Annotated in this window: 51 protein-coding genes, 1 tRNA gene and 3 pseudogenes (1 of these 55 only partly in view); 40 read left to right on the top strand and 15 right to left on the bottom strand. The window is 67.5% G+C overall.

Features of this window, described 5'->3' with window-relative positions; translation table 11 throughout:
* The 4 genes from B4U45_RS02875 to pimB all read left to right on the top strand — a co-directional run.
* Window positions 1–5, top strand: the end of a protein-coding gene (locus B4U45_RS02875; protein ID WP_240316434.1) for a hypothetical protein. It extends 265 nt beyond the left edge of the window; the window shows 5 of its 270 coding nt (coding positions 266–270); the start codon falls outside the window, past its left edge; its stop codon occupies window positions 3–5.
* 175 nt (window positions 6–180) lie between these two features.
* Entirely contained in the window at window positions 181–1341 is a 1161-nt protein-coding gene (gene ripC, locus B4U45_RS02870; protein ID WP_075548778.1) for a peptidoglycan hydrolase RipC, read from the top strand.
* A 73-nt stretch (window positions 1342–1414) separates the two neighbouring features.
* The gene (locus B4U45_RS02865) at window positions 1415–2209 is read left to right on the top strand and encodes a hypothetical protein (RefSeq protein WP_371687235.1); all 795 of its coding nucleotides are present in this window, start codon (window positions 1415–1417) and stop codon (window positions 2207–2209) included.
* 10 nt (window positions 2210–2219) lie between these two features.
* Window positions 2220–3362: a GDP-mannose-dependent alpha-(1-6)-phosphatidylinositol monomannoside mannosyltransferase gene (gene pimB, locus B4U45_RS02860; RefSeq protein ID WP_075548780.1), complete on the top strand. Its 1143-nt coding sequence runs from the start codon at window positions 2220–2222 to the stop codon at window positions 3360–3362.
* Here the strand turns inward: pimB and B4U45_RS02855 are convergent.
* Entirely contained in the window at window positions 3359–5161 is a 1803-nt protein-coding gene (locus B4U45_RS02855; RefSeq protein ID WP_075548781.1) for an AMP-dependent synthetase/ligase, read from the bottom strand. The genes pimB and B4U45_RS02855 overlap by 4 nt on opposite strands.
* A gap of 157 nt (window positions 5162–5318) precedes the next feature.
* Here B4U45_RS02855 and B4U45_RS02850 point away from each other — a divergent pair, with 157 nt between their 5' ends.
* From B4U45_RS02850 to B4U45_RS02830, 5 genes are all read left to right on the top strand, one after another.
* Window positions 5319–5708, top strand: coding sequence for a polyketide cyclase / dehydrase and lipid transport (locus B4U45_RS02850; protein WP_075548782.1), 390 nt, complete (start codon window positions 5319–5321; stop codon window positions 5706–5708).
* A 121-nt stretch (window positions 5709–5829) separates the two neighbouring features.
* Window positions 5830–6267, top strand: a complete 438-nt coding sequence (locus tag B4U45_RS02845) for an SRPBCC family protein (protein ID WP_075548783.1) — start codon at window positions 5830–5832, stop codon at window positions 6265–6267.
* Window positions 6260–7537 carry an ArsA family ATPase gene (locus tag B4U45_RS02840; RefSeq protein WP_082275576.1) on the top strand — a complete coding sequence of 426 codons (1278 nt, stop codon included), beginning with the start codon at window positions 6260–6262 and terminating at the stop codon, window positions 7535–7537. The genes B4U45_RS02845 and B4U45_RS02840 overlap by 8 nt, the downstream gene beginning before the upstream one ends.
* Entirely contained in the window at window positions 7534–7935 is a 402-nt protein-coding gene (locus B4U45_RS02835) for a hypothetical protein (RefSeq protein ID WP_075548801.1), read from the top strand. The genes B4U45_RS02840 and B4U45_RS02835 overlap by 4 nt, the downstream gene beginning before the upstream one ends.
* 87 nt (window positions 7936–8022) lie before the next feature.
* Window positions 8023–8760, top strand: coding sequence for a lysophospholipid acyltransferase family protein (locus tag B4U45_RS02830; RefSeq protein ID WP_219859312.1), 738 nt, complete (start codon window positions 8023–8025; stop codon window positions 8758–8760).
* On the opposite strand, the gene B4U45_RS02825 is transcribed toward B4U45_RS02830, so the two are convergent.
* Window positions 8761–10047, bottom strand: coding sequence for a glycosyltransferase 87 family protein (locus tag B4U45_RS02825; RefSeq protein ID WP_075548786.1), 1287 nt, complete (start codon window positions 10045–10047; stop codon window positions 8761–8763).
* Between the two features lie 101 nt (window positions 10048–10148).
* Here B4U45_RS02825 and B4U45_RS02820 point away from each other — a divergent pair, with 101 nt between their 5' ends.
* The 3 genes and pseudogenes from B4U45_RS02820 to B4U45_RS02810 all read left to right on the top strand — a co-directional run bounded on the left by B4U45_RS02820 (window position 10149) and on the right by B4U45_RS02810 (window position 13065).
* Window positions 10149–11015 carry a hypothetical protein gene (locus B4U45_RS02820; RefSeq protein ID WP_075548787.1) on the top strand — a complete coding sequence of 289 codons (867 nt, stop codon included), beginning with the start codon at window positions 10149–10151 and terminating at the stop codon, window positions 11013–11015.
* A 21-nt stretch (window positions 11016–11036) separates the two neighbouring features.
* Window positions 11037–11540: pseudogene (locus tag B4U45_RS02815) on the top strand (polyadenylate-specific 3'-exoribonuclease AS); the annotation flags it as partial.
* A gap of 136 nt (window positions 11541–11676) precedes the next feature.
* Complete coding sequence (locus B4U45_RS02810; protein ID WP_075548788.1) at window positions 11677–13065, top strand: class II 3-deoxy-7-phosphoheptulonate synthase; 1389 nt, start codon at window positions 11677–11679, stop codon at window positions 13063–13065.
* A 94-nt stretch (window positions 13066–13159) separates the two neighbouring features.
* Here the strand turns inward: B4U45_RS02810 and B4U45_RS02805 are convergent, their stop codons facing one another.
* Window positions 13160–14413 carry a protein kinase domain-containing protein gene (locus tag B4U45_RS02805; RefSeq protein ID WP_116671287.1) on the bottom strand — a complete coding sequence of 418 codons (1254 nt, stop codon included), beginning with the start codon at window positions 14411–14413 and terminating at the stop codon, window positions 13160–13162.
* Between the two features lie 252 nt (window positions 14414–14665).
* Here B4U45_RS02805 and B4U45_RS02800 point away from each other — a divergent pair, with 252 nt between their 5' ends.
* Window positions 14666–15070: an Rv2175c family DNA-binding protein gene (locus B4U45_RS02800; protein ID WP_075548789.1), complete on the top strand. Its 405-nt coding sequence runs from the start codon at window positions 14666–14668 to the stop codon at window positions 15068–15070.
* Between the two features lie 18 nt (window positions 15071–15088).
* Here the strand turns inward: B4U45_RS02800 and B4U45_RS02795 are convergent, their stop codons facing one another.
* Window positions 15089–16630 (bottom strand): alpha-(1->6)-mannopyranosyltransferase A, encoded by a 1542-nt coding sequence (locus B4U45_RS02795; protein WP_075548790.1) that lies wholly within the window; start codon window positions 16628–16630, stop codon window positions 15089–15091.
* Window positions 16631–16634: 4 nt separating this feature from the next.
* Complete coding sequence (gene idsA2, locus B4U45_RS02790) at window positions 16635–17693, bottom strand: bifunctional (2E,6E)-farnesyl/geranyl diphosphate synthase (protein ID WP_075548791.1); 1059 nt, start codon at window positions 17691–17693, stop codon at window positions 16635–16637.
* A 297-nt stretch (window positions 17694–17990) separates the two neighbouring features.
* On the opposite strand from idsA2, the gene B4U45_RS02785 reads away from it, so the two are divergent.
* Window positions 17991–18887, top strand: a complete 897-nt coding sequence (locus tag B4U45_RS02785) for a mycobacterial-type methylenetetrahydrofolate reductase (protein ID WP_075548792.1) — start codon at window positions 17991–17993, stop codon at window positions 18885–18887.
* A gap of 48 nt (window positions 18888–18935) precedes the next feature.
* On the opposite strand, the gene lppM is transcribed toward B4U45_RS02785, so the two are convergent.
* Entirely contained in the window at window positions 18936–19622 is a 687-nt protein-coding gene (gene lppM / locus B4U45_RS02780; protein ID WP_089025192.1) for a lipoprotein LppM, read from the bottom strand.
* 97 nt (window positions 19623–19719) lie between these two features.
* A complete protein-coding gene (locus B4U45_RS02775; RefSeq protein ID WP_075548793.1) occupies window positions 19720–20358 on the bottom strand; it encodes a GNAT family N-acetyltransferase in 639 nt (212 codons plus the stop codon).
* Window positions 20359–20675: 317 nt separating this feature from the next.
* Between B4U45_RS02775 and B4U45_RS02770 the strand changes: the two genes are divergently transcribed.
* The 21 genes from B4U45_RS02770 to B4U45_RS02670 all read left to right on the top strand — a co-directional run bounded on the left by B4U45_RS02770 (window position 20676) and on the right by B4U45_RS02670 (window position 44717).
* The gene (locus B4U45_RS02770; RefSeq protein ID WP_075548794.1) at window positions 20676–21080 is read left to right on the top strand and encodes a DUF3040 domain-containing protein; all 405 of its coding nucleotides are present in this window, start codon (window positions 20676–20678) and stop codon (window positions 21078–21080) included.
* Between the two features lie 373 nt (window positions 21081–21453).
* Window positions 21454–21885 carry a division/cell wall cluster transcriptional repressor MraZ gene (gene mraZ, locus B4U45_RS02765; RefSeq protein ID WP_075548795.1) on the top strand — a complete coding sequence of 144 codons (432 nt, stop codon included), beginning with the start codon at window positions 21454–21456 and terminating at the stop codon, window positions 21883–21885.
* 1 nt (window position 21886) lies between these two features.
* Window positions 21887–23065 carry a 16S rRNA (cytosine(1402)-N(4))-methyltransferase RsmH gene (rsmH, locus tag B4U45_RS02760; RefSeq protein WP_099225298.1) on the top strand — a complete coding sequence of 393 codons (1179 nt, stop codon included), beginning with the start codon at window positions 21887–21889 and terminating at the stop codon, window positions 23063–23065.
* Window positions 23062–24339, top strand: coding sequence for a cell division protein FtsL (ftsL, locus tag B4U45_RS02755; protein ID WP_075548797.1), 1278 nt, complete (start codon window positions 23062–23064; stop codon window positions 24337–24339). Before rsmH ends, ftsL begins: the two co-directional genes overlap by 4 nt.
* A gap of 149 nt (window positions 24340–24488) precedes the next feature.
* The gene (locus B4U45_RS02750; RefSeq protein WP_240316660.1) at window positions 24489–26405 is read left to right on the top strand and encodes a peptidoglycan D,D-transpeptidase FtsI family protein; all 1917 of its coding nucleotides are present in this window, start codon (window positions 24489–24491) and stop codon (window positions 26403–26405) included.
* Window positions 26406–26488: 83 nt separating this feature from the next.
* On the top strand, window positions 26489–27760 hold the full coding sequence (locus B4U45_RS02745) for a PE family protein (protein WP_219859311.1): 1272 nt from the start codon (window positions 26489–26491) through the stop codon (window positions 27758–27760).
* Between the two features lie 329 nt (window positions 27761–28089).
* A complete protein-coding gene (locus B4U45_RS02740; RefSeq protein ID WP_075549089.1) occupies window positions 28090–29676 on the top strand; it encodes a UDP-N-acetylmuramoyl-L-alanyl-D-glutamate--2,6-diaminopimelate ligase in 1587 nt (528 codons plus the stop codon).
* Window positions 29673–31226 (top strand): UDP-N-acetylmuramoyl-tripeptide--D-alanyl-D-alanine ligase, encoded by a 1554-nt coding sequence (locus tag B4U45_RS02735; protein ID WP_083155593.1) that lies wholly within the window; start codon window positions 29673–29675, stop codon window positions 31224–31226. The genes B4U45_RS02740 and B4U45_RS02735 overlap by 4 nt, the downstream gene beginning before the upstream one ends.
* Window positions 31223–32302 (top strand): phospho-N-acetylmuramoyl-pentapeptide-transferase, encoded by a 1080-nt coding sequence (gene mraY / locus B4U45_RS02730; RefSeq protein WP_075549091.1) that lies wholly within the window; start codon window positions 31223–31225, stop codon window positions 32300–32302. The genes B4U45_RS02735 and mraY overlap by 4 nt, the downstream gene beginning before the upstream one ends.
* A 1-nt stretch (window position 32303) precedes the next feature.
* A complete protein-coding gene (murD, locus tag B4U45_RS02725; RefSeq protein ID WP_075549092.1) occupies window positions 32304–33746 on the top strand; it encodes a UDP-N-acetylmuramoyl-L-alanine--D-glutamate ligase in 1443 nt (480 codons plus the stop codon).
* A 5-nt stretch (window positions 33747–33751) separates the two neighbouring features.
* Window positions 33752–35470: a putative lipid II flippase FtsW gene (gene ftsW, locus B4U45_RS02720; protein WP_083155596.1), complete on the top strand. Its 1719-nt coding sequence runs from the start codon at window positions 33752–33754 to the stop codon at window positions 35468–35470.
* Window positions 35467–36678: an undecaprenyldiphospho-muramoylpentapeptide beta-N-acetylglucosaminyltransferase gene (gene murG, locus B4U45_RS02715; protein ID WP_219859310.1), complete on the top strand. Its 1212-nt coding sequence runs from the start codon at window positions 35467–35469 to the stop codon at window positions 36676–36678. Before ftsW ends, murG begins: the two co-directional genes overlap by 4 nt.
* Entirely contained in the window at window positions 36675–38141 is a 1467-nt protein-coding gene (murC, locus tag B4U45_RS02710) for a UDP-N-acetylmuramate--L-alanine ligase (RefSeq protein WP_075549095.1), read from the top strand. The genes murG and murC overlap by 4 nt, the downstream gene beginning before the upstream one ends.
* Window positions 38138–39094: a cell division protein FtsQ/DivIB gene (locus B4U45_RS02705; protein WP_075549096.1), complete on the top strand. Its 957-nt coding sequence runs from the start codon at window positions 38138–38140 to the stop codon at window positions 39092–39094. Before murC ends, B4U45_RS02705 begins: the two co-directional genes overlap by 4 nt.
* A gap of 202 nt (window positions 39095–39296) precedes the next feature.
* On the top strand, window positions 39297–40439 hold the full coding sequence (ftsZ, locus tag B4U45_RS02700) for a cell division protein FtsZ (protein ID WP_075549112.1): 1143 nt from the start codon (window positions 39297–39299) through the stop codon (window positions 40437–40439).
* 91 nt (window positions 40440–40530) lie between these two features.
* Window positions 40531–41247 carry a peptidoglycan editing factor PgeF gene (gene pgeF / locus B4U45_RS02695; protein ID WP_183155014.1) on the top strand — a complete coding sequence of 239 codons (717 nt, stop codon included), beginning with the start codon at window positions 40531–40533 and terminating at the stop codon, window positions 41245–41247.
* Between the two features lie 5 nt (window positions 41248–41252).
* Complete coding sequence (locus B4U45_RS02690; protein WP_244899404.1) at window positions 41253–42029, top strand: YggS family pyridoxal phosphate-dependent enzyme; 777 nt, start codon at window positions 41253–41255, stop codon at window positions 42027–42029.
* Window positions 42030–42094: 65 nt separating this feature from the next.
* Window positions 42095–42772: a cell division protein SepF gene (locus tag B4U45_RS02685; RefSeq protein ID WP_075549098.1), complete on the top strand. Its 678-nt coding sequence runs from the start codon at window positions 42095–42097 to the stop codon at window positions 42770–42772.
* 187 nt (window positions 42773–42959) lie between these two features.
* A complete protein-coding gene (locus B4U45_RS02680) occupies window positions 42960–43250 on the top strand; it encodes a YggT family protein (protein ID WP_023364806.1) in 291 nt (96 codons plus the stop codon).
* A gap of 254 nt (window positions 43251–43504) precedes the next feature.
* Window positions 43505–44284 (top strand): DivIVA-like cell division protein Wag31, encoded by a 780-nt coding sequence (wag31, locus tag B4U45_RS02675; protein WP_075549099.1) that lies wholly within the window; start codon window positions 43505–43507, stop codon window positions 44282–44284.
* Window positions 44285–44372: 88 nt separating this feature from the next.
* Window positions 44373–44717, top strand: coding sequence for a DUF308 domain-containing protein (locus tag B4U45_RS02670; RefSeq protein WP_075549100.1), 345 nt, complete (start codon window positions 44373–44375; stop codon window positions 44715–44717).
* Window positions 44718–44867: 150 nt separating this feature from the next.
* Here the strand turns inward: B4U45_RS02670 and B4U45_RS02665 are convergent, their stop codons facing one another.
* From B4U45_RS02665 to B4U45_RS02645, 5 genes and pseudogenes are all read right to left on the bottom strand, one after another.
* Window positions 44868–45302 (bottom strand): type II toxin-antitoxin system VapC family toxin, encoded by a 435-nt coding sequence (locus B4U45_RS02665; protein WP_075549101.1) that lies wholly within the window; start codon window positions 45300–45302, stop codon window positions 44868–44870.
* Between the two features lie 3 nt (window positions 45303–45305).
* Window positions 45306–45611 (bottom strand): annotated as a pseudogene (locus tag B4U45_RS02660) (type II toxin-antitoxin system Phd/YefM family antitoxin); the annotation flags it as partial.
* A gap of 176 nt (window positions 45612–45787) precedes the next feature.
* The gene (locus B4U45_RS02655) at window positions 45788–46942 is read right to left on the bottom strand and encodes a hypothetical protein (protein ID WP_083155604.1); all 1155 of its coding nucleotides are present in this window, start codon (window positions 46940–46942) and stop codon (window positions 45788–45790) included.
* Between the two features lie 35 nt (window positions 46943–46977).
* Window positions 46978–47544 carry a DUF6088 family protein gene (locus B4U45_RS02650; protein WP_131808355.1) on the bottom strand — a complete coding sequence of 189 codons (567 nt, stop codon included), beginning with the start codon at window positions 47542–47544 and terminating at the stop codon, window positions 46978–46980.
* 498 nt (window positions 47545–48042) lie between these two features.
* A tRNA-Leu gene (locus B4U45_RS02645) sits at window positions 48043–48128 on the bottom strand.
* A 126-nt stretch (window positions 48129–48254) separates the two neighbouring features.
* Here B4U45_RS02645 and B4U45_RS02640 point away from each other — a divergent pair.
* From B4U45_RS02640 to B4U45_RS02620, 4 genes and pseudogenes are all read left to right on the top strand, one after another.
* Window positions 48255–49607 (top strand): M20/M25/M40 family metallo-hydrolase, encoded by a 1353-nt coding sequence (locus B4U45_RS02640; protein ID WP_075549104.1) that lies wholly within the window; start codon window positions 48255–48257, stop codon window positions 49605–49607.
* Between the two features lie 34 nt (window positions 49608–49641).
* Window positions 49642–50172 (top strand): YbhB/YbcL family Raf kinase inhibitor-like protein, encoded by a 531-nt coding sequence (locus B4U45_RS02635; RefSeq protein ID WP_075549105.1) that lies wholly within the window; start codon window positions 49642–49644, stop codon window positions 50170–50172.
* Window positions 50173–50286: 114 nt separating this feature from the next.
* Window positions 50287–51273: pseudogene (locus B4U45_RS02630) on the top strand (PE family protein); the annotation flags it as partial.
* Window positions 51274–51417: 144 nt separating this feature from the next.
* Window positions 51418–52062: an alpha/beta hydrolase family protein gene (locus tag B4U45_RS02620; protein WP_219859308.1), complete on the top strand. Its 645-nt coding sequence runs from the start codon at window positions 51418–51420 to the stop codon at window positions 52060–52062.
* Here B4U45_RS02620 and B4U45_RS02615 read toward each other — a convergent pair.
* Complete coding sequence (locus B4U45_RS02615) at window positions 52032–52439, bottom strand: hypothetical protein (RefSeq protein WP_075549108.1); 408 nt, start codon at window positions 52437–52439, stop codon at window positions 52032–52034. The two genes, B4U45_RS02620 and B4U45_RS02615, sit on opposite strands and share 31 nt — an antisense overlap.
* A 542-nt stretch (window positions 52440–52981) precedes the next feature.
* On the opposite strand from B4U45_RS02615, the gene B4U45_RS02610 reads away from it, so the two are divergent.
* Entirely contained in the window at window positions 52982–53629 is a 648-nt protein-coding gene (locus B4U45_RS02610) for a response regulator transcription factor (protein ID WP_082275610.1), read from the top strand.
* A 78-nt stretch (window positions 53630–53707) separates the two neighbouring features.
* Here B4U45_RS02610 and B4U45_RS02605 read toward each other — a convergent pair whose 3' ends face one another.
* Together B4U45_RS02605 and B4U45_RS02600 are read right to left on the bottom strand one after the other, a co-directional pair.
* Window positions 53708–54958 (bottom strand): sensor histidine kinase, encoded by a 1251-nt coding sequence (locus tag B4U45_RS02605; RefSeq protein WP_075549110.1) that lies wholly within the window; start codon window positions 54956–54958, stop codon window positions 53708–53710.
* A 118-nt stretch (window positions 54959–55076) separates the two neighbouring features.
* Window positions 55077–57671 (bottom strand): beta strand repeat-containing protein (locus B4U45_RS02600; RefSeq protein WP_423734683.1); only part of this gene is annotated, 2595 nt, incomplete at its 5' end.

The raw sequence follows: 57671 nt of genomic DNA, 5'->3' as shown, positions 1-57671 counted from the left end.
CCTGATCGAGCCTGTATGGTGGTGGAGCGCAAAGTCGCGCTCTCTCACAAGAAAATGACAGAAATCTTGCCATTTTCTTAACTCCCCCCTTTGGACAAAAGCCGAGACCATTTCGTAACCTGTTTGAGACCTAAACCAGCTCGACGGCGCTAGGCCGATGGCAGTTTAAGGAAGCAAATCTTGAGGCTCGACTGTAGGCATTCGATCGCGCGCGTCATCAAGCGGTCCGCAGTCGGTTCGTTGGCGGGCTTCACCGTGTTGTCCGGCATCCTGGCCGCGAGTGCGATGGCCGACCCCGCCGACGACGCGCTGGCGAAACTCAACGAGCTATCGCGGCAGGCCGAACAGACCACCGAGGCGATGCACAGCGCAGAACTCGACCTGAACGCGAAGCTTGCGGCGCAGCAGGCCGCGGAAAAGAAGCTCGCCGACGACCAGGCCGCGCTCGCCGCCGCGAAAGCGCGCCTGGCCACCTTCCAGACCGCCGTCAACAAGGTCGCGGCCGCCACCTACATGGGTGGTCGGACCAACGGCTTGGATGCGATCTTGACGGCGGAATCGCCGCAGCTGCTGATCGACGGTCTCTCGGTGCAGCGGGTGATGGCGCGGCAAATGTCCACGCAGATGGCCGGTTTCCGGGCCGCCGGAGAACAGGCCGCCAAGGCTGAGCAGGCTTCGGTCAAGTCGGCTGCCGATGCCAAGTCCGCCGCCGAACAGGCCGCGGCGGTGCGGGCCAATCTGCAGCACAAGCAGAGCCAGCTGCAGGTGCAGATCGCCGTCGTGAAGTCGCAATATCAGGCCCTGACGCCGGAGCAGCGCACCGCGCTCGCCGACCCGGGACCGATTCCGGCGCGGGTACCAGACGTTCCCGGGCCGGCGCCCGAAGGTCTGCCACCGGGCGCTCCGCCCGAGGGTGCGCCTACCCCCGGCGAGGCGCCCGCTCCCGGCGGAGTGTCCGATACACCGTTCCTGGCTCCTGGCGGCGGCGGTGGCGGCGACCGGGCGACCGTGGTGCAGGCGGCCTTGACCCAGATCGGCACTCCGTACGCATGGGGTGGCGCCGGGCCCGGCGGTTTCGACTGCTCCGGACTGGTCATGTGGGCGTTCCAGCAAGCCGGGATCGCTCTGCCGCACTCCAGTCAGGCGCTGGCCCATGGTGGTCAGCCGGTGGCGCTGTCGGACCTGCAGCCCGGTGACGTGCTGACCTTTTATTCCGACGCCTCACATGCCGGCATCTACATCGGCGACGGTCTGATGGTCCACTCGTCCACCTTCGGCCAACCGGTGCGGGTAGTGCCGATGACCGCCTCGGGCCCGATCTACGACGCCCGTCGCTACTGACCACCTCGTGGCGTGGCTTCGCCGCCGGCCCCGGTGGCTGTCGATCACGCTGGCCTTCGTCTTCGTGGCCGAGCTGGTTGCGGCAACCGCTCTGCCGGCCCCGGTACGCGACAGCTCGGCAGCACCGCCGGCGGCGCGAGTCGACGACGCCGGCCTCACCCCGGTGGTCGTCGGTGGCCGCACCGTCCGGCTGATCGGCCTCGGCGGCGCGGACAGTGAGCCCCTGCTATCCCGTGTCGCGGCGAACCTTGGTCCCGCGATCGACGCGGTTGCGGCCTTCTGGGGCACCGATTGGCCGCACGAGATCTCGGTGGTGGCCGCCGATTCCGATGACCAGTTCCGTACTGCCGTCGGCGGCGGGCCGGCGTCGCAGTGGGCCGATATCGCGGCGGTGACCGTCGTCGAGCACGTCGATACCGCCCGCCGGACCGCCGCCGGCCAACGGATCGTATTCGCGCCGGGCGCGGGCCGCTTGAGCCAAGCTGCGCTGCGAATTGTGTTGACGCATGAGCTTTTTCACTACGCCGCGCGTGTCGACACCGCGCTCGACGCACCGCGCTGGCTGACCGAGGGGGTGGCCGATTTCGTCGCCAGACCGGCGTCCAGGCCGCCCGTCGATGTGCTGCCCCGGGCGCTGCCGTCAGATGACGACCTGGACACCGCGGGACCGCGGCGTTCACTGGCGTATGACCGGGCGTGGTGGTTTGCCAGGTTCGTCGCGCAGATCTACGGGACGACCGCGTTGCGCGGGCTCTACCTGGCCGCGTGCGGTGCCGGACACCCGGATTTCGCAACCGCCGCGCGCACCGTACTGAAGACCGACCCTGCCGGGCTGCTCGCCCGCTGGCAGGGATGGCTGGCCGATTGACCTGACGCAGGTGAGCCGGGTCCTGCTGGTAACCAACGACTTTCCGCCCAGACGTGGCGGCATTCAGTCCTACCTCGGAGAGTTCGTCGGGCGGCTGGTCGAAGCCGGATCGCACTCGGTGACGGTGTACGCACCGCAATGGAAGGGGGCGCAGGCATACGACGACGCGGCCCGTGCAGCCGGCTATCGCGTGGTGCGTCATCCCGGCACGCTGATGCTGCCCGCGCCGGCCGTCGACAGCCGCATGCGCGCCCTGATCGCCGAGTACTGCATCGATACCGTCTGGTTCGGGGCTGCCGCCCCGCTGGCGCTGCTGGCGTCGCGGGCGCGCCGGGCCGGTGCCACCCGGATAGTGGCCAGCACACACGGCCATGAAGTGGGGTGGTCGATGCTTCCGGTCGCGCGGTCGGTGTTGCGCCGAATCGGGGACAGCGCGGACGTGGTGACCTTTGTCAGTCGCTACACCAAAGCCCGGTTCGCGCCCGCCTTCGGACCCGGCGCGGCGCTGGAATACCTGCCGCCCGGGGTGGACAGCGACCGATTTCGGCCGGACCCGGCCGCGCGCGCCGAACTGCGTCAGCGGTACCGGCTGGACGAGCGGCCCGTGGTGGTGTGCGTGTCCCGGCTGGTGCCACGCAAGGGTCAGGACACGCTGATCAAGGCGCTACCGGCGATCCGCCGGCGCGTCGACGGGGCCGCGCTGGTGATCGTCGGGGGCGGCCCTTACCTACCGGCGTTGCGCAAGTTGGCGATGGACTGCAAGGTGGCCGACCACGTGACGTTCACCGGCGGCGTGCCGGACGACGAGCTACCGGCGCATCACGCGTTGGCTGACGTGTTCGCGATGCCGTGCCGCACCCGCGGTGCCGGATTGGACGTCGAGGGCCTGGGGATCGTGTTTCTCGAGGCGTCGGCAAGCGGCGTGCCGGTAATCGCCGGCGAATCCGGCGGGGCCCCGGAAACCGTGCAGCACAATAAGACTGGGCTGGTTGTCGACGGCACCTCGGTGGACAAGGTGGCTGATGCCGTCACCGATTTGCTGATCGACCGCGACCGCGCCGCCGCCATGGGCGCTGCCGGCCGGGAATGGGTAACGGCCACCTGGCGCTGGGACATACTGGCGACCCGGCTGGCCGGCCTGCTGGGCGGCTAGCCGCTGGTATAGATCGCCTCGATCTCGTCGGCGAACTTCTCGGCCACCACCTTGCGCTTGACCTTCATCGTCGGTGTCAATTCGCCGGTGTCCTCGGTGAAGTCCACGCCCAGAATGCGGAACTTGCGGATCGACTCGGCATGCGACACCGACAGGTTCGCCTGCTTGACGGCCGCATCGATTTCGGCCACCAGGTCGGGATCGGTGGCCAAGTCGCCCACCGACGCGTCGGCGGGCTTGCTGTTGCGCTGCTTCCAGCCGGCGAACGCCTCCGAGTCGATGGTGATCAGCGCGCCGATGAACGGCTTGGCATCTCCGACCACCATTGCCTGACTGATCAGCGGGTGTGCCCGCAGCTGGTCCTCCAACACGGCGGGGGCAACGTTCTTACCGCCGGCGGTGACGATGAGCTCCTTTTTGCGGCCGGTGATGGTCAAGAAGCCGTCCTCGTCGATCGCGCCCAGATCACCGGTGCGGAACCAGCCGTCGGTGAAGGCCTCCGCGGTGGCCTGCTCGTTGCGCCAATAGCCGGTGAACACCACGCCGCCGCGCACCAACAGCTCCTGGTCGCCGGCGATGCGTAAGCTGTTGCCGGGCAACAGCTTTCCGACTGTCCCGATCTTGAGGGCGCCCACCTGGTTGACGGTGATCGCCGCGCTGGTCTCGGTCAGGCCGTACCCCTCGTAGATGGTCAAACCCACGCCGCGGTAGAAGTGGCCCAGCCGCGCGCCCAGCGGCGCCCCGCCGGAGACCGCAGCATGGCAGTCGCCGCCGAGCGCCGTACGGAATTTGTGATAGACCAGCCGGTCGAAAACGGCATGTTTGGCGCGCAGCAGCAGTCCGGGGCGGCCGCCGTCGCAGGCCCGGCTCCAATCGACCGCGGTCTGGGCGGCGCGTTTGAAGATCGCTCCCTTGCCGTCGTTGACGGCATTTTGCTCGGCGGTGTTGTACACCTTCTCGAAAACCCGAGGCACCGAGACCACCACCGTGGGTTTGAACACCGCGAACTGCGGCAGCAGGTTCTTGATATCGCTGGTGAACCCCACGGTCACTTTGCTGGCGAACGCCGACAGCGTCAGCGACCGGGCCAGCACGTGGGCGAGCGGCAAGAACACCAGGAGCCGCTGTCCCGGGCACAACAGCGTGGGCAGGCATTCCCGGGTGCCGCGGATCTCGTGCAGCAGGTTGGAATGGGTGAGCTGACAGCCTTTGGGTCGTCCGGTGGTGCCCGAGGTGTAGATCAGCGTGGCCGCGTCGTGGGCCCGCAGCGCCTCGAGGCGAGCCGTCAGTTCCGTCGGGTCAACCGACGTGCCCTCCTGTTCGAGCTGGTCGAGCGCCTTGCGGCCGGAACCGTCGATATGCAACACCCGGCGCAAGGCGGGCAGGTCGCCGGCCAACTCGGAGACCATCGCGGCATGCGCGTCGGTTTCGGCGAACGCCAGCACGGCTTCGGAGTCCTGCAGCACCCAGCGGACCTGCTCGGCCGACGACGTCTCGTAGATCGGCACCGTGACCGCACCCACCGCCAGGATGGCCAGGTCCAGGATCGCCCACTCGTAGCGGGTGGCCGAAAAGATCGACACTCGATCACCGGCCTGGACCCCGAGCGCGATCAAACCCAATGCCGCACCATGGATCTGATGCGCCGCCTCGGCGCACGTCACGTCAGTCCAGACACCGCCGACGAGGCGTTGGTAGATGACGTACCCGGGATCGTCGCGCTCGTGCTCGAATACCATGGCCGCGACGTTGTCGCGCTCGCCGACGGAAAAGCGGGCAGGGACACTGTACTGACGCACCTTGTTGACCTCGCTCCAACTGACGTTTTTGCGGGTAGCCCCCCTCACCCCAGCCTAGCCGGGCATTAGGGCGGCCAGGTGGTTGCTGGTCGGGTGGGTTTGCCGACCGAGCCGAGCGCCGTTGGCCGTCGATGCGGGGGTGTGTGAAGCTGTGGCTATGAACAGCATCCAGATCGCGGACCAGACGTATGTCGCCGCGGATGGCGCACGGGTGGGAGCTGCGATCGCCGACCCGTCGAAGTGGCGCCGGTGGTGGCCTGATCTGCGGCTGGAGGTCACCGAGGACCGCGCCGACAAGGGCATGAGGTGGGCGGTTACCGGGGCATTGACCGGCACCATGGAAATCTGGCTGGAACCGTCGATGGACGGGGTGGTGCTGCACTACTTCCTGCACGCCGAACCGACCGCGGCGGCGGCCTGGCAACTGGCCCGGATGAATCTGGCCAAAATAACCCACCGCCGCCGGGTGGCAGCGAAGAAAATGGCGTTCGAGGTCAAAACCACAGTGGAACAAGCACGCCCCGTCGGGGTTTCTCCGGTAGTTTAACCGGGTCGAGTGGGCTCGAGTGAGGCTCAAGCTGGGCATCGGGAGTAGCCTTTGTGCCGGATGGCGGGTATTCCCGACGAATCGACGCGCAGTGCGAGGAAACGGGAAAGGGATTTGCCAGGTGGCGGACAAGACGAGGCAGACGATCTACATCGACGCGGCTCCAGGCGAGGTGATGAAGGCGATCGCCGACATCGAGGCTTACCCGGAATGGATTTCGGAGTACAAGGAAGTCGAGGTCCTCGAGGCTGACGACGCGGGATACCCGCAACGGGCCAGGATGTTGATGGACGCAACCATCTTCAGGGACACCTTGATCATGGCCTACCAGTGGCCGGCGGACCGCCAATCGCTGAGCTGGACTCTGGAATCCAGCTCCCTGCTGAAGTCTCTCGAAGGTTCATATATCTTGGAGCCCAACGGTTCTGGAACGGATGTGACCTATGAGCTCGCCGTCGACCTCGCCGTCCCGATGATCGGGATGCTCAAGCGCAAAGCCGAACGCAGGTTGATCGACGGAGCGTTAAAGGATCTGAAGAAACGAGTCGAGGCTGAGTGAGTCCAGTGAATTCCGGGCGTCAGCCCCGGCCCGGATCAGTCTCTTCGTCGGTAAAGGCGGGGTAGGAAAATCCACACTGGCGGCCGCCACCGCGGTTTGTGATGCCGGTGCTGGTCAGCGAGTGCTGCTGGTATCCACCGACCAGGCGCACTCACTGGGTGATGTGCTGGGCATCTCGGTGCCGCCAACCGGCCGGGGCGAGCCGGTCCGCGTTCTCGCCGATCTTGAAACCGGGCGATCCGGGTCCGACGGCGGCTTCCTCGACGCCTTGGCGCTGGACACCTTGGCGCTGCTCGAGGACCGGTGGCGAGACGTCGTCGACGCCCTGGACCGACGATTCCCCGGTTCCGAGCTGAGTAGCGTTGCGCCAGAAGAACTCTCGGCGTTGCCCGGGATTCAGGAGGTGCTCGGGCTGCACGCCGTCGGCGAGCTTGCCACCAGCGGACGTTGGGACCGCGTCGTCGTCGACTGCGCGTCGACCGCGGATGCGCTGCGAATGTTGACGCTGCCGGCGACCTTCGGGATGTACGTGGAGCGCGCGTGGCCACGCCATCGTCGGCTCGCCATCGACGACAACCGGTCCGCCGCACTGGTGGAGTTGCTGGAGCGCACCAACGCCAGCGTGGACCGGCTCAGCGTCATGCTGACCGACGGTGACCTGGTAGGCGCCCATCTGGTGCTGACCCCGGAGCGGGTGGTAGCCGCCGAGGCAGCCCGCACGCTGGGTTCATTGGCGCTGATGGGGATACGCGTCGAGGAGCTGCTGATCAATCAGGTGCTGGTCCGGGACGAGACCTACGAGTACCGCAGCCTTCCCGACCACCCCGCCTTCTACTGGTATGCCGAACGCATCTCCGAGCAACGCGCCGTCCTGCAAGAACTCGACGCCACCATCGGTGACCTGGCGCTGGTGCTGGTTCCGCACCTGTCCGGCGAGCCGATCGGCCCGAAGGCGCTGGGCGGCCTGCTCGACAGTGCCCGCCATCGCCGAGGGTCGGCGCCGCCGGGCCCGCTGCGCCCTATTGTGGACCTGGAATCCGGGTCGGGGCTTGAGTCGGTATATCGTCTGCGGCTAGCGTTGCCCCAGCTCGATCCCGGTTCGCTGGCGCTGGGCCGCGCAGACGACGATCTGATCATCAGTGCCGGCGGGGTGCGGCGCAGAGTCCGGTTGGCGTCCGTACTGCGCAGATGCACGGTGCTGGACGCGCAACTGCGGGGCAGCGAGCTGACCGTTCGATTTCGACCCAATCCGGAGGTGTGGCCGACGTGACCGGGGTTCATACCGAGGTTGGTCCCGAACTGCGCAAGCTTGCACAGGCAATCCTGGATGCGATCGACCCCGCGATGCGCGCGGCGGCCTCGATGGCATCCGGGTCGGCCGGTGGCAAAGCGGCCGCCAAGTGCCAACAGGTGTGGTGTCCGGTATGTGCGCTGGCGGCGGTGGTCGGTGGCGAACAGCACCCGTTGCTGACGGTGATAGCCAACCACAGTGTCGCTTTGCTCAACGTGATTCGCGCCATAGTCGACGACATTGATCGATCGCCGAAACCGCCGCCGGAGGATCCGCCCGGCGGTGGCCTCACCAGCGAGACACCGCCGGAGAACCGATCCGCGGACACCAGTGCGAAAACGCGCTACCAGCCCATCCCGGTGAGTTTGCAGGAGTGAGCCGCCGCCCGACGCAGGTGGTCGCAGCCACGGCAGATAGGTACAGTTGGCCCAGACATTGTTCCGGTGCGGGCGAGAGGGAGGGCCATGTGGTACTACCTTTTCAAGTACGTTTTCATGGGCCCGCTGTTTATTTTGCTCGGCCGGCCGAAAATCGAAGGTGCGGAAAACATTCCGAGTTCCGGCCCGGCGATCCTCGCCAGTAACCACCTTGCCGTGGCTGACAGCTTCTACCTTCCGTTGGTAGTTCGCCGCCGGATCACGTTTCTGGCAAAGGCCGAATACTTCACCGGCGCCGGGCTCAAGGGCTGGATCAACCGCTGGTTCTACAGCGTCTCCGGGCAGGTGCCCATCGACCGCACCAACGCCGACGCCGCGCAGGCCGCCCTGGAAACCGCCGAGGGCTTGCTGCGTCGGGGCAAGCTGCTGGGCATGTACCCCGAAGGCACCCGGTCGCCCGACGGTCGCCTCTACAAGGGCAAGACCGGCCTGGCGCGGCTGGCGCTGCACACCGGGGTTCCGGTGATTCCGGTGGCGATGATCGGCACCAACGTCGTCAACCCGCCGGGCAAAAAGATGTTGCGGTTCGGCCGGGTGACCGTTCGTTTCGGCAAGCCGATGGACTTCACCCGGTTCGAGGGACTGGCCGGAAACCACTTCATCGAGCGGGCCGTCACCGACGAGGTGATGTACGAGCTGATGGGGCTTTCCGGTCAGGAGTACGTCGATATCTACGCAGCCAGCGTCAAAGACGGCCGCAACGGGGCCGGGGCTCATCCCGGCCCGAAGGACGCCGCCCGGATCCCCGAGACCGCGGCCGGCTGATCAGGCCGCGGCCGTCGACACCGGAGTCCGCGCGGGCTCGGGCGAGCGCTCCGTCGTCAGCCGGGTGGTCACGGTGAGACCGGCAACGACGATGACCGCCAGCGCCCACCACACATAGGACATCCCGGCGAGTTGACGCCACCACTCCGCGGTGGCTTCCCGGTGCTTGGGCAGCAGATCGATCGGCGTCCATCTCATCAGCGCCACCCCGGCGGCGGTGACCACGGCCAGCGCCGCATTTCGCCGTCGCCAGGCCAGCACCCCGGTCACCAGAACCGCCGGCAACATCCACACCCAGTGGTGCGACCACGAAACCGGGGATACCACCAACCCGAACAACGCCACGCAAATCACGGCCAGGGCCGGTTCGTCGGCCCGCAGCACTCGGCGCATCGCCCACACCGTCGCAACCAGCACCACCAGCGACAAGACCACCCACAGCAGAAAGCTTTCGTGCTCGCCGATCGGCAGCCGGGCCAGCGCACCCGCGATGTTCTGGTCGGTGTTCAACGAAGCCGAACCGATCCGGTCGGTGTGGTGCAAGGTATGGGTCCAGTACTCACGGGAATCACGCCACGCCAGGGCGAAACCGGCCAGCGTCGCAGCCGCGAAGGACGCCAGGGCTGTCAGCGCCGCCCGGCCGTCCCGGCGCAGCAGGAAGTAGAGCAGAAACACCGCCGGCGTCAGCTTCAGTGCTATCCCCAGGCCGAGCAGCAGGCCCCGCGGCCACGGCGTGCGGCGCGGGAAACAATCGAGGATCACCAAGGTCATGAGCACGGCGTTGATCTGACCGAAGGCGAAGTTGGAGCTCAGCGGCTCCAGCCAGATCGACGCCGGAGCCACGATGACCACCGCCAACCACAGCCGGCGCACCCAGGCCGGAGCGGGCAGCAGCGTCGAGGTAGGCCACACGTTCAGGCCGGTCAGCACGACCACCGTCGACACGATCAACACCACCAGCGTCAGCAGCGTGATCGCCACGCTGGCGGCCGGCATCTTCAACCAGGCGAACGGGCTGAACACCACCGCGGCCAGCGGGGGATAGGTGAACGGGAGGTCCAGCCCGATGGGTGTGTGGAACTTCACGTCGCCGCTGTACAGCGGACGCCCATCCAACCAGGCCTGTCCGCCCATCTGATAGATGTCGATGTCGATGCGGTAGGGGATGTGTCCGAACAACCGCCAGCCCACGTAGCCCAGTGCCCCGGCGGCGACCAGCCCAAGCAGGCACCATAACGAGACCCGCCCGAGTCGACTGCCCAGCTCGGGCGACCGCCATGTACTCATGTCACAGACAGCCTAATCGTTACCGAGGCGGTCGCTTGCCGCCACAGCGGGGCTCGGGCCGCTTAGGCCTCGCCTGCGCCGGCAGGCGTAGTTTTTGTGGGGTGCTCCAATGGCTGCAGCATGACATCATCGACCGCGGCCGACTGCCCCTGCTGTGCTGCCTGGTCGCCTTCATCCTGACCTTCTTTGTGACGCGCACCTGCGCCCGCATCATCCGTCGCCGCCCCAGCGATGCACCACCGCCCAGCTGGTGGCAGCCCCGCAATATCTACATCGGGTCCGTGCACGTTCACCACGTGGCCGTCGGTGTGCTGGTGGTGATGGTCTCCGGGTTGGCGCTGGTGACGCTCTCCGTCGACGGACGCGCACCCGAGTTCGCGGTGTCGGCGACATTTTTCGGAATCGGCGCGGCGCTGGTGCTCGACGAGTACGCGTTGATCCTGCATCTGTCCGACGTCTACTGGGAGGAAGACGGACGCACCTCGGTGGACGCGGTCTTCGCCGCCGTAGCCGTGGCGGGGCTGTTGACCCTGGGATTCCATCCGCTGATGTTCGTCCTGGCGATCTGGTCGGACACTAACTCCCTGATATGGCATGCCGCGCTGGTTGGCGGCGTGGTGCTGACGCTGCCGCTGGCCGTGGTGGTTCTGTTCAAGGGCAAGGTGTGGACGGGGCTGCTCGGCATGTTCCTGGTGGTGCTGCTGATCGTCGGCGCGATCCGGTTGTCACGTCCGCATGCCCCGTGGGCACGGTGGCGATACAGCGCGCGGCCGGACAAGATGCGCCGTGCCCTGCAGCGTGAACGTACCCTGCGCCGCCCCGTGGTACGGGCCAAGCTGTGGCTGCAATGTGCGATCGCCGGAACCCCGCGACGGCCCGACGAGCACGCGGTGGACGCCCGGTTGGACCTCGACATCCATCCGGCGCCGCCGCCGAAGACCGCCGAACGCCTGGTGACCGCGCGATAGGCTGCCCGGATAAACTGCGATGTGCGGTACTTCTATGACACCGAATTCATCGAAGACGGCCGCACCATCGATTTGATCTCCATCGGGATGGTCGCCGAGGATGGCCGCGAGTACTACGCCGTCTCAACGGAGTTCGACCCACAGCGTGCCGGTACCTGGGTTCGCTCCCATGTCCTGCCGAAGCTGCCGTCGCCGGGTTCGCAGCTGTGGCGCTCGCGCCGGCAGATCCGCCGCGACCTGGAGGCGTTCCTCGGTGTGGACGGCGGTGACCCGATCGAGCTGTGGGCCTGGGTGGGCGCCTACGACCACGTCGCCCTGTGTCAGTTGTGGGGTCCGATGCCGGGGCTGCCAACGGCGATACCTCGCTTCACACGGGAACTGCGGCAACTATGGGAGGACCGCGGATGCCCGCGACTGCCGGCGCGGTCGCGTGATGCTCACGACGCGCTGGTCGACGCGCGCGACCAGTTGCGACGATTCCGGATCATCACCTCGGCCGACAATGCCGGCCCGCATCCGGCACGCGGCGGAGGCCCGCCCGGCGGCTCCCGGGCACGGGCGGCCAGCGGGCCGGACCGGCGACCAGACCCGTCGGGACGACAGGATTGACAGCGACGTTCGCGCTGATCAGCGCAAGCCTCAACCCGGTTACCATGTACCGATGAACTGGACCGTCGATATTCCGATCGACCAGCTGCCGCCGTTGCCGCCGCTGCCCGCCGACTTGCGCACCCGACTGGACTCCGCGCTGGCCAAGCCCGCCGCCCAGCAGCCCAGCTGGCCCGCGGACCAGGCGTTGGCGATGCGCACCGTGCTCGAAAGCGTTCCGCCGGTGACGGTGCCGTCCGAGATCGTCCGCCTGCAGGAACAGCTGGCACAGGTCGCCAAGGGTGAGGCATTCCTGTTGCAAGGCGGTGACTGCGCGGAGACGTTTGTCGACAACACCGAACCCCACATCCGCGGCAACATCCGCGCGCTGCTGCAGATGGCCGTGGTGCTGACGTACGGCGCCAGCATGCCGGTGGTGAAGGTGGCCCGCATCGCCGGTCAGTACGCCAAACCGCGGTCGGCCGATATCGATGCTTTGGGCTTGAAGTCTTATCGCGGCGACATGATCAACGGCTTCGCCCCGGACGCGGCGGTGCGCGAGCACGACCCGTCGCGGTTGGTCCGGGCCTACGCCAACGCCAGTGCGGCGATGAACCTGGTGCGAGCGTTGACGTCGTCGGGCCTGGCGTCGCTGCACCTGGTCCACGACTGGAACCGGGAATTCGTCCGGACCTCGCCGGCCGGCGCTCGTTACGAGGCGCTGGCCACCGAGATCGATCGGGGCCTGCGGTTCATGAGCGCCTGCGGGGTTGCCGACCGCAATCTGCAGACCGCCGAGATCTATGCCAGCCATGAGGCATTGGTGCTCGACTACGAGCGGGCCATGCTGCGGCTGTCCGAAGGGGAGGATGGCGAACCGCAACTGTATGACTTGTCGGCGCACACCGTGTGGATCGGCGAGCGGACCAGGCAACTCGACGGCGCGCACATCGCGTTCGCCGAGGTGATCGCCAACCCGATCGGGGTCAAGATCGGCCCCACGATGACACCCGAGTTGGCAGTCGAGTATGTCGAGCGGCTCGACCCGCACAACAAGCCGGGCCGGCTGACGCTGGTCAGCAGGCTGGGCAACAACAAGGTCCGTGACCTGCTGCCGCGGATCATCGAGAAGGTGCAGGCCACCGGTCACCAGGTGATCTGGCAGTGTGACCCGATGCACGGCAACACCCATGAGTCCTCCACCGGGTACAAGACCCGTCACTTCGATCGCGTCGTCGACGAAGTGCAGGGCTTTTTCGAGGTGCATCGCGCTCTGGGCACCCACCCCGGCGGCATCCATGTCGAGATCACCGGTGAAGACGTCACCGAATGTCTCGGTGGCGCACAAGACATTTCGGAGAGCGATCTGGCCGGCCGGTACGAGACCGCGTGTGATCCGCGGCTCAACACCCAGCAATCGCTGGAACTGGCCTTCCTGGTGGCCGAGATGCTGCGCGACTAGGTCGGCGAGCAGACGCAAAATTCGGTGAAGCACGGGGGTTTTCGAGTATTTTGCGTCTGCTCGCAAGCGGGAGGCGGGGCCAACTCGCGGTCCGTTACAGCAGTCCGCCCAGATTGCTGCCGATTGTCCAGGCCGCGGTCGCGACCAGCCCGGTGATCGCGAGCACCACCGCCACCCAGATCAGCACCATGCGGCGGGCATGCTGTCGCGCCCAGATGAATTCGTCCATCGAGATGCCGGCGAATTGCCCTGACAGAGGCTGGTATTCATATTCTTCCGGTTCGGTATCCGGGCGGGCCGCCGATACCGGCTCGGCCCAGCCACGCGGTTCTCGGGTCAGTTCGCGCGTGGGGTGGCGAACCGGTGGCCGCGGCTGCTGGTCGATCCGGCTGCGCTGCAGCACGGCCGACCGGTGCTGGGCCGAGAACTGCGGCGCGGGCACCCGAAAGTCCGGGAGTGCCAGTTCCTCGGCGATCGACTCGAGATCGGCGCCCATCTCGATGGCGTCGGCGTACCTCTCGGCAGGGTCACGGCACGTCGCGCAGGCCACGAATTCATCGAATTGCGTTGGCACACCATCGATTACAGAGCTAGGTGGCGGCACGTCGCGGTCCAACCGCTGATAGGCGATCGACAATGCCGAGTCGCCGCTGAACGGCGTGTGTCCGGTCAGCAACTCGTAGGTGAGAATTCCGGCCGAGTAGACATCGCCGCGGGGGCCGGCCTGGCCGTCGCGCACCTGCTCGGGAGACAAGTACGCCGCGGTTCCCAAAATGACGCTGGCCGAGGTGATTCCAGCGGCCGCGACGGCCCGGACCAGTCCGAAATCCGCGATCTTGACCTCGCCGTCATCGGAGATCAACACGTTTTCGGGCTTGACATCGCGGTGCACCAGGCCGGCCCGATGCGCGGCTGCCAGCCCGCCCAACACCGGGCGCAGCACGGCCGCCACGGCATGCGGGGGCATCGGTCCTCGTTCGGCCAGCAGTTCGCGCAGCGTCCCGCCTTCGACGAGTTCCATCACCAGAAACGGGTGCCGGGCATCCAGCCCCTGGTCATACACCGCAACCAGACCGGGGTGCTTCAACCGGGCGACCGTGCGGGCCTCGAGTTGGAAGCGGGTGAGAAACTGTTCGTCGCCCGCATAGCGGGAGTCCATCACCTTCAGGGCGACGGGGCGGTCCAGCCGGACGTCGAGACCGCGGTAGACCGTCGAGGTCCCGCCGCTGGCGATCTTGGCCTGGACCAGGTAGCGGCCGTCCAGCAGCGTGCTGTCCAACGGATCCGAAGTGCCGGCGTCGGCTCGGTGACGATGCGGGCCGGCACGGCCCGAGAAGGAGCCGGGCATTTCAGCGTCGGCTCGGTGACGATGCGGGCCGGCACGGCCCGAGAAGGAGCCGGGCATTTCAGCGTCGGCTCGGTGACGATGCGGGCCGGCACGGCCCGAGAAGGAGCCGGGCATTTCAGCGTCGGCTCGGTGACGATGCGGGCCGGCACGGCCCGAGAAGGAGCCGGGCATTTCAGCTTCAGCCACGGGGCCATCGTAGGTGGCGGGGCGAATCGGATGAGACAATGTTGCACCAAGCTCTACACTTGCGCCGTGGGCAGCATTCCGGCCGGCGATGACGTTCTGGATCCCAACGAGCCAACCTACGACCTGCCCCGGGTCGCCGAACTTCTCGGTGTGCCGATCAGCAAGGTGCACCAGCAGTTGCGCGAAGGTCACCTGGTCGCGGTGCGGCGTGCCGGCGGCGTAGTGGTGCCGCAAGTGTTCTTCACCAATTCCGGTCAGGTGGTCAAGAGTCTGCCGGGCCTGTTAACGATCCTGCACGACGGCGGCTATCGCGATACCGAGATCGTGCGCTGGCTGTTCACCCCCGATCCGTCGCTGACCATTACCCGCGACGGCTCACGCGATGTCGTGAGCAATGCTCGCCCGGTCGATGCGCTTCACGCCCACCAGGCGCGCGAAGTCGTGCGTCGCGCCCAGGCGATGGCCTATTGAACGGGCCCATTGAGGGGCTTATTGAACGGGTTCCGTTGCGTCCCTTGGGGCAGCCGGCTCCGGCACCCGGTATAGCGAATACCAGGCCAGCAGCGCGAACGCGGTCGCCAGCCCGACGTGCAGCCAGGAATACATGCCGTGTGATCCGTCGGGTTTGAAGATCACCATGATCCAGGTCGAGAACCCGGCGATAGCCGCGATTGCCGGCCGTGACTGGGCCAGTGGTGCCACTATCGCCAGCGGCCAGGAGTAGTACCACGGCAGGGCGGCGGGGACGAACAACACCACGATCAGCATCGACCAGGCGATGCCGGCCAGCACCGCCCGGTCGTCGCGCCGAAACCGCCACCACAGCAGCGGCAGCGACACCGCGATGATCAGAATTCCGATGAACCTGGTGATCCGCAGCAAGGTGTAGAAATCGACGGTGAAGAAGTTTCTACCCAGAGCGTGGATCAGGTTCGCCGCTCCGGTCGGCACGGTCAACCAGTTGATGATCTTCACCGAGCCCGCCAGCGCGGTGAGCCACCCCAATCCGACGCCGGCCACCGCGGACAGCACCGCGAACACCGCCACGAATATCAGCAGCGACGCTGCGGCGGCGGCCAGGAACGCCTGAACCGACCGGTACCCCCGGTCGTCGCGCAGATGCCGCATCCAGACCCAGAACAGGAACGGCAGCGCCAGCCCGGCTGTGGCTTTGACCGCGATCGCCACCGAGATCAGCGTGATGCCCACGACATGGCGTCGCTGCATGGTGAGCGCGATGCCGGCGGCCATCAGGCCGACCATCAGCATCTCGTTGTGCACTCCACCCATCAGATGGATGAGCACCAGCGGGTTGAGCACGCAGGTCCACAGCGCGGTGGCGCCGTCGGCGCCGAGGTGTCGTGCCAGGCGTGGGGCCGCCCAAATCAACAGCGCCAGCCCGGGCAGCATGCACAAGCGCAACAGCATGGTCCCGGTGACCACGTTGTTGCCGACGATGATCGTGACGAGCTTGGCCACCAGAATGAACGCCGGACCGTAGGGGGCGGTAGTGATCGTCCAGATCGGGCTCACGTCGTCCAGCAACGCATTCGGGTTACCCACGGGCCCCACTGCATAGGGATCCAGGCCGTCGCGCAACAGTGCGCCCTGCGCCAGGTAGGAGTAGGTGTCCCGGCTGAAGACCGGCACCGACAGCAGCAGTGGCGCCAGCCAGAATGCGGTGGTGGCCCGCATGATGAACTCGGTTGCTTGGCCGGCGAGGACCTGCCGGCCCAGCCACAGCCACGCGATCAGCATCAGGCCCACGCCCGACCACAACACGATCGACGACAGCACCAGCCCGTGGCCGAAGCGCAGCCACGACATGTGAAGCGTCTCCAACAGCGGGTCGTGCTGGCGGGTGCTGCCGGCCCCCAACCCTCCCGCGGTGATCAGCACGGCCCCCAGGAAACCCAGCCAGGCGGGTTTGGCCTGCGGAGTGCCGGCGAATGCGAAAAATCGTGAAATGCGTTGGCTCACTGACAGTTTCGTTGCCAAGTCAGCTTCCGGCAGGGGCGTCGCGCTGGTCATCGGTTCAGGCCGACCGGTCCGTGGCCGTCCGGGCCAACTGCGACAATCCGGCCTTGGCTTGTGCGTTGATGGGTGCGGACGCGAGTGTCGCCAGCGCCCGTTGGGTGAGCTCGGTGATCCGATTCTCGGCCGCTGCCAAAGCGCCGACCCCCGCGATGACCTCACGCAGCTCGCGCACCTGCACGTCGGTCAGCTCGGTGCCGATCGAGTTACGCAACAGGCTGGCCGCCCGCGGGTCGGACTTCTCCGCGAGCTCGGCGGCCTCGGCTATCAGCACTGTGCGCTTTCCGGACCGCAGGTCGTCGCCGGACGGCTTGCCGGTGACCGCGGGGTCTCCGAACACTCCGAGCAGGTCGTCGCGCAGCTGAAACGCCACCCCGAGGTCCGTCCCGAACTGATGAAACGCGGCAGCGACGTCGGGTCTGTCGGCAGCCGCGGCCACCCCCAGTTGCAGCGGCCGAGACACCGTGTAGCAGGCGGTTTTGAACGTGGCAACCGTCATCGCCGAGGCGATCGAGTTCGCGGCGCTGGCCTCGGCGACGATGTCGAGGTATTGCCCGCCCAGCACCTCGGTGCGGATGCCGGACCATACCCGCCGCACCCGGCGCGCAGCGTCGGGCGGCAGGCTGGTCTGGCCCACCTCGGAGACGATGTCGTCGGCCCAGGCCTGTGCCACGTCGCCGAGCAGTATCGCCGCCGAGGTGCCGAACTGGTGCGCCGGGCCGAGCCAGTTGCGCTCCCGGTGCAGCGCGGCGAAATGCACATGGGCCGTCGGCCGGCCTCGACGGGTCGAGGAGGCGTCGATCACGTCATCGTGTATCAGGGCCCAGGCGTGCAACAGTTCCAAGGCGGAAAACAACCGCAGGATCTCGGGGCCGGGCTCCTCGGTTGTCACGGCGTGCCAGCCCCAGTATGCGAAGACCGGGCGTAGCCGTTTGCCCCCGCGCAGCGCAAAGTCTTCAAGCCAGGCCGTCAAGGCGTCGTAGTCGCTGCCGATATAGGCCGCCTCGCGTCGACGGTCGTGCAGATACCGTCGTAGCTGGTCGGTGATGGCGCCGCCCAAGTCGGTTGCCGATGCTTCGACGCTCAGCGCGGCGCCCCTTTCTGCTCGGCACGTTCCTGGCCCGACAGTGTATTCGGCCGCGGTGACATGGGCGGGTATTGCCTCCTTCGGGCGGCCGGATGCCTTCGGGCTGGACGCCGTCGCTTCGACTGATTCGCCAAGCCACCCCTATGCTGTCGTGATGGCCCCGTGATGAGGCCGGTGGGGGTGTGCGCGGCGTGGCGCGCTGTGAGCAGTAGTCGTCTGAGGAATCTGAGGATCTAAGGAATCTAAGGAATCTGAGAAAGAGGGTGCCGTGTGACGCTCAATACCATCGCGCTCGAGCTGGTACCTCCGAACGTGGACGGGGGCCACGAACGGGCCCTGGAAGATGCGCACAAATTGCTGCGGTACTCGGCCGAATCGGGCCTCGACGGCCGAATCCGCCACGTAATGATCCCGGGGATGATCGCCGAGGACGACGATCGGCCGGTCCCGATGCAGCCCAAGCTCGACGTCCTGGACTTCTGGTCGATCATCAGACCGGAGCTGCCGTCGATCAGCGGCCTGTGCACGCAGGTCACCGCCTTCATGGACGAGTCGTCGCTGCGTGGCAGGCTCGCCGAGCTGTGTGCCGCCGGGATGGAGGGCGTCGTGTTCGTCGGGGTGCCGCGCACGATGAACGACGGCGAGGGCTCCGGCGTCGCACCGACCGACGCGTTGTCGATCTACCGGGAGCTGGTGGCCAACCGTGGTGTGATCGTAATTCCCACCCGAGACGGCGAGCAGGGTCGGCTGAATTTCAAATGCAATCAGGGCGCGACCTATGGCATGACGCAGTTGTTGTATTCCGACGCGATCGTGGGTTTCCTGACCGAGTTCGCCGCGGCGGCCGACCACCGACCCGAGATCCTGCTGTCGTTCGGGTTTGTCCCCAAGGTCGAGGCTCGCGTCGGCTTGATCAACTGGTTGATCCAGGACCCCGGCAACGCGGCCGTGGCCGAGGAGCAGGAGTTCGTCCAGAAGCTGGCCGCCAGCGAACCCGCCCAGAAGCGCCGATTGATGGTTGAGCTCTATCAACGCGTGCTAGACGGTGTCGTGGACCTAGGCTTTCCGCTGAGCATCCATTTCGAGGCAACCTACGGCCTTTCCGCGCCGGCTTTCGAGACCTTCGCCGAGATGTTGGACTACTGGGCGCCCGACAAGCAGGGCTAACCACGGGCTAACCAGGACAAACCGATCCCGGTGAGCGACCCGATCCGGTTACTTCGGCGGCAGGTCGCCCGCGGCCGTGAGCCGTGGGGAGCGGTCCCGGCTGATCCAGGCCAGCAGCGCGACCACGCCCGCGGCCAGCAACGACCCGATGCCCAGCCAGATGCCGGCCGCGGTGAATGACCGGGTGTTGGGATCGGTATAGCGGGCCTGGGCATTCATGGTGCTCACCACGCCCGGTTTGAGCTTCCACTGCACCACTTCGGGCTCGATGCGGTCTCCATTGGTGGAGGTCACGGTTCCGGGAAAGGCGACGGTCAGCTCGACGTCGGCGTCGGCGTCGGTGACTGAGGTCAGATCTACCCGGCCTTCTAGAATCACCAGGTTGCCGTTGCGCCGCAGCGACAGGTTCACCCCGGCCGCGTCGGAGTTCATGTTGGCCAGCTGTGGCAACTCGGCGAACGTCAAATCGGAAAACACCGCCTGCGACCCCACGTAGCCGTCGCTGTCGTAGTTGGAGACAGCCACTTTCTGGCTGAATGCCAAGTTGTTGCTATCGAGTTGAGGGCCGGCATCTTTGTTGTTCTTCGGCTTTGCCGCGGCGATGATCTCGCCGGACACCAGGTCGTCGGGTGAGATGGTGATCGACGCTCGGACGCGCAGGCATCCGGTGGCCAGGGGCACCAGCATCAACAGCATCGCGATGGCCAGCATGCGGCGCCGTCGGGTCACGGTCACGTGAGATTTGCGGGCTGAGAGCGAGGGAGAGCTGGCGCGCACCAGGTCATCGTGCCAGACCCGGTGTGCCGCTTGGGCAAGCCGTCCGCAGTCGGGCCTACAGCGGTAGCGCGCGGCCCAGGACCGCGAAGGCGCGGGGGTCGCCGGCGAAGTAGTAGCCGCGGATGATGTCGGCGAAGCCCAGCCGCCGGTACAACCGCCACGCCCGGTTGGCCTCGCCATTGTTCTCCGGAGTGGACAGTAGGACGTGGTCTTCCTGCCGACCGGCGAGTAGCCGGCGGACCAGTGCCTCGCCGAGGCCATGGCCCTGGGCGCGCGGCTGGATATGCAATTCCGTCAACTCGAAATAGCTAGTCATCACCCGCGAGATCGCCTGCGGCGGAAAACCACTGCGCTGCAGCCCGAGGACGACTTGCTGCTGCCACCACTGCCCGGGGGCGCCGGGGTAGCCGTAGGCGACGCCCACCATCGGTGCGTTGTTCAGATCGCCGGCCGCCGCCGCCCGGGTGTCGGGATCGGCTCTCACGATTTCGGACGGATCGGTCCCGCCCGGGTCCGCTACGTCGACGGCGGCGACGGCCTTCCAGCCTGGCCGGCGGATGTGTTCCAGCCACATGGCGGCGCGCTGGTTCTCGGTGCCTCTGGGGTAGCGCATCGCGTCGACGTAGACGGTCAAGGCCTCCCTGAGGCGGCGCTCCATCTCGCTCGGGGCCAGATCGATAAGGAAAATCGTCAACTGCCCTCCTCACGGTGATCCGGTGCGGTGCCGTGCCTGCCTTAGCACCAGTATCGGACGACTGCCGTCGCGGTTGGCCGAGCGGTCGACATGCGCACCGGCAGGAAGCGATATGAAGCGATGCGGAGTTTGTGACCGGTTGCACCGCATCAGGTGTCGGGCGCATTCGTGTGCCGGGGTGCGGCCGGGATAGAATCGCCGGCGAATCAGTGGTACGGCTGGGATTGACCTCGTATCATCTGAGTTAGTTGCCCCCACAACGGGCATCCGCGTTGCTACCGGTAGTTACGTGACAGTCTGTCGGCAAGGAGGGACGAATGCCACTCTCCGATCATGAGCAGCGGATGCTTGAGCAGATCGAGAGCGCGCTCTACGCCGAAGACCCTAAGTTCGCGTCGAGTGTTCGTGGTGGGGGCTTCCGCGCACCCACGGCACGGCGGCGCTTGCAGGGTGCGGCGTTGTTCGTTATCGGCCTGGCGATGCTGGTTTCCGGGGTGGCGTTCAAGGCCACGATGATCGGCAGCTTCCCGATCCTCAGTGTCTTCGGTTTTGTGGTGATGTTCGGCGGCGTGGTGTATGCCGTCACCGGGCCGCGGTTGTCAGGGCGGCTGGACCACTCTCGGCCGGCGTCCGGGGGGTCGCGCCAGCGTCGCAGTAAAGGCGCCGGCGGCTCATTCACCAGCCGGATGGAGGATCGGTTCCGGCGCCGCTTCGACGAGTAGGCGAACGAACGTAGACCTTACGGGGCAGCCACCTGCTGCCCCGTTTTCGTGCGCACCCGATATCCCGCGCCGGCGCTCGCGGTTACGTCGGGGAATCCACACCGAAACCCAGTCGTGAGCTAGCGGCCTTCGCCATGCCCCACCACGCCCCACTTGGCGCCCAATTCCCCTCACTGGGCCGTCTGAAATGCGGTTTTAGCACGACCCGTGAGCTGGATGGCGAGATGCGGGGTGATCTAGAGGTGACCCGGCGCCGCAGATTCTTGGGGAAACATCGCGGCGACACCCCATCAATGGGGCAAAGTGGGGGATTATGGGGTATGGTGGCTGAAGTGTTTGGGTGAGCGAGCGGCTCTAGGTGGGAGGTGGCCTAGTGTTTCTCGGCACCTACACGCCCAAACTCGACGACAAGGGGCGGCTGACGCTGCCGGCAAAGTTTCGCGACGCGTTGGCAGGGGGGTTGATGGTCACCAAAAGCCAAGATCACAGCCTCGCCGTCTACCCGAGAGCGGAGTTCGAGCAGCTGGCGCGCCGGGCGAGCAAGGCGCCGCGAAGCAACCCCGAAGCACGGGCGTTCCTGCGCAACCTTGCCGCCGGCACCGACGAGCAGCACCCCGACGGCCAGGGCCGGATCACGCTATCGGCCGACCATCGCCGCTACGCGGGTCTTTCCAAGGACTGCGTGGTGATCGGCGCGGTCGACTACCTCGAGATCTGGGACGCCCAAGCTTGGCACGACTACCAGCAACTCCATGAAGAGAACTTCTCCGCGGCCAGCGATGAAGCACTCGGCGACATCTTCTGAGGTGCGTGTCCGTGCACCGTGGTCTCTGCCCGAACCGACCCTGGCGTACTTCCCCGACGCCAGGTTCGCGACTTCGGACAGGGACCTCGGTGCAGGGACGCCACCGTGGCCAGACTGGTGGACAGGCCGGTATTGCCCCACCCGGGGAGGTGTCACGGTGGCTGATGGCCCAAGGGATTTCGGTCATGTACCCGTCCTGGCGCGCCGCTGTGTCGAGCTGCTCGCTCCGGCGCTGACCCGGCAGCACCCAGACGGCTCCGGGGCGATTCTGGTCGATGCGACCCTCGGCGCGGGCGGGCACGCGGAACGGTTTCTCCACGAGTTGCCGGGGCTGCGGCTCATCGGGCTGGATCGCGACCCGAGCGCCCTGGACATTGCCCGGGATCGGTTGGCGCCCTTCGCTGAGCGGATCACGCTGGTACACACCCGCTACGACGGCCTTGCGCCGGCACTGGCCGAGTTAGGTTATGGCACAGTCGAATCGGTCGACGGGGTGCTGTTCGATCTGGGCGTCTCGTCCATGCAGCTCGACCGTGCCGATCGCGGCTTCGCCTATGCCAAGGATGCTCCGCTGGACATGCGGATGGACCCGGCCACACCGCTGACCGCGGCCGACATCGTCAACACCTACGACGAGGCCGCGCTGGCCGATATCCTGCAGCGCTACGGTGAAGAGCGGTTTGCCCGCCGCATTGCCGGGCGGATCGTCCGGCAGCGCGCCCACACGCCGTTCACGTCGACCTCCGAGCTGGTTGCCGTTGTCTACCAGGCGATTCCGGCTGCGGCCCGGCGCACCGGCGGACATCCGGCCAAACGCACCTTCCAGGCGCTGCGCATCGCGGTCAACGAGGAGCTGGATTCGCTGCGCGGCGCGGTTCCCGCTGCGATGGCCGCACTCCGGGTTGGCGGACGCATCGTGGTGATGGCCTACCAGTCGCTGGAGGACCGGATCGTCAAGCGCGTGTTCGCCGACGCGGTCGTCTCCAGAACTCCGATCGGGCTTCCGGTCGAGCTTCCCGGCCACGGACCGCGGTTCCGGTCGCTGACCCACGGCGCCGAACGGGCGGATGCGGCCGAAATGGAACGCAACCCACGCAGCGCCGCGGTGCGGCTGCGGGCGTTGCAACGCATTGACCACGAGGCGGAACCGCAGCATGCGACCGGGAAGGGCGATTCATGACGGCGAAGCGCGAAGCTCGGGTGCCGGGGAGCCGCCGTGGTAGCGATCGTCGTGGTGGAGGCGATCGTTCCGCTGCCACCAACCGGCACACGGCGGCCGACTCGGCGTCGCGTCGCTCCCGAGCGGGTAAGTCCACGGCGCCGCACCGCGAGGCGCGGATGCCGAAGTCGGGACCGCAGACCAGTCCGATGCCCCGGCCCGTCGACCGTCCGGCCCGGCCCATGAACACCAGTCAGGCCAAAGCTCGGGCCAAGGCCCGAAAAGCCAAGGCGCCCAAGGTAGTACGACCTAAATTGAGCGAGCGGTTGGCCGTCCGGCTGGCATCGGTCGACCTGCGCCCCCAGACCTTGCTGAGCAAGGTCCCGTTTGTGGTCTTGGTGATCGGGTCGCTCGGTGTCGGGCTGGCCCTCACGTTGTGGCTGTCGACCGACGCCGCCGAGCGCTCGTATCAGCTAAGCCACGCTCGGGAGCGGACGCGGATCTTGCAGCAGCAAAAGGAGGCACTGGAGCGCGATGTTCGTGAGGCCGGGTCTGCGCCGGCGCTGGCAGAGGCGGCGCGCAAGCAGGGCATGATTCCGACGAGGGACACCGCCCACTTGGTTCAGGCGCCCGACGGCAATTGGGTGGTGGTGGGAACCCCCAAACCTGCTGACGGTGTTCCGCCGCCCCCGCTGAACACGAAACTGCCGGAAGAAGGTCCGCCGCCGCCTCCCAAACCGCCGGTGGTTCCCCCGGAGGTTCCGGTTCGGGTCCTGCCGGGTCCCGATGACTCGGCACCGCCTGCCCGGTCCGGTCCGCAGTTGCTGCCCCGCACTCCCGACGGCGCATCGACGCTGGGCGCCGACAGCAACCACCTGCCGGGCCAGCTGCCGGGAGTGCCGGGATCGGCTGCGGTACCGGGCCAGTCGCCGGGAGTGCCAGGATCGGTTGCGGTACCGGGCCAGGCGCCGGGCGTGCCGGGCCAGCTCCCGCCGCAGCTTCAGCCGCCGGCACCCGTCGGCTCGGCGCCCGCCGCCCCGCTGCAGCTGCCCGGTCAAGTACCAGCCCCGGTACCAGCAGAAGTACCGATACCACTGCAATCGGGCACCGCGCCGCCGGTGCTTGGCGCACCGCCGGCTCCTGCGGCCCCCGTGACTCCGGCACCTCCAGCAGCGCCCGCGCCCCCGGTCAGCGTGCATGCAGCGCAGCCGGTTCCACCACCGGCGCCGTCCAACGGCGAACAGTTCGTCCCGGTGACTCCCACGGTGCCGGCGGCGCCCGGGGGGCCGCGGTGAGCCGCGGGGGGCGCATTCGCCCGACGCCAGCGGCGGGTGGTCCGCGAAAACGACGGCAGTCCCAGGACCCGCGGCAGCCGAAGCGGTCCAAGAAGCCGTCCAAGAAGCTCGGTGATCACCGGGTCAACGAGGCCCCAGCGCCCGAGCGGCTGCGGAAAGCCAAGGAAACCAAGAAAACCCGCGTCCCGGTGCGCGCCGAAACAGCCCCACCCGGCCGGCCGGCGGGGCAACGGCGGACCCGTCAGGCAGTGGAAGTGGCGACCCGCGGTGCGTCGTTCGTCTTCCGGCATCGGGCCGGCAACGCCGTGATTTTCGCGTTGATGTTGGTTGCTGCGACCCAGCTGTTCTACCTGCAGGTGTCCAATGCCGCGGACCTGCGCGCCCAGGCGGCCGGCCAGCTCAAGGTCACCGACGTCGAACCGGCGGTTCGCGGCGCCATCGTCGACCGGCACAACGACCGGCTGGCGTTCACCATCCAGGCGCGTGCGTTGACCTTCCAGCCCAAGAGGGTCCGCCAGCAGCTGGAGGAGGCCAAGAAGAAGTCCCCCGCGGCCCCGGACCCGCAGCAGCGGCTCAAGGACATTGCCAGGGAGATCGCGGGCAAGCTGAACAACAAGCCCGACGCCGCAACGCTGCTGAAGAAGCTGCAGAGCAACGATGCGTTCGTGTATCTGGCACGTGCCGTCGATCCCGCGATCGCCAGCGCCATCTCCGAGAAGTACCCCGAGGTGGGCTCCGAGCGGCAGGATCTGCGCCAGTACCCCGGCGGATCGCTGGCCGCCAACATCGTCGGCGGGATCGATTGGGATGGTCACGGTCTGCTGGGTCTGGAGGACTCCATGGATGCGGTGCTGGCCGGAACCGACGGCTCGGTCACCTACGACCGCGGTTCGGACGGCGTGGTCATCCCCGGCAGCTACCGCAATCGGCACAAGGCGGTTCACGGTTCCACCGTCCAACTCACCCTCGACAACGACATCCAGTTCTACGTGCAGCAGCAGGTGCAGCAGGCCAGGAACCTGTCCGGAGCCCACAACGTCTCGGCCGTGGTACTGGATGCCAAGACCGGCGAAGTGCTCGCCATGGCCAACGACAACACCTTCGACCCGTCCCAGGACATCGGGCGCCAGGGCGACAAGCAGTTGGGCAACCCGGCGGTGTCGTCACCCTTCGAACCGGGATCGGTGAACAAGGTGATCACCGCGTCGTCGGTCATCGAGTACGGGCTTTCCAACCCCGACGAGGTGCTGCAGGTACCGGGCACGATCGAGATGGGCGGGGTCAGCGTGCACGACGCCTGGGAGCACGGCGTGATGCCCTACACCACGACCGGCGTGTTCGGTAAGTCGTCGAATGTCGGCACGCTGATGCTGGCGCAACGGGTGGGCCCGGAGCGTTTCTACGACATGGTCCGCAAATTCGGACTGGGTCAGCGCACCGGTGTGGGGCTGCCCGGTGAGAGCGCCGGGCTGGTGCCGCCGATCGACCAGTGGTCGGGCAGCACCTTCTCGAATCTGCCTATTGGCCAAGGTCTTTCGATGACTCTGTTGCAGATGGCCGGCATGTATCAGGCCATCGCCAACGACGGGGTGCGGATACCTCCCCGGATCATCAAGGCGACCATCGCGGCCGACGGCACCCGTACCGAGGAGCCGCGTCCCGACGGCGTCCGGGTGGTGTCGACGCAGACGGCCCAGACCGTGCGCCAGATGTTGCGCGCCGTCGTTCAGCACGACCCGATGGGCTACCAGCAGGGCACCGGCCCGGCGGCGGCGGTGCCCGGTTACCAGATGGCCGGCAAGACCGGCACCGCACAGCAGATCAACCCCGCCTGCGGCTGCTACTTCGACAACGTCTACTGGATCACCTTCGCCGGGATGGCCACTGTCGACAATCCCCGTTACGTGATCGGGCTGATGATGGACAACCCGGAGCGCAACGCCGACGGCAGCCCGGGCCACTCGGCGGCCCCGCTGTTCCACAACATCGCCGGCTGGCTGATGCAACGCGAAAACGTGCCGCTGTCACCCGACCCGGGGCCGCCGCTGGTCTTGCAGGCCACCTGAGCCCAGCCGCGTCCGCCCAAAGCGCCCGACGGGGCGTACGGATCGCGATACGATCCGTTTGCTGACCCGTGGGGAGGTACCCGATGTCGTTGGTCGTCACGACCCCTTCGCAGCTGTCGGCCGCGGCCACGGAGTTGACGGGCATCGGGTCCACCATCACCGCGGCGAGTGCGGTTGCGGCGGCGCCCACGACGAACGTGTTGGCCGCTGCCGCCGACGAGATCTCCACCGCCCTTGCGGCCTTGTTCGGCGCTCATGGCGACGCTTTTCAGGCCCTCAGCGCGCGGGCGGCCCTCTTTCACGACCAGTTCGTGCTTGCCCTGAACGCGGCTGCCAGCTCGTATGCCGGTGTCGAGGCGATAGGCGCGGCAGCGCTGCAGTCGCCGATCGCGGGCCTGTTGGATGTGGTCAACGCTCCCACCCTGGCTCTGTGGGGTCGGCCGTTGATCGGTGACGGGGCGAACGGGGCTTCGGGACGGGACGGTGGCGCCGGCGGTTTGCTGTTGGGCAACGGCGGCGACGGCGGCCCGGGGAACGGCAGTCATCCCGCCGGTGGCAACGGCGGTGCCTCTGGGCTGATCGGCAACGGCGGAGCCGGCGGCGTGGGCGCCAACACCGGGGCCGGCGGCCGGGGCGGCGACGGCGGGTGGCTTTTCGGCAGCGGCGGGGCCGGCGGTGCGGGTGGGGCGGGTACCTCAACCGGAGTGGCCGGTGTCGGTGGCAATGGCGGCAACGCCTGGCTGTGGGGACACGGCGGTGCCGGCGGCAACGGCGGCAGTGCCGGTCTTGGCGTCCCCACCGCGGGCGCGGCCGGTGGCGGCGGCGGGCATGGGGGCCTCCTGAGCGGTAACGGCGGCGCCGGTGGAGACGGCGGGTCGAGCGGACGGTCGTTCACCGCGGGCGTAACCGGTGGCGCCGGGGGCGCTGGCGGCGCCGCAGGCTGGTTGTTCGGCACCGGTGGCGCCGGCGGTGACGGTGGTCACGGAGGCGACGGCGGAAACGGCACCGTCGCAGGTGGGCAGGGCGGGGCCGGTGCCGGAGGCGGCCGCGGTGGGTTCTTGTGGGGCAGCGGTGGCATCGGCGGGACGGGCGGAAACGGCGCCGGGGGCTCGGTGGGCGGGATCGGCGGCGTGGGCGGCACCGGCGGGGACGCCGGGCTGATCGGCAATGGGGCGGCCGGTGGGGCCGGCGGGACCGGCGGCCTGAGCGCGATTACGGGCGTTCGCGCGGGCGGCGGAGGCGGCGGCAACGGCGGCAGTGCCGTGTTGTGGGGGACCGGCGGTGCCGGTGGCCGGGGCGGTGCGGGCGTTCCGGCCGGCGCCGACGGGACCGCCGGGCGCGGCGGGCTGCTCTAGCGCGTGCTCGGCGGGCACGCGCGATACGAAGGCCCGTCGGCCGGCACTTGCCCGATCGAGGCGGTCCCGGCGGGTTGGTGTCCGCAATGGGAGGTCGGCAGGTTGGTACCGGATCCGACGGTTGTGGGATGTCCGCCGGGCACGGCTGATCCCGGGCGCGGCAACCGCGGCGGCACTGACCTGGCATCACCGCAGATCGACGCGAGCCGGGCGGCTGCGGTCGTCCGATGCAGGCGCGGCTGCACAGGGTGGGCGGGCGCGTCTAGGTAGGGTGTCAACGCCGACCATGGCGATCTCTCAACATCTGCGGTCGGACGGAGGTGGTGCCAATGGCGGAGTCGATGCCCAACGGGTTACGCCCTCGTACCGTCGCGGGGGTCAAACTGGCTGTACTGGCGGCGCAGACCGGAGCTGTACCAGACACCAGCGCGGATTACCCCGAAACCTTCCCGGATGTGCACGTCACCGGCGTGACGCTGCGTGCCCAGGACGTCCAGCCGGGTGACCTGTTCGCGGCCCTGTCTGGCTCGACCACACACGGCGCCCGCCATGCCGGCGATGCCATCGAGCGTGGGGCGGTCGCGGTGCTCACCGACGCCGACGGGCTCGCCGCCATGGGTGCCCACGCGGCGAAAGTGCCGGTCTTAGTGCATCCGGCACCGCGCAGCGTGCTCGGGGAGCTGGCCGCCACCGTGTACGGCCGCCCGTCCGAGCGGCTCACGGTCATCGGCATCACCGGAACGTCGGGCAAAACCACCACCACCTATCTGGTGGAGGCCGGTTTACGGGCCGGCGGCCGGGTCGCCGGGCTGATCGGCACTATCGGCATCCGCATCGACGGCGCCGACATCCCGAGTGCGCTGACCACACCGGAGGCGCCCGCCTTACAGGCCGTGCTTGCGGAGATGTCCGAACGCGGCGTGGACACCGTGGTCATGGAGGTGTCCAGTCACGCGCTGGCTCTGGGCCGGGTGGACGGCACCCGATTCGCCGTCGGCGGCTTCACCAACTTGTCGCGTGACCATCTGGACTTTCACCCCACCATGGAGGACTACTTCGAGGCCAAGGCGCTGCTGTTCGACCCGGCCTCGGCGCTGCGCGCCGGCACCGCCGTGGTGTGCGTCGATGACGACGCCGGGCGCGCGATGGCCGAGCGAGCCGGGACCGCGATCACCGTGAGTGCGCGGGATCGGGCCGCGCACTGGTGCGCCGTCGACGTGGTGCCGATGGGAGCGGCCGGACAGGAATTCACCGCCGTTGACCCGGCCGGCGTCCAGCACCGGGTGCGCATCGGCTTGCCGGGCGGCTACAACATCGCTAATTGCCTTCTCGCACTGGCGATTTTGGACAGTATCGGGGTTTCGCCGGAACAGGCTGCGCCGGGACTGCGGCAGGCCCGGGTCCCCGGACGCCTGGAACAGGTGGACCGCGGTCAGGATTTCCTGGCACTCGTCGACTACGCGCACAAGCCGGGGGCTTTGCGGGCGGTGTTGACCACGCTGGCGAGCCCGGACCGCCGGCTGGCGGTGGTGTTCGGCGCCGGTGGCGAGCGTGACCCGGGAAAGCGCGCCCCGATGGGTGCCGTCGCCGCGGAGCTGGCCGACCTGGTCGTCGTCACCGACGACAACCCGCGCGGCGAGGATCCCGCGGCGATCCGCCGGGAGATCCTTGCCGGCGCGGCGGCGGTTGGTGGCACCGCGGAAGTGGTCGAGGTCGCCGACCGACGCGGCGCGATCCGGCACGCGGTCGGCTGGGCGCACCCCGGGGACGTGGTCGTGGTCGCCGGCAAGGGCCATGAAACCGGCCAGCGCGGCGCCGGGGAGGTCCGCCCGTTCGACGACCGGGTGGAACTGGCCGAGGCGTTGACCGCTCGCGAGACCGGCGGGCTGCCTGGACCCGGGCGGACACGCCCATGATCGACCTGACCGTGGCTCAGATCGCCGACATCGTCGGCGGCACGCTGGCCGATATCTCGCCGCAGGACGCCGCACAACGCCGCGTCACCGGGACCGTCGAGTTCGACTCGCGCGCGGTCGGCCCCGGCGGATTGTTTCTGGCGCTGCCGGGCGCGCATGTCGACGGACACGACTATGCGGCGTCGGCGGCAGCGGCCGGGGCGGTTGCCGTGCTGGCCGCCCGGCCGGTCGGTGTTCCGGCCATCGTGGTGGCGCCGGAGCGGTCCCCGGCCGAGGGCGCGCTGGCCGGAGTGCTCGAGCACGACGCCGACGGGTCGGGCGCGGCCGTCCTGGCCGCGCTGGCGAAACTGGCCAAGGCGGTAGCCGCGGAACTGGTCGCGGACGGGCTGACCATCATCGGGATCACCGGTTCGTCGGGCAAGACGTCGACCAAGGATCTGGTGGCCGCGGTGCTGCAGCCGCTGGGTGTGGTGGTTGCCCCGCCCGGATCCTTCAACAACGAGCTGGGTCATCCCTGGACCGTGCTGCGCGCCGGCCGCGACACCGACTACCTGATTCTGGAGATGTCGGCCCGCCACCCCGGCAACATCGCCGCGCTGGCCGAGATCGCGACCCCGGCCGTCGGGGTGGTGCTCAACGTCGGCACCGCACACCTGGGCGAGTTCGGCTCCCGCGAGGCCATAGCGCGAACGAAATCGGAACTGCCGCAGGCTGTTCCACAATCCGGGGTGGTCGTCCTCAATGCCGACGACCCGGCCGTGGCGGCGATGGCCGAGGTGACCGCGGCCCGGGTGGTGCGGGTCAGCCGCGGCAGCGCTGGCGATGTCTGGGCCGGGCCGGTGTCGCTGGACGAGCTGGCCAGGCCGCAGTTCACCGTGCACGCCGGCGCCACCCAGGCCGAAGTCCGACTGGGCGTCTACGGCGACCATCAGGTCAGCAATGCCTTGTGCGCGGCCGCCGTCGCGCTGGAATGCGGTGCCACCCTTGATCAGGTGGCAACCGCGCTTGGCGGCGCCGGTCCGGTGTCGCGGCATCGGATGCAGGTAACCACCCGCACCGACGGGGTGACGGTCATCGACGACGCCTACAACGCCAACCCCGACTCCATGCGGGCCGGTCTGCAGGCACTGGCCTGGATCGCCCACGGCGGCTCCGGCGCCGGGTCCGAACCCGTCAACAGGCGCAGTTGGGCGGTTTTGGGGGAGATGGCTGAACTCGGCGCGGACGCCATAGCCGAGCATGACCGCGTCGGCCGGCTCGCGGTGCGTTTAGATGTGTCTCGACTCGTCGTCGTGGGAACCGGGAGGTCGCTGAGCGCCATGCACCACGGTGCGGTCCTGGAAGGGGCGTGGGGAGCTGGGGCTGACAGAGGGGCCGTCAACGTCGCCGACGCCGACGCCGCGCTGGCACTGTTGCGCGCCGAAGTCCAACCCGGGGATGTGATCCTGGTCAAGGCGTCGAACTCGGCACGCTTGGGAGCGCTGGCCGACGCGCTGGTCTCGGACGACCCAGCTGGGGGCGCCGACAACCGCGGGAGCGCACGCCCATGAGACAGATCCTGATCGCCGTCGCCATCGCGCTGGCGGTTTCCATCCTGCTCACCCCGGCGCTGATCCGGCTGTTCACCAAACAGGGCTTCGGTCACCACACCCGCGACGACGGCCCACCCAGCCACCACAGCAAACGCGGCACGCCGTCGATGGGCGGTGTGGCGATTCTGGCCGGCATGTGGGCGGGCTACTTCGGCACCCACCTCGCCGGCCTTGCGTTCGACGGCGAGGGCATCTCCGCGTCGGGTTTGCTGGTGCTCGGCCTGGCCACCGCGCTGGGCGGGGTCGGATTCCTCGACGACATGATCAAGATCCGCAGGTCACGCAACCTCGGGCTGAACAAGACCGCCAAGACCGTCGGGCAAATCACCTCCGCCGTGCTGTTCGCCGTGCTGGTGCTGCAGTTCCGCAATCCGGCCGGCATCACGCCGGGCAGCGCGCAGCTGTCCTACGTACGTGAGATCGCCACGGTCACGCTGGCTCCGGCACTGTTCGTGCTGTTTTGCGTGGTCGTGGTCAGCGCCTGGTCGAACGCGGTCAACTTCACCGACGGCCTGGACGGGCTGGCCGCCGGCTGCATGGCGATGGTCACCGGCGCCTACGTGCTGATCACCTTCTGGCAATACCGCAACGCGTGCGTCACCGCGCCCGGGCTGGGCTGCTACAACGTGCGGGACCCGCTTGATCTGGCGCTCATCGCCGCCGCGACCGCCGGCGCCTGCATCGGCTTTTTGTGGTGGAACGCCGCACCCGCGAAGATCTTCATGGGCGACACCGGCTCCTTGGCATTGGGCGGTGTGATCGCCGGGCTGTCGATCACCAGCCGCACCGAGTTGCTGGCGGTGGTGCTGGGCTCGCTGTTCGTCGCCGAGATCACCTCGGTGGTGCTACAGATTCTGACGTTCCGTACGACCGGGCGCCGGGTGTTCCGGATGGCGCCCTTCCACCACCATTTCGAGTTGGTCGGCTGGGCCGAAACCACGGTGATCATCCGTTTCTGGCTGCTCACCGCCATCAGCTGTGGACTGGGTGTGGCCTTGTTCTACGGTGAATATCTGGCCGCGATCGGTGCCTGACGTGCTTGACCCCCTGGTGCCGGGCGCCGCGGTGCTGATCGCCGGTGGCCGGGTGACCGGCCGCGCCGTGCTGGCGGCGCTGACCCGCTTCGGTGCGACGCCCACGGTGTGTGACGACGATCCGGTCATGCTGCAGCCTTATGCCGACGACGGTGTGGCGACCGTGGAGCCGTCGGTGGCGGTATCGCAGATCGCCGAGTATGCGTTGGTGGTCACCAGCCCCGGGTTCCAGCCGACGACGCCGGTGCTGGCCGCGGCCGCCGCCGCGGACGTTCCGATCTGGGGTGACGTGGAGCTGGCCTGGCGGCTGGACGTGGCGGGCCACTACGGGCCGCCGCGCCGCTGGCTGGTGGTGACCGGCACCAACGGCAAGACCACCACGACCTCGATGCTGCACGCCATGCTCATCGCGGCCGGCCGCCGCAGCGTGCTGTGCGGAAACATCGGCAGCCCCGTGCTGGAGGTGCTCGACCAGCCGGCCGATGTGCTGGCCGTCGAGTTGTCGAGTTTTCAGCTGTACTGGGCGCCGTCGCTGCGGCCGGAGGCCGGCGTGGTGCTCAACATCGCCGAAGACCACCTGGATTGGCATGGCACCATGGCCGCCTACACCGAGGCCAAGGCTCGGGTGCTGACCGGCCGGGTGGCGGTGGTCGGGCTGGATGATCCCCGGGCGACGGCGCTGCTGGACACCTCGCCGGCGCAGGTGCGGGCCGGTTTCCGGCTCGGTGAGCCCGCGGCGGGGGAGCTGGGCGTGTGCGGCGGCTACCTGGTTGACCGCGCCTTCGCCGCCGATCTGCCGCTGCTGCCGGTCGGCGTCATCCCGGTCCCGGGCCCGGTCGGCGTGCTCGACGCGCTGGCCGCGGCCGCGTTGGCCCGCTCTGTCGGGGCGTCGGCCGAGGCGATCGCTGACGCGGTCGCGTCGTTTCAGGTCGGGCGCCACCGCTCGGAAGTGGTCGCGGTCGTCGACGGCGTCACCTACGTCGACGACTCCAAGGCCACCAACCCACACGCCGCGCAGGCGTCGGTGCTGGCCTACCCGCGGGTGGTCTGGCTTGCCGGTGGGCTGCTCAAGGGCGCATCCGTGGATGCCGAGGTGGCGATCATGGCATCGAGGCTGGTCGGAGCGGTGCTCTTCGGCCGAGACCGGGCGGCGGTTGCCGAGGCGTTATCACGACACGCGCCGGATGTTCCCGTCGTCCAGGTTGTGACAGGCGAGGATGCTGATATGGCTGTGGCTTCTGATACTGATGTGACAAAAGTTGACGATTCCGTCGAACCGCTCGGCGCGCAGGTGATGACCGCCGCGGTGGCCGCGGCCAAAAAGATGGCCAAACCCGGTGACACGGTGCTGCTGGCACCGGCCGGTGCATCGTTTGACCAGTTCAACGGTTACGCCGACCGGGGCGACGCGTTCGCGGCCGCGGTACGCGCCGCGGTCCGGTAGGCGGCGTGCGCAGCGCATTCACCCGGCTGATGCGCCGGGGCAAGGCCGCCAATAATGCCGACAGTGCCGACAGGGCCGACACCACCGACAGTGCCACGGCCGACGGGCCGGCCGAGCAGGAGGAAACGGCCCAGGCTGACCAGCAGCTCGACGCTACGGCTTCGCCCGACGAGCAGCCGGGTCGGCAGACCGGCGAGAAGTCGCGGGCCAAGCCCGAGGAGGCCGGCCCGCGCACCCGGTTCGGCGTCTGGCTGGGCCGGCCCATGACCTCGTTTCACCTGATCATCGCCGTCGCCGCGCTGCTCACCACGCTCGGCCTGATCATGGTGCTCTCGGCCTCCGGCGTGCGGTCCTATGACGACGACGGGTCGGCATGGGTGATCTTCGGCAAGCAGGTGTTGTGGACCGTCGTCGGTCTCATCGGCTGCTACGTCGGGCTACGCATGTCGGTGCAGTTCCTGCGCCGCATCGCGTTCTCCGCCTTCGCGTTCACCATCGTGTTGTTGGTGCTGGTGCTGATTCCGGGAATCGGCAAGGAAGCCAACGGTTCCCGCGGCTGGTTCGTGGTGGCGGGCTTTTCCATGCAGCCGTCGGAGCTGACCAAGATGGCGTTCGCGGTCTGGGGTGCGCATCTGCTGGCGGCCCGGCGGATGGAGCGGGCGTCGCTGCGGGAAATGCTGATTCCGCTGGTGCCGGCCGCGGTCGTGGCACTGGCGTTGATCGTGGCGCAGCCCGACCTGGGACAGACGGTGTCGATGGGCATCATCCTGCTCGGGCTGCTGTGGTACGCGGGGTTGCCGCTGCGCGTTTTCGCCAGTTCACTGGCAGCGGTCGTCATCTCCGCGGCGATCCTGGCGATGACCGCGGGTTACCGGTCCGACCGGGTGCGGTCTTGGCTCGATCCCGACAACGACCCGATGGACTCGGGCTACCAGGCCCGGCAGGCCAAGTTCGCGCTGGCTCACGGGGGAATTTTCGGCGACGGCCTGGGCCAGGGTGTGGCCAAGTGGAACTATCTGCCCAACGCTCACAACGACTTCATTTTCGCGATCATCGGGGAGGAACTCGGCTTCATCGGCGCGCTCGGGCTGCTGGGATTGTTCGGGCTGTTTGCCTATACCGGGATGCGGATCGCTCGCCGGTCGGCCGACCCGTTTCTGCGGCTGTTGACCGCCACCGTCACGTTGTGGGTGCTGGGACAGGCGTTCATCAACATCGGTTACGTGATCGGGCTGCTGCCGGTCACCGGGCTGCAGTTGCCGCTGATCTCGGCCGGTGGCACCTCCACGGCCACCACCTTGTCGATGATCGGCGTCATCGCCAACGCGGCGCGGCATGAACCCGAGGCGGTGGCCGCGCTGCGCGCGGGTCGCGACGATACAGTGAACCGACTGCTGCGGCTGCCGCTACCCAAGCCTTACGCGCCGACCCGCCTCGAGGCGTTTCGCGACCGCAAGCGCGCACACCAGCAACCGCCCAAACAGGCGGCCAAACAGCCGGCCGCCCGAAAGGCGGTCAAGGCTGCCCGCAAACCCGGGGAGCCCGCGCGACCGGCGTTGCCGCGCCGGGCCGATCGGCCGGTTCGCCGGTCCGCGGGTACCGCGCGCGCGCCGGGGCGGGGGCACCAGCCGGTTGCGGGGGAGCATCATAGAGCGGGTCAGCGGTACGCCGGCCAGCGTCAGGCAGGGCGGGTTCGGGCATTGGAAGGTCAGCGTTACGGGTGAACGACTCGGTCAGGGAGCCGGCCGGTGGGCAGAAGGTGACCGACTACGGTCCATCGCTGTCGATCGTGCTCGCCGGCGGCGGCACCGCCGGCCATGTGGAGCCCGCGATGGCCGTCGCCGATGCGCTCAGCGCCCTGGAGCCCGATGCCCGGATCACCGCGCTGGGCACCCTGCGCGGGCTGGAGACGACGTTGGTGCCCGCCCGCGGCTATCACCTGGAGCTGATCACCCCGGTGCCGTTGCCGCGCAAACCCAGTGGCGACCTCGCCCGGCTGCCGCCGCGGGTGTGGCGTGCCGTCGCCGAGACCCGGGCGGTGCTCGACGCGATCGACGCCGACGTCGTGGTCGGTTTCGGCGGGTATGTCGCGCTGCCTGCCTACCTGGCCGCGCGGGGTTTCCCCGGCATACTCAGGCGCAGTCGCCGCATCCCGGTGGTGATCCACGAGGCCAATGCCAGGGCCGGGTTGGCCAACCGGGTGGGTGCCCGCACCGCCGACCGGGTGTTGGCGGCGGTGCCCGATTGCGGGCTGCGCAACGCCGAGGTGGTCGGGGTTCCGGTCAGGCAGGCCATCACCGCCCTGGACCGTGCGGCGCTGCGCGCCGAGGCCCGGGCGCACTTCGGCTTCGCCGACGACGCCCGGGTGCTGCTGGTGTTCGGCGGTTCGCAGGGTGCTGTCTCGCTCAACCGGGCGGTGTCCGCGGCCGCCGCCGACCTGGCCGCCGCGGGTGTTTCCGTCTTGCATGCCCACGGGCCCAAGAACGTCGTGGAGCTACGCCCCCCCGATGCCGCTGACCCGCCGTACGTCGCGGTGCCCTATCTGGACCGGATGGATCTGGCCTACGCCGCCGCCGACCTGGTGATCTGCCGATCCGGGGCGATGACGGTCGCCGAGGTGTCGGCCGTGGGGCTGCCGGCCATCTATGTGCCGCTGCCGATCGGCAACGGCGAGCAGCGGCTCAATGCGCTGCCGGTGGTCAACGCCGGCGGCGGGATGGTGGTCGCCGACGCCGACCTCACCCCGGCCCTGGTGGCTCGCGAAGTCGCCGGGCTGCTCACCGATCCGCCCCGGCTGGCGGCGATGACTGCCGCCGCCGCGCAGGTGGGACACCGTGACGCGGCCCGGCAGGTGGCGCAGGCGGCGCTGGAAACCGCGCGGTGGGCCCGGTCCGGCAGAGCTTCCAGGAGAGCCTCCAGGAGAGCCAAGTGAACACCGAGCAGTTGCCTCCCGAACTGCGGCGGGTCCACATGGTCGGCATCGGCGGAGCCGGCATGTCGGGCATCGCCCGCATCCTGCTCGACCGCGGCGGCCTGGTCTCGGGCTCGGACGCCAAGGAGTCACGCGGCCTGCACGCGCTGCGGGCGCGCGGCGCGCTGATCCGGATCGGGCACGACGCGGCGTCGCTGGACCTGCTGCCCGGCGGCGTCACCGCCGTCATCACCACCCGTGCCGCCATCCCCAAGACCAATCCGGAACTGGTCGAAGCCCGGCGCCGCGGCATCCCGGTACTGCTGCGACCGGTCGTGCTGGCCAAGCTGATGGCCGGCCGCACCACGCTGATGGTCACCGGAACGCACGGCAAGACCACCACGACGTCGATGCTGATCGTCGCGCTGCAGCACTGCGGGCGCGACCCGTCGTTCGCCGTGGGCGGTGAACTGGGCGAGGCCGGCACCAATGCCCATCACGGCAGTGGGGACTGCTTTGTCGCCGAAGCCGACGAAAGCGACGGTTCGCTGTTGGAGTACACCCCCGACGTCGTGGTGGTCACCAACATCGAGTCCGATCACCTGGACTTCTACGGCAGCACCGAGGCTTATGTCGGGGTGTTCGACTCCTTCGTGGAGCGGCTGGCGCCCGGAGGTGCGCTGGTGGTGTGCACCGACGATCCCGGCGCGGCCGCCCTGGCCGGACGCTCCGCCGAGCTGGGAATCCGGGTGTTGCGCTACGGGTCGGCCGAAACCGCCGGTGCGCCGTTGGCCGCGACATTGCTGTCCTGGGAACAGCGCGGCACCGAAGCCGTGGCGCATATCCGGTTGGCCGGCGAGCGGCACCCGCGGGTGATGCGGCTCTCGGTGCCCGGACGCCACATGGCGCTCAATGCGCTGGGTGCGCTGCTGGCGGCGATCGAAGTGGACGCCGCGATCGACGAGGTGCTCGACGGCCTGGCCGGTTTCGAGGGAGTGCGCCGTCGATTCGAGCTGGTCGGCACGGTGGGATCGATACGCGTTTTCGACGATTATGCCCACCACCCGACCGAGATCGGCGCCACGCTGGCTGCGGTGCGCTCGGTGGTCCAGCACGGGGGGGCCGGTCGGCTCCTGGTCGTTTTTCAGCCGCATTTGTACTCGCGCACCAAGGCTTTCGCCGCCGAGTTCGGTCGCGCCCTCAGCGCCGCCGACGCGGTATTCGTGCTCGATGTCTACGGCGCCCGCGAACAACCGCTCGCCGGCGTCAGCGGGGCCAGCGTCGCCGAGCACGTGAGCGTACCGGTGCGCTACCTTCGGGATTTCTCGGCGGTGGCCGGCGAGGTTGCCGCCGCGGCGGGCCCGGGTGACGTCATCGTCACCATGGGTGCCGGAGACGTGACCCTGCTGGGTCCGGAGATCGTGTCCGCGCTGCGGGTGCAGGCCAATCGCGGCGCGCCCGGCCGGCCGGGGGTTCTGCAGTGACCCAACCCGACGAAGGCAGCCCGGTCGACGTGGTCGCCGGCGACGCGGCAGACGTCGGTGCCGAAGCGGTCACCGAGCCACTCACCACCGAGGCGTCCGAGGCGCCGGGCGCCCAGAAGTCGGCGGCCGAAGACGAATTCGAGGGCCCGCGCCGACGTGCCCGGCGCGAACGTGCCGAGCGCCGTGCCGCCCAGGCTCGTGCCATCGCCATCGAGCAAGCCAGGCGCGAGGCCAAACGACGAGCCCGCGGCCACGTCGTCAAAGAGCCCAAACCCGTTGCGCGCGGGGTTGTTCAGGGATTGAAGATGCTGCTGGCCACCGTGGTGTTACTCGTCGTCGGGGTAGGGCTGGCGCTGATCCTGTATTTCACGCCCGCGATGTCGGCCCGCAACATCGTCGTGGTCGGGGTCGGCACGGTGACCCGCGAGGAGGTTCTCGACGCCGCCCAGGTGCGTCCCGGGACGCCGTTGCTGCAGATCAACACCAGTCAGGTCGCCGACCGGGTGGCGGCGATCCGGCGGGTGGCCAGCGCCCGGGTGCAGCGGCAGTACCCGTCGGCGCTGCGGATCACCATCGTGGAGCGGATCCCGTTGGTGGTCAAGGACTTTCCCGACGGGCCGCACCTGTTCGACCGCGACGGCGTGGATTTCGCGACCGGTCCGCCGCCACCGGCGCTGCCGTATATCGACGTGGACAATCCGGGCCCGACGGATCCCGCCACCTTGGCCGCGTTGCAGGTGTTGACCGCGCTGCGTCCCGAGGTCGCAGGCCAGGTGGGCCGGATCGCGGCGCCCTCGGTGTCCTCGATCACCCTCACGCTGGCCGACGGGCGCGTGGTGATCTGGGGGACCACCGACCGCGCCGAGGAGAAGGCCGAGAAACTGGCGGCGTTGTTGACCCAGCCCGGGCGGACCTACGACGTGTCCAGCCCGGACCTGCCGACCGTGAAATGACGTAAGGCGCAGCAGCCGGCCCACAAAAAATTTGCGGGTGGCGCGTCGGCGCGCCTGCACGGTTAGCACCCGTCGTACCCATACGGTTCTGGTTACGCGGAAGTACTTGACATAACTCTAAATCTATGGTTGAGGTTGAGAGTTTTGCAAGCAGACACACCGCAGGAGGAACCAAGTTTCCCTTCAGGGAGGAAGACGAATGATGACCCCCCCGCATAACTACCTGGCCGTCATCAAAGTCGTGGGCATCGGCGGCGGCGGCGTCAACGCCGTCAACCGGATGATCGAGCAGGGACTCAAGGGCGTGGAGTTCATCGCGATCAACACCGACGCGCAGGCTTTGTTGATGAGCGATGCCGACGTCAAGCTCGACGTGGGCCGGGACTCGACCCGCGGGCTGGGCGCCGGCGCCGACCCGGAGGTGGGACGCAAGGCCGCCGAGGACGCCAAGGACGAGATCGAGGAGTTGCTCCGCGGAGCCGACATGGTGTTTGTCACCGCGGGTGAGGGCGGCGGCACCGGAACCGGTGGAGCGCCCGTCGTCGCCAGCATTGCCCGCAAACTGGGGGCGTTGACCGTCGGCGTCGTCACCCGGCCGTTCTCCTTCGAGGGCAAGCGGCGCAGCAACCAGGCCGAAAACGGCATCTCGGCACTGCGGGAGAGCTGCGACACCCTCATCGTGATTCCCAACGACCGGCTGTTGCAGATGGGCGATGCCGCGGTATCGCTGATGGACGCCTTCCGCAGCGCCGACGAGGTGCTGCTCAACGGTGTGCAGGGCATCACCGACCTGATCACCACGCCGGGTCTGATCAATGTCGACTTCGCCGACGTCAAGGGCATCATGTCCGGCGCCGGCACCGCGCTGATGGGCATCGGCTCGGCCCGCGGTGACGGCCGGTCACTGAAGGCCGCCGAGATTGCCATCAACTCGCCGCTGCTGGAAGCCTCGATGGAGGGCGCGCAGGGGGTGCTGATGTCGATCGCCGGCGGCAGCGACCTGGGCCTGTTCGAGATCAACGAGGCCGCCTCGCTGGTGCAGGACGCCGCTCACCCCGACGCCAACATCATCTTCGGCACGGTCATCGACGACTCACTCGGCGACGAGGTGCGGGTGACGGTGATCGCGGCGGGCTTCGAGGCCGGCGGGGCCAGCCGCAAGCCTGCTGGGGTGGCCGAGACGGGCGGCGCGCACCGCATCGAGTCGGCCAGGGCCGGCAAGCTCACCTCCACGCTGTTCGAGCCGGTCGACGCCGTCAGCGTGCCACTGCACACCAACGGGGCGACCCTGAGCATCGGCGGCGATGACGACGACGTCGATGTGCCACCCTTCATGCGCCGCTGAGGGTCTCGATTTGCTTGCCAGTGCGCGACAAACCGGCCGCGGCGCGACATTGGTGCAACCTGGCGAGCATCGGGCTTCGGATACTGGGAGGGTGAGCGTTCGCATCCGCCGGGTGACCACCACCCGGGCGGGCGGTGTGTCCAGGCCGCCATTCGACACCTTCAACCTCGGCGACCATGTCGGCGACGACCCGGCCGCCGTGGCTGCCAACCGGGCCCGGCTGGCCGCCGCCATCGGGCTGCCCGCCGAGCGGGTGGTGTGGATGAACCAGGTCCATGGTGACCGGATCGCGGTGGTCGACGAGCCGCAGAGCGCCGCCGTCGGCGGCAGAGCGGGAACCGACGGATTGGTGACCGGGACCCGTGGACTGGCGCTGGCGGTGCTGACGGCCGATTGCGTGCCGGTATTGCTGGCGGATGCGCGTGCCGGTGTCATCGCGGCGGTTCATGCCGGCCGGGTCGGTGCACAGCACGGGGTGGTGGCCCGCGCGGTCGAGGCGATGCTGGATCGGGGCGCGCGGGCCGGCGACATTTCGGCGCTACTGGGCCCGGCGGCCAGTGGCCGCAATTACGAAGTGCCCGCCGGCATGGCCGACGAGGTCGAGGCGACGTTGCCCGGCAGCCGCACCACCACGTCGGCCGGAACGCCCGCACTCGATCTTCGCGCCGGAATCGCTTGCCAGCTAAGAGGTTTGGGCATTACCTCAATCGATGTCGACCCCCGGTGCACGGTCGCAGACCCGACCTTGTTCAGCCATCGGCGCGGCGCCCCCACCGGGCGGCTGGCGTCTGTGGTGTGGATGGAATGACAGCGATGGTGGTGGATCTTCCGGAGCAATCAGACCGTCAATCGGAATTGACGCACGCGTTGGCCGCGGTGCGGTCCCGGCTCGCGGCCGCGGCCGAGGCGGCCGGTCGTAATGTCGGCGAAATTGAACTTCTGCCAATTACCAAATTCTTTCCAGCAACCGATGTTGTGATTTTGTGCCGATTGGGTTGCCGCGCCGTTGGCGAATCCCGCGAACAGGAAGCTGCGGCCAAGGCGGCCGAAGTGGCTCGGCTGTTGGCGGCGCCACCGAGGGCCGGGCTTGGCGGGATCCACTGGCACATGGGGGGGCGAATCCAGCGCAACAAAGTGCGTTCGCTGGCGCGGTGGGCGCATACCGCCCATTCGGTCGACAGCCCGCGGTTGGTGACGGCGTTGGATCGCGCGGTCACCGGGGCGCTGGCCGAACGCCGTCGCGACCGTCCGTTGCGGGTTTACGTTCAGGTCAGCCTCGACGGCGACGTATCACGAGGCGGTGTGGACATCACCGCGCCCGGAGCGGTGGATCAGATCTGTGCGCAAGTCGACGATGCGCCGGGCCTGGAACTGGTCGGTTTGATGGGCATCCCACCCCTGGACTGGGATCCGGACGAGGCGTTTGACCGGCTGCAATCCGAGCACAACAGGGTGCGCGAGTCGTTTCCCGGGGCGGTCGGGCTGTCCGCCGGCATGTCCGCTGATTTCGAAACTGCCGTCAAACATGGTTCGACGTGTGTGCGTGTCGGTACCGCGCTATTGGGTCCGCGGCGGTTACGGTCACCGTGAATAGTCACTGTAGTCACACCTTCATCACAGACAACAGGTAACCCAGGGCTAGAAGGGGTCAATCGATGAGCACACTGCACAAGGTCAAGGCCTACTTCGGTATGGCTCCGATGGAGGAATACGACGACGAGTATTACGACGACCGCGCTCCCTCACGCGGTTATTCCCGGCCCCGATTCGAAGACGATTACGGCCGTTATGAAGGACGCGACTACGAGGACCCCCGGGACCCTCGGGACCTCCGCCGCGATCTGCGTGGCGACTTGCGCGGCGAGCCGGCCGACTATCCGCCGCCCAGTAGCTATCGCGGCGGGTATCCCGACGAACCGCGATTCCCGCCCCGCGAGTTCGACCGCCCCGACATGGCACGGCCGCGTTTCGGCTCATGGTTGCGCAACTCCACTCGCGGCGCGCTGGCGATGGACCCGCGCCGGATGGCGATGATGTTCGAGGAAGGCCACCCGCTGTCCAAGATCACCACGCTGCGGCCGAAGGACTACGGTGAGGCGCGCACTATCGGCGAGCGGTTCCGCGACGGCACGCCCGTCATCATGGACCTGGTGTCGATGGACAACGCCGACGCCAAACGGCTCGTCGACTTCGCCGCCGGTTTGGCCTTCGCGTTGCGCGGCTCGTTCGACAAGGTCGCCACGAAGGTGTTCCTGCTGTCGCCCGCGGACGTCGACGTGACCCCGGAGGAGCGTCGCCGGATCGCCGAAACCGGTTTCTACGCTTACCAATAACCGCATCTGACGATGCACGGCCCGGCGGGTGGCAGCTGAGCCCGCCGGGCTGGTTGCGGCCCGGCCCGGCCGCCGGCGATTCGCACCACATGTGTGTCCGTCGGCCGAGTCGGTAGGCTTGCGCATGCCGGCCTCACGGACGGCACATTCACATCCTCTACATCCTCGTCGTAAGGTCGGGCTCTCGTTGGTGCTGTTTTTTCAGATCCTTGGGTTTGCGCTGTTCATCTTCTGGCTGCTGTTGATCGCGCGGGTCGTCGTCGAGTTCATCCGCTCGTTCAGCCGCGACTGGCGCCCGACCGGGTTGACGGTGGTGATCCTCGAGATCATCATGTCGATCACGGATCCACCGGTGAAGCTGCTGCGCCGGCTGATCCCGCAACTCACCATCGGCGCGGTGCGCTTCGACCTGTCCATCATGGTGCTGCTGCTGGTGGCGTTCATCGGGATGCAGCTGGCGTTCGGCGCCGCGGCCTGAGCCGTGCAGACATTGCCCGGGAATAGTTGGGCGACGGTTCGGCCACGATTCGGCGACAAGTTTGGGCGCGGGATTTTCAAATCTAAGAAATGTGATTTATTTGCCTCAGAGATTGAAATTGGCCCTTATTTATTAGTCCAATCGGCAACCGCCGAGTCTGGTGTGACAGGATGGACGGTAGTTGCACGACGGCTACCGCTCCGTTCTACACTTTCCAGATCGTTTGACCGTCCAGGAACTCGAGGGGACAAACAATGCCGCTTACACCTGCCGACGTCCACAATGTGGCGTTCAGTAAGCCGCCTATCGGCAAGCGCGGGTACAACGAAGATGAGGTTGACGCCTTCCTTGACCTGGTGGAAAACGAACTGACCCGGCTCATCGAAGAGAATTCCGACCTGCGCCAGCGGATCGCCGAGCTGGACGCGGAGCTGGCCGCCGGCGGCGCCGGTACCGGCGTGACCGCCGCGCCCACCCAGGCGATGCCGGTCTACGAGCCCGAACCCGAGCCGGTCAGGCCGGCTCCGTCGGGAACCAACGAGGAGCAGGCCCTCAAGGCGGCCCGGGTGCTGAGCCTGGCTCAGGACACCGCCGACCGCCTCACCGCCACCGCCAAGGCGGAGTCGGACAAGATGCTGGCCGATGCCCGCGCCAACGCCGAGCAGATCGTCAGCGAGGCCCGGCACACCGCCGAGACCACCGTCGCCGACGCCCGGCAGCGCGCCGACGCGATGCTTGCGGATGCCCAGGCCCGATCCGAGGCCCAGCTGCGGCAGGCCCAGGAGAAGGCCGACGCCCTGCAGGCCGACGCCGAACGCAAGCATTCCGAGATCATGGGGACGATCAATCAGCAGCGCACCGTTCTGGAAGGCAGGCTTGAGCAGCTGCGCACGTTCGAGCGCGAGTACCGCACCCGTCTCAAGACCTACCTGGAATCCCAGCTCGAGGAACTCGGTCAGCGTGGCTCGGCGGCACCGGTCGATTCCAGCGCCGATGCCGGCGGTTTCGACCAATTCAACCGGGGTAACAACTAGCTCGACACGGGCCGCACTCGCCGGGCTGCAAGGCCGGTGCTGCGAGCTTGGTACGTTTAGTTGCTGCTCGCCGGCTGAAGGATGACCCATGCTGATCATTGCCCTGGTTTTGGCCCTGATTGGGCTCGTTGCGCTGGTGTTCGCCGTGGTCACCAGCAACGTGCTGGTGGCGTGGGTGTGCATCGGCGCCAGCGTGCTGGGCGTGATACTGCTGATCGTCGACGCCATCAGGGAACGTCAGCACCGGGACGCGGGCAGCCAAGACCAGGACGAAGCCGACGAAGAGCCCGCCGCACACCCCGAAGACGAGCCGGCCGTCGACTACCCGGATGACGAGTCCGGCGCCAACGAGTCGTTCGACGACGCCGAATCCGAGGCAACCGAGGAATCGACGGTGTCCGCCGACCGTGGCGGTGACGAAAACACCCGCTGAGAGCGGCCTGCGGTGCTCGTCGCTGGGATGCGGTCGAATGCGACTCGTCACACTGCGTCCGAGGGGGGACTTGGCCACCTGCGACACGGGTCCTGACCTGGCGAATCGGTACCTGATCGTCGTCCCCCACTCTGATATCGAGCGGTGGGGCTAGGGGTCGAGTTGGGCGGGGGCGACTCGACACCCGGCGGCTTGGGCTCCGGTGTGCAGGCGTCGGTCCCACACGGCGACGATCAGGCCGGGTTCACCGACAGCCAACGCGCTGGCCAGATGAACAGCGTCGGCTCCGCGCAAGGCATGGGCTCGGGCGAGGCGGCCGGCGTGCTGTTCAACCGTCGCGGTGAGTTCGACTGGGCGGGTGGCGGCCCAGAAGTCCTCCCAGTCACGCTCGGCTTCGGCGAGCTCGGATTCGGTTAGGTCGTGATTGCGGGCTGCTGCGGCGAGTGCGGCGCGGACTTCGGGGTAGGCCAGGCGGCTGGACAATGCGGCGTCGCAGCCGTCCCATAGCGCGGACGCCAGCGAGCTCCCTGTCTCGGTGGTGAGAAGTTTGACGAAGGCGCTGGCGTCGAAGTAGACGAGCGGCACCGGTCAGCGCCGCTGGTCGCTGACACGGTCAGACACCGGCCGCCGCGGTCGGGGTCCGGACCGTCCCGCAGCGACGGGCCGCTGAGCGGTGGCCTTGCCAATCACGCCTTCGGCCGTGAGGCGCTCCAAGGTGCCAGCGCTGTCCAGCGCAGCGAGTCGCGCGACCGGAATCCCGCGGTCGGTGATGACGACCTCAGCACCGGCCCGAGCTCGATCGAGCCAATCGCTGAGGTGCGCGCGCAACTCGGTCACGGATACCTCCACACCGTGAACTGTACACTCACTGAACCGTGATTTGTACGTGTCACTACTGAGTGCGGAATTGCGGACGACCGCCTGGCGAGATGAATCTCTTGTGGCCGGATGCCGGTGTGAGATCCCGACGTAGGGCAGAACTAGAACATCAAGGCGATGCCAACCGGCACCAGCAAATATAGAAACCCGCGCCAACCGAGGCTCGGAGCAGGTTTTCTATCAGGCGGTTCTCACTGCTCGACCTCCCCAGCGGCCTCGTCCACGTCGGGAATGGGGCGCATCATCACCTGTCCCGGCTCGAGCTCGCCGTCGTAGGACACGCCGATCGCTTCGGTGAGAGGCTCTAGTTCAGATTCGCTGTCTTCGATCCGGACGAACCGTCCGCGGAAGAAGAGTGCCTCTTTTCCGACAGTGAGCGTGTCGTCGCCGAGCGTCAATTTGGTGGACTTGATGGTGATGAACTCGTAGACCTTGTCCATCTCGCGCTCGACCGGCGGCGCGTCGGGCTGGTGTTTGACCGTGAAGTCGCCGGAGAGCTTGCCGGTGACGGACTCGCCGGAGACCAGCTTGGCGACCTCGCGGATGCGCATGGCCTGATCGAAGTCCATCTCTTTGGGCATCTTCAGCAGCACCGAGACGTGCTCCTGGATCGTCGCGAGATTCTCGCAGACGGCTGCCCATTTGCTCGCGTCTCGGTCTCGGTCGGTCTGCAGAGTTGCCACCACACCGAAGTTCGGTGGACCGTACGGAACGCCGAATGCAAGTCGGTTCGGAGACTTCCACCCAGCCAGGACTTTCAGCCCGTCGACGAATTCTGCCGGCCGGTGACCCGACAAGTCGTATTCGGTGTGCAGGGTCATCTCACCCTCGAGATTGCCGGACTTCATACGCATCTCGAGGGTGAAAATCCCGGACTTCTCAACGAAGACACTCCGTACTCCGGCCTGGCCGACGGTGAGGTCCGTTCGTCGGATTGTGGTGCATGCAATCACGGAGTCGGAATCGGGCGCGATGATGGCAAGTAGCAACTCGGCTGGCTCGTCGTGGTCGGCGAGGGCGTCCGGCGGCGACAGCACCGCCAGGCTGGCGGCACCGAGATCACCACCGAGGCCGCCGGGCAAATCAAGGGAACCGCTCACTGTGCCCGAGGGCATGCGGATCGGCGCACCGTAGTCGACAAATCGCTCGAATTGCTGACGAAGCTCGTCGTCCTCAGCGGGGATCGCGATCGTGAACTGACCTTTGATCGGCCTCTCCCGCAAGGCTTCTAGCGACAGAGCGATGATCTTGAACGTGATCCAGACCGAGTCCTGCCGCACGGCGTACACCGCGACTAGACCAGGTTCGTGCTCCGACGGCTCGTCGGACGGCGGGCTGTCCGACACCGTGAAGTCGTACCTGTAGAACGGATCACAAGCGTTCAGCGACGCATGAATTCCCGCATTTCTCCGGCCACCGCCTTGCCGAGGGCGCGCAGTCGCACCGCTTTGGCTGTGGTCAGTTCGTTGACCTTGCGGGCAAGGGTCGTCATGCCACCGTCGACGAAGTGCTCGGGCGAACGGAGAACCTCCAGGACGGCGATCTCCTTCTCGTTGAGTGCCGCCCTGGCCGGATTGCTGCGCACGTGCAGCACGACACCAGGAACAGGGGGGTCGGCCTTGCGCAACGCCGACGCTTCGAACTTGGCGGGCACCTGGGTCGTGAGCCCTTGACTGCGCGCCGCGGAATAGCCCGCGGGGCCAAAGCCGGAGTTGGGTGCACGAAAGATCTCCCGGACGACCGCTTCGACGCGGGGCTTGACCGGTCCGTAGCGGCTGGCTCCGGGCACCTTGAAATAGAGTCCACGCCGTATGCGGACCAAGTCTCCGCTCTGCACGGCGCGCGACGCCGCTTTACGGGCGGCTTCATTGCTGCCAGGTAGGTCTGAGACGTGCACAAATGACCGCGGCGCGGCGCGTCGAATCTCCATCGCTGGTGTGCTGGTCATGGCTGACATCTTTCAGATTTTGGCGGGAACGTGACATTCATTCAACAAACCCGCAGTTCAGGGCAATGCTTACGATCCCGGGATTCACGAGTGGCGCGTGACTCGGGCCTGCGTCGACCGCAGTGCGCCGACCAACCCGGACGCCGGTCGTATCCAGAACATGCCGCCCCTGATGGGTGGTGAGTACGCGGCGTTCGCTGGCATCGCGGCGGGTGGGTTGTGCGAAAGCGTTGAGACGCAGAGTAGTTGTTGTTACCGCTGGCTACGGGGCCATATGAGGTCTTCACATTCGAGGACGGTACGTGGAGCCTGGGAAATATCTTCGACGCCCGAACCGGCAGGCGGTAGACGCGGGTAGGGCTTTGGCAGTGGGACGAGCGGTGACCAAATCCGTGGTCATGTGTCGGTGAACCACTATCGCCAATCGGCATGAGCAAACACAAAAATCCACTTCAGACGAGTTACAGCAAATTTTCTATCTATGTAGCTAACAATTTGTGTCCGAGGGGGGACTTGAACCCCCACGCCCATTAGTAGGGCACTAGCACCTCAAGCTAGCGCGTCTGCCATTCCGCCACTCGGACAAAACCACTCGCATGGGTTGGCAGCTAAGGCTATCCGATCGGCTCGCGTCAGCCCAACCGGGCTCGCGGGACACCGGTGGATCAGGATGGACCGACCACCTCAGAGGCGACCGGGAGTGGCCGACAGTGGTAGGAAAGGTGACTGTGACAGGTGCGGGCGATGACGTTGCCGAGGTTGTCAGCAGGTTGATCCGATTCGATACCACCAACACCGGGGACCCGGAAACCACCAAAGGCGAGGCCGAGTGCGCTCACTGGGTGGCCGAGCAACTCGCCGAGGTCGGCTACCAGCCGGAATATGTGGAATCCGGTGCGCCCGGGCGCGGCAACGTGTTCGCCCGGCTGGCCGGCCCCAAGGGTCAAGTCGGTTCCCGGGGAGCGTTGCTCATCCACGGGCATCTGGACGTGGTGCCGGCCGAACCTGCCGATTGGAGCGTGCACCCGTTTTCCGGCGCGATCGAAGACGGCTATGTGTGGGGCCGCGGCGCGGTCGATATGAAAGACATGGTCGGCATGATGATCGTGGTCGCCCGCCATTTGCGGCGCGCCGGCATCGTGCCGGCGCGGGAGTTGGTGTTCGCCTTCGTGGCCGACGAGGAGCACGGCGGCAAATACGGCGCGCAGTGGTTGGTCGACAACCGGCCCGATCTGTTCGACGGCATCACGGAGGCGATCGGAGAAGTCGGCGGCTTCTCCTTGACCGTGCCGGGCCGCGACGGCGGCGACCGCCGCCTGTATCTGATCGAGACCGCCGAGAAGGGCATCCAATGGATGCGCCTGACGGCGCGCGGCCGCGCCGGGCACGGCTCGATGGTGCACGACCAGAACGCGGTCACCGCCGTCGCGGAAGCGGTCGCCCGGCTGGGCCGTCACCAGTTTCCGCTGGTGTGCACCGACACCGTGGCCGAGTTTCTGGCCGCCGTCAGCGAGGAGACCGGCCTGAGCTTCGACACCGATTCGCCGGACCTGGATGGGGCCATCGATAAGCTCGGCCCGATGGCCCGCATGCTCAAGGCGGTGCTGCACGACACCGCGAACCCCACCATGCTCAAGGCCGGATACAAGGCCAACGTCGTCCCCGCGACCGCGGAGGCGGTGGTGGACTGCCGGGTACTACCCGGCCGGCAGGCGGCTTTCGAAGCCGAGGTGGACGAGTTGATCGGCCCCGAGGTCACCCGCGAGTGGATCCGGGACCTGCCGTCGTATGAGACCAGCTTCGACGGCGATCTGGTCGATGCCATGAACACCGCGGTGCTGGCCGTCGATCCCGACGGCCGCATAGTGCCTTACATGCTGTCCGGCGGCACCGACGCAAAAGCATTCGCGCGCATGGGGATTCGCTGCTTCGGCTTCAGCCCGCTGCGGTTGCCGCCCGATCTGGATTTCACCTCGTTGTTCCACGGTGTCGATGAGCGGGTACCCATCGATGCGCTGAAGTTCGGCACCGAGGTGCTGACACATTTCCTGACCCACTGCTGATGTTCCGTGAGCCGACTATCCGAAAGGACCGAGCATGACAACACCGCCCGACCCGTATGCCGCACTCCCCGAGCTGCCGCCTTTCAGCCTGACCTCGGATTCGGTGAGCAACGGCCAGCCGCTGCGCAGCGCGCAGGTCAGCGGGATCATGGGCGCGGGCGGACAGGACGCCAGTCCGCAATTGAGCTGGTCGGGCTTTCCGGAGCAGACCCGTAGCTTCGCGGTCACCGTCTACGATCCCGACGCCCCGACGCTGTCCGGGTTCTGGCACTGGGCGGTGGCCAACCTGCCCGCCGAGGTGACCGAGCTGCCCGAAGGCGCCGGCGACGGCCGCGAGCTGCCGGGCGGCGCACTGACGCTGGTCAACGATGCCGGTATGCGCCGCTATGTCGGCGCCGCACCGCCACCCGGGCATGGTGTGCACCGGTACTACGTTGCGGTGCATGCGGTGGACGTCCAGAAATTGGATCTGAGCGAAGACGCCAGCCCGGCCTTCCTCGGTTTCAACCTGTTCCAGCACGCGATCGCCCGCGCCGTCATCTACGGGACCTACGAGCAGAGGTAAGCCTCGGAACCTGGGAAACCACAGGGGTTTCCGCGATTTCGACTGACGGCTCTTCGTGACGGTGGGTACCCTTCATGGGTTCGCGCATCGGCCTCATCACGCAAAAAAGCGTCCATGAATTATGTGGTAGCAACACCGGAATTCTTCACGGCGGCTGCCCAGACCTGACAAGCGTCGGATCGGCGATCAGCGAAGCCACCGCGGCGGCCGCGGCTCCGACAATCAACGTGGTGGCCGCGGCTTCCGATGAGGTGTCGGCGGCCATCGCGGCACTGTTCGGCGAACACGCGCAGCGGTATCAGGCATTGATCGCCCAGGCGGCGCAGTTTCACGCACAATTCGTCACCGCTTTGATCGCCGGCGGCGGAGCCTATGCCCAAGCGGAGGCGGCCAACGTTGCGCAGTCTGTGCTCGATCTGATCAACGCGCGCACCCGGGCGTTAGTGGGGCGTCCGCTGATTGGCAACGGCGCCAACGGAATCCCTGGCACTGGGCAAACGGCGGCGACGGCGGCATCTTGGTCGGCAATGGGGGGGCCGGCGGTCCCGGAGGAGCCGCCATCGGTGCCGGCGGTGCCGGTGGAGCCGCCATCGGTGCCGGCGGTGCCGGTGGGCCGGGCGGAATGGGTGGATTGTTCAGCCCGGGCGGAGCGTTGTTCGGCGACGGCGGGGCCGGCGGCGGCGGCGGCTCCAGTTCGGGTTCGGGAGGGGATGGGGGCAAAGGCGGCAGTGGCGCCCTGCCTTCGGCAGCGGCGGTCACGGCGGCACGGGCGGGACTGGCGCCAGGGTCGGAAGCTTCGCGGGCGGTGATGGCGGAGCCGGCGGTTCCGCGGGCGTGTTGTACGGCTCCGGCGGTTCCGGTGGTGGCGGCGGCGGCAATGGCGGCACCTCTACCAACGCTGCCGGCGGTGACGGCGGCGCCGGCGGAACTAGCGGCCGGCTCGCCGGCTCCGGTGGGGCTGGCGGGGCGGGAAACTTCGGCGGCGCAACCGGCGGGGTCGGCGTCGGCGAAGGCGCCGCGATTGGGCTCCTCGGTAGCGGCGGCGCTGGCGGAGCGGGCGGCGCCGGCGGGCTGCTGTTGGGGCCAGGTGGTACCGACGGGTTGTGATGTTGCCGGCGATACCACCGCAGAGCGAGCAGCACCGCGAAACCGCCACCTTTAAGCGTCCTGGCCCGCCAGGTCAGAGGACTGATCGATATCGGGGATCAACCAGTCCGGCCCGGCGGTTGGCTCCGAATCAATGCTGTGCGGCCACCTCGTTCCCCCGTTCGGGCCTGCGTTCTCGTCCTGCCAGGCGGTAAGGTGCGCAGCGACGACACGTCCCGGTGGTGGCAGCTGGCCAACCTCAGGATGGTGTTCATTGCCGGCACGCTGCGACGTCGGCTGGGGCGCGACGTTTTGGTGCGACGTGTTCAATACCGCCGCCGCGGGTGGAATAGTCCGGGCTTGGATGCGGTCCGCGATGCCGAGGAAGCTCTCGGCCAGCTGTGCCGCCGCTTCGTTCCCCAACACATTGTGCTGGTGGGTCATTCGATGGGTGGCCGCGTCGCCGCACACCTGGCCGGCCGAGGTGACATCGGGGCAGTCGTGGCACTGGCGCCGTGGTGGACGGAAAGCGACGGAGACCGGATCCCGGTCCGGACCCGGCTATTGGTCCTGCACGGCACCGCCGACACCTGGACCGACCCGCGCAGTTCGCGTACCCAGACGTGTCGGGCTCGCCGGCGCGGGGTGGACGCCATGTGGGTGGGCGTCGAAGGCGCGGGCCATTACATGGTGCGGCGGTGGAGCGGATGGCACCAGCGCAGCACGGATTTCGTTGTCGAATATTTGGCGGCTCCAGTGGGCTCTTCGGTGGGCTACAGCCCAGGCAGGCAGGAGGGCAAGTAGCACGGGCTGTCCGGAGGCTGGGCTCTCCGGAGGATGTTGGCCAGCTTGATAACCGCCATGCCCAGCATCGCCTGCACCTGCGGCTGTTGCTCTGCGGGAAGACCCCGCGTTTCTTTATCCACGATGGTTACCTGCTGTTGGAGTTGTGCTAAACGCTGTTGTCGCGCCTCCGGGGTGATGTTGTCCCAGCTGTCGTCCAGGTCGGAGATTTGCTGCAGCAGATCTTGTACCTCCGACCTAAGGTCGGATCCGAGGTTGGGCTGCAACGGGTAGACGCGGACCGGCAATGGGTGAGCGGTCACCTCGGCATGCGCGGGGCTGGCTGTCAGCAGCGTGCCGGCCAGCAGGCCAGCCACCGCGATCGTGATGATTTTCATGGCGGTTCGTTTCCCGGGGGTGGCGGCGTTGTCGTGGCGATGACACACCGACCGCACAGCTACCGATCCCAACGTGCGGGTACTGCCCGGCTGCGCAGGATCATCGCCTCAGGAAGCGACCCGGCACCGGATCGGCATGGTTCACATCTCCGACAGTTGTGGTGGACCGCATGATGACACGGTCCGGCGCCGCGCGAATCCTGGTGTACGTCAAAGAACTTCATTGGCCTGCAATGGAGCGCCGGTTTGCCGGGCACTGCGGGACGTTGCCGCCGCGGGTGTGCCCCAGGGTCGTCCCCGGTATGTCGGCGCGTGCCGAGATTCCGCCGGTACTGACCGGGCGGTCCTCGAACGAAACGGCACAACGTGGCGAGCGCCACCGCGGATATGCTGCGCAGTCACAACTGCGCGACCCGTATCGGCAAATCGTCACGCCAGGCCCGTCACCGGAGACACAATGATGAGGCACCTTGTCCGTCCCCCGCGCGGAGTCCGTCCCTGCGCGGAACCACAGAACTTCGTTGAAGCGCTTGGAGCAGGCCGTGGCCGATTCCCATGACCGAGTCACCGTCGTCGTGGCCGACGACCACCCGGTAATGCGCCAGGGGGTGGTGCGGGCCCTTAGGTCCAGCGGGCGGGTGGAGGTCGTCGCCGAGGCGGCCGACGGTCGCGCGGCGCTGGACGCCATCCGCCGACTTCGGCCTGCGGTCGCACTTCTCGACTACAAGATGCCCGAACTGGACGGTCTTGAGGTGACCCACGCCGTCGCCCGTGACGGATTGCCCACCAGTGTGGTGCTGCTGAGCGCCTTTGATGACAGCCCCGTCGTCTATAAGGCTCTGGCCGAGGGCGCTTCGGGGTTTCTGACAAAGGAATCCGACAGCGACGAGATCGTCAACGCCGTGCTCAGATGTGCCGAAGGAGACTCGTACCTGCCGGCCGGGATAGCCGGGGGATTGGCCGGTGAGGTGAAACGGCGGGGCAAGGGAGCGACAACGTTACTGACCGAGCGCGAAGCCCAGGTGATCGCGATGATGGCCGATGGGCTGTCGGTTCCGCAGATCGCGTCACGACTCCATTTGGCGCGCAGCACGATCAAGACGCATGCGCACAGCCTGTACGAAAAACTTGGCGTGTCTGATCGGGGAGCGGCCGTAGCCGAGGCGATGCGGCGCCGATTGCTCGAATAGTTGCCGGACAGCCATAGCCTTGGACTGATCGCGGCGGTGCTCCCCAAAGCGGGCCTGCTGCGCGGTTTCGGCCGACGTTCAACACCGTTCCGGCTCACGATCGGTTCGGCGCGGCACCGTCGCCGAGGCGGTGGTTGGCGCTGGGTGCCGAAGCGGCACCGTCACTTGCAGGCGCGCGCCAACGGGTCCCTCGATGATGGTCAAGGTGCCGCCGGCGGCTTGGACCCGCGCCCGGTGCGAGGCAAGACCGATATGGCCCTGGGTAAGGCGACGCGCTGCGCCGTCACCGGTGAGGCCGATGCCGTCATCTGTCACGTCGATCCGAGCGGCGTCGCCGTCGATCGCCAGTTTCACCGTCGCCGATCTGGCCTGCGAATGACGGGCCACGTTGGATACCAATTCGCGGATCACCCCGAACAGGATCGGGTCGATCGCATTCGGCTGCGGATAATCGATGTCCGTTGTGATCGCAATGCCAGACCGGGCCGCTGCGACGGCGACGAGCTTCTCTACCGCAGCCGCCAGGCCGACTTGGTCGAGTAGTGCCGGGTGTAGCTCGAAGGTCGCCTCGCGCAGCAGACGGGAAGCGTCCTGCAGGCTAGCCAGTGCCTGGTCGAGGGGTGCATCCGGGGACCGCTTGAGGAATCCGGCAATATCGCGACGGGCCGCAAGCACGTCTTGCAACGGTCCGTCATGGATGAACTCGGATATCTGCCGCCGCTCGGCCTGCGATGCGGTCATGGTCTCGGCAAGCAGCTCTTCGCGCGAGGTCGTGAGTTCGGCCAGTTCGTCGATATTGCGCAACCGGAAAATCACCACCAATAGCGCTGTGCCGCAAATGAATCCATACATCAGCACGATCACTGCCGTCTCCCGTGGACCAACCCGGCTCATGATCACGGGGTCTTGAAGGACCGATGCGGTGAAGACCGCGAAGGCGCAGGCCAGCACCATACCGGCGCGCCGCAGCGACAACTCGACGGCTACCAGGCGCGGCAGCAGCGCCATCACCAACAGGGGAATATATCCGCCGGGTGAGAGCAGTTTGAAACCGAACACCGCGGCGACATCCGTCAGCGCGAGTGTCAACAGCGCCCGGTCGTCGTTGAGCAGTTGACTTGTGCCGGCATAGGTCAGCAGCAGCGCGCCGACGGTCACGAATGCATAGACGCCCAGCAGCACGGCCTGCGCCGGCAATCGAGCCGGCTCGGTGAGGGTCAGCATTGCGCTGAACATGATGACGGCGACGCCGACGCGCAAAATGGACCCGCCCTGCAATGAGCGCAACCGTTGTTTGCGGAGGACCTGCTCGATATCCGTGCTGTTCATCGGTGACCTGGGCTCAATCGTTGGGGCCGTCAGCGTTTACCTTATTGTCGGGTGCTGCTAATCGGGTAGCGTCCATTCCGCGAATGCGCTTTCTCGAGAGCGGCCCAGCCGACCGCAGCTACGGCACGAAGACGTCGTTGAAGACTCCCGAGAGGTTGGTGCCAACGTTTCCGATACCCGAGTCGAAGGCCGCCTGTGTCAGATCCACGGTGCTCGTGTTGAAGGAGCCCGAAATGGTGTTGCCCAAGTTCGCGAAGCCCGATTCCAGCCCGCCGTAGTTGAGGTAGCCCGAGTTTCCGGTTCCGCCGGCGTTGCCCAGGCCCGACGAGTTCGCGACGGCGTTTGCCAGCCCCGACACGGCCCCGGGTGCGGAATTGAAGAGGCCCGAGGCGCCGCCCCCGCCGGAGTTGAAGAAGCCCGACGACGGGTCGGTGGTCGAATTGAAGAATCCAGGGCTTTGCTGGTAAGTGAATCCGAAGGTGTAGGGACCTAGGGTTCCGCTGCCGGGCAGATCAAATGTTTGAGCAATGGTTTCGGCTACCGTGGTGGGCGCGAGCAGGGTGTACGGACCGAGTGCCCAGCCGCCGACGCTGCCGTCGTACAAGGTTGTTGTGATGGTGGTGCAGTACCCCAGGAAGCAGATGGTCTGTTGTAGTTGGACCTTTATGGGGATGCTGGAAATGTGGAATAATTCCAGGGTAATTTCATTGACGTTGCCGCTAATAGGTATCTCGATGGGGGCATTCACGTCGTAGTGCCAGGGGATTTCGGGAATGGTCGACGAGTACGAAATGGTAATCAGGCCCTGGTAATCGCCCCGCCACAAGAAGCCGTTGCTGTAGTTGCCCGAAATGAACGCGCCGGTGTCGACGTTGCCCGAGTTCGCAACGCCGGTGTTGGAGTTGCCGGTGTTGGCCAGGCCGGTGTTGGCGTCGCCCGGGTTGAACAGGCCGGTGTTGGTGTTGCCGGGGTTGAAGCTGCCGGTGTTGGTGTTGCCGGTGTTGTAGCTGCCGGTGTTGTAGCTGCCGGTGTTGGCGATGCCGGTGTTGGCCAGGCCGGCGTTGAAGGCGCCGGTGTTGGTGTTGCCGGCGTTGGCCAGGCCGGTGTTGTGGTTGCCGGAGTTGGCGATGCCCCAGTTGCCGTCACCGGAGTTGGCGATGCCGATGTTGTCGGTGCCGGAGTTGAACAGGCCGGTGTTGCCGCTGCCGGAGTTCAGCGCGCCGAATCCGGTCTGGCCGTCGCCGGTGAGCCCGATGCCGATGTTGCCGTTGCCGGTGTTGCCGAAGCCGATGTTGCCGTCGCCGGTGTTGCCCGCGCCGACGTTGTGGCTGCCGGTGTTGCCGAAGCCGACGTTGCGGACCGCCGCGGTCAACGACGGGCCAGTGTTGGCGAACCCGATATTGCCGTTGCCGATATTGCCGCTGCCGAGGTTGGTGCCGCCGAGGTTGCCGCTGCCGACGTTGAGGTCGCCGATATTTCCGCTGCCCAGGTTGTAGTCGCCGATGTTGGCGCTGCCCAGGTTGACGTCGCCGATGTTGGCGAAGCCCACGTTCCCGGCGCCAATGTTCGCCAGGCCCGCGTTGAAGGCCGTCGCAGTGGGGCCGTCACGAAGCACGCCGGCGAGGTCGGTGCCGATGCTGGCGATACCGGAGACATTGGCCGGCGACGTGAGGCCGACGGTGCCGGTGTTGTACAGACCCGAGATGGTGTTGCCGAAGTTGGCCAGGCCCGACTGCAGTGACCCGTAGTTCAGATAGCCCGAGTTTCCCGCGACTGCGTTCGAGACGTTCCATAGGCCGGAATTGTTGGCGCCGAAATTGGCGAAACCCGATGCGCTGCCGGCTCCGGCGTTGAAGAAGCCCGACGACGGGCTGGTGGTCGCGGTGCCGAACCCGGGCGCCGCCGGGACGTCGACGATCGGGATGCTGATGGGGCCCAGACCGCCGGTGCCACTGATGTTGATCACCGTCGAGCCGTCAGGGTTACCCACGTTGATTGCCACCGCGGGCTGTTCGCCGAAGGAAATGACGATGGGGTCGCCGGTCTGCGCACCGTAGACACTGGCGGGGCCGATGGAGCCGATGACTTTGCCGCCGATGCCGTCGTCCAAGCCGCTGAAGGAGATCTTGGGAATGGTGACGGGATTGATCTCGATGTCGGTGATGCTGATGGTGATCGGTATGTCGACGGGTATCGCGACATTGAAGAATGCGGGGATCTCGGGAACGGTGATCGCGTAGTAAGCGCCGATCAGGCCCTGGCTGTCGCCGCGCCACCACCAGCCGTTGTCCATGTTGCCGGTGTTGAAGGCGCCGGTGTTGATGTTGCCGGTGTTGGCTAAGCCGGTGTTGTAGCTGCCGAGGTTGAATAGGCCGGTGTTGGTGTTGCCGGGGTTGAAGCTGCCGGTGTTGGTGTTGCCGGTGTTGTAGCTGCCGGTGTTGTAGTTGCCGGTGTTGGCGATGCCGGTGTTGGCCAGGCCGGTGTTGAAGGCGCCGGTGTTGGTGTTGCCGGCGTTGGCCAGGCCGGTGTTGTGGTTGCCGGAGTTGGCGATGCCCCAGTTGCCGTCACCGGAGTTGGCGATGCCGATGTTGTCGGTGCCGGAGTTGAACAGGCCGATGTTGCCGCTGCCGGAGTTCAGCGCGCCGAATCCGGTCTGGCCGTCGCCGGTGAGCCCGATGCCGATGTTGCCGTTGCCGGTGTTGCCGAAGCCGAT

The organism is Mycobacterium persicum (assembly GCF_002086915.1).
GTDB classification, from domain to species: Bacteria; Actinomycetota; Actinomycetes; order Mycobacteriales; family Mycobacteriaceae; genus Mycobacterium; species Mycobacterium persicum.
Note: the sequence above shows the minus strand (reverse complement) of the source record. Positions and strands in the feature narration are given on the sequence as shown.

Coding starts and splice junctions, on each gene's coding strand:
- B4U45_RS02850 (WP_075548782.1), top strand. CDS start 5,319: ATGAACAGCATCCAGATCGCGGACCAGACGTATGTCGCCGCGGATGGC.
- B4U45_RS02830 (WP_219859312.1), top strand. CDS start 8,023: ATGTGGTACTACCTTTTCAAGTACGTTTTCATGGGCCCGCTGTTTATT.
- B4U45_RS02825 (WP_075548786.1), bottom strand. CDS start 10,047: ATGAGTACATGGCGGTCGCCCGAGCTGGGCAGTCGACTCGGGCGGGTC.
- B4U45_RS02810 (WP_075548788.1), top strand. CDS start 11,677: ATGAACTGGACCGTCGATATTCCGATCGACCAGCTGCCGCCGTTGCCG.
- B4U45_RS02805 (WP_116671287.1), bottom strand. CDS start 14,413: ATGCCCGGCTCCTTCTCGGGCCGTGCCGGCCCGCATCGTCACCGAGCC.
- B4U45_RS02795 (WP_075548790.1), bottom strand. CDS start 16,630: ATGACCAGCGCGACGCCCCTGCCGGAAGCTGACTTGGCAACGAAACTG.
- B4U45_RS02770 (WP_075548794.1), top strand. CDS start 20,676: ATGCCACTCTCCGATCATGAGCAGCGGATGCTTGAGCAGATCGAGAGC.
- ftsL (WP_075548797.1), top strand. CDS start 23,062: ATGACGGCGAAGCGCGAAGCTCGGGTGCCGGGGAGCCGCCGTGGTAGC.
- B4U45_RS02745 (WP_219859311.1), top strand. CDS start 26,489: ATGTCGTTGGTCGTCACGACCCCTTCGCAGCTGTCGGCCGCGGCCACG.
- B4U45_RS02740 (WP_075549089.1), top strand. CDS start 28,090: ATGGCGGAGTCGATGCCCAACGGGTTACGCCCTCGTACCGTCGCGGGG.
- B4U45_RS02735 (WP_083155593.1), top strand. CDS start 29,673: ATGATCGACCTGACCGTGGCTCAGATCGCCGACATCGTCGGCGGCACG.
- mraY (WP_075549091.1), top strand. CDS start 31,223: ATGAGACAGATCCTGATCGCCGTCGCCATCGCGCTGGCGGTTTCCATC.
- ftsZ (WP_075549112.1), top strand. CDS start 39,297: ATGACCCCCCCGCATAACTACCTGGCCGTCATCAAAGTCGTGGGCATC.
- B4U45_RS02690 (WP_244899404.1), top strand. CDS start 41,253: ATGGTGGTGGATCTTCCGGAGCAATCAGACCGTCAATCGGAATTGACG.
- B4U45_RS02685 (WP_075549098.1), top strand. CDS start 42,095: ATGAGCACACTGCACAAGGTCAAGGCCTACTTCGGTATGGCTCCGATG.
- wag31 (WP_075549099.1), top strand. CDS start 43,505: ATGCCGCTTACACCTGCCGACGTCCACAATGTGGCGTTCAGTAAGCCG.
- B4U45_RS02670 (WP_075549100.1), top strand. CDS start 44,373: ATGCTGATCATTGCCCTGGTTTTGGCCCTGATTGGGCTCGTTGCGCTG.
- B4U45_RS02650 (WP_131808355.1), bottom strand. CDS start 47,544: ATGACCAGCACACCAGCGATGGAGATTCGACGCGCCGCGCCGCGGTCA.
- B4U45_RS02635 (WP_075549105.1), top strand. CDS start 49,642: ATGACAACACCGCCCGACCCGTATGCCGCACTCCCCGAGCTGCCGCCT.
- B4U45_RS02615 (WP_075549108.1), bottom strand. CDS start 52,439: ATGAAAATCATCACGATCGCGGTGGCTGGCCTGCTGGCCGGCACGCTG.
- B4U45_RS02605 (WP_075549110.1), bottom strand. CDS start 54,958: ATGAACAGCACGGATATCGAGCAGGTCCTCCGCAAACAACGGTTGCGC.